54 protein-coding genes and 1 pseudogene (2 of these 55 running past the window's edge) are annotated in these 56,931 nt (G+C 61.0%); 37 read left to right on the top strand and 18 right to left on the bottom strand.

The window, feature by feature from the left end; genetic code table 11:
- The 4 genes from K6V06_RS16795 to K6V06_RS16810 form a co-directional block, all read left to right on the top strand.
- Window positions 1-726, top strand: the 3' portion of a protein-coding gene (locus tag K6V06_RS16795) for a hypothetical protein (protein WP_255581908.1). The gene continues 69 nt to the left of window position 1, outside the view; the window shows 726 of its 795 coding nt (coding positions 70-795); its start codon lies off the left edge, out of view; the stop codon is at window positions 724-726.
- 12 nt (window positions 727-738) lie between these two features.
- Entirely contained in the window at window positions 739-1,245 is a 507-nt protein-coding gene (locus K6V06_RS16800; RefSeq protein ID WP_222245247.1) for a single-stranded DNA-binding protein, read from the top strand.
- A gap of 230 nt (window positions 1,246-1,475) precedes the next feature.
- Entirely contained in the window at window positions 1,476-2,546 is a 1,071-nt protein-coding gene (locus K6V06_RS16805; protein WP_222245249.1) for a primase-helicase zinc-binding domain-containing protein, read from the top strand.
- Between the two features lie 100 nt (window positions 2,547-2,646).
- Complete coding sequence (locus tag K6V06_RS16810; RefSeq protein ID WP_222245251.1) at window positions 2,647-2,856, top strand: hypothetical protein; 210 nt, start codon at window positions 2,647-2,649, stop codon at window positions 2,854-2,856.
- 263 nt (window positions 2,857-3,119) lie between these two features.
- Here the strand turns inward: K6V06_RS16810 and K6V06_RS16815 are convergent, their stop codons facing one another.
- The gene (locus K6V06_RS16815; protein WP_222245253.1) at window positions 3,120-3,554 is read right to left on the bottom strand and encodes a hypothetical protein; all 435 of its coding nucleotides are present in this window, start codon (window positions 3,552-3,554) and stop codon (window positions 3,120-3,122) included.
- Window positions 3,554-4,555 (bottom strand): PRTRC system protein D, encoded by a 1,002-nt coding sequence (locus tag K6V06_RS16820; RefSeq protein ID WP_222245255.1) that lies wholly within the window; start codon window positions 4,553-4,555, stop codon window positions 3,554-3,556. Before K6V06_RS16820 ends, K6V06_RS16815 begins: the two co-directional genes overlap by 1 nt.
- A gap of 1,027 nt (window positions 4,556-5,582) precedes the next feature.
- Between K6V06_RS16820 and K6V06_RS16825 the strand changes: the two genes are divergently transcribed.
- Entirely contained in the window at window positions 5,583-6,731 is a 1,149-nt protein-coding gene (locus K6V06_RS16825) for an integrase domain-containing protein (RefSeq protein WP_222245322.1), read from the top strand.
- Between the two features lie 275 nt (window positions 6,732-7,006).
- On the top strand, window positions 7,007-7,822 hold the full coding sequence (locus K6V06_RS16830) for a UPF0489 family protein (RefSeq protein WP_255581910.1): 816 nt from the start codon (window positions 7,007-7,009) through the stop codon (window positions 7,820-7,822).
- Between the two features lie 72 nt (window positions 7,823-7,894).
- Here the strand turns inward: K6V06_RS16830 and K6V06_RS16835 are convergent, their stop codons facing one another.
- The 6 genes from K6V06_RS16835 to K6V06_RS16860 all read right to left on the bottom strand — a co-directional run bounded on the left by K6V06_RS16835 (window position 7,895) and on the right by K6V06_RS16860 (window position 12,281).
- Window positions 7,895-8,803 carry a DNA/RNA non-specific endonuclease gene (locus K6V06_RS16835; protein WP_222245257.1) on the bottom strand — a complete coding sequence of 303 codons (909 nt, stop codon included), beginning with the start codon at window positions 8,801-8,803 and terminating at the stop codon, window positions 7,895-7,897.
- Window positions 8,804-8,854: 51 nt separating this feature from the next.
- Window positions 8,855-9,445, bottom strand: coding sequence for a hypothetical protein (locus K6V06_RS16840; RefSeq protein WP_222245259.1), 591 nt, complete (start codon window positions 9,443-9,445; stop codon window positions 8,855-8,857).
- 342 nt (window positions 9,446-9,787) lie between these two features.
- Complete coding sequence (locus tag K6V06_RS16845) at window positions 9,788-10,087, bottom strand: hypothetical protein (RefSeq protein ID WP_222245261.1); 300 nt, start codon at window positions 10,085-10,087, stop codon at window positions 9,788-9,790.
- A 45-nt stretch (window positions 10,088-10,132) separates the two neighbouring features.
- Window positions 10,133-10,555: a hypothetical protein gene (locus K6V06_RS16850; protein ID WP_222245262.1), complete on the bottom strand. Its 423-nt coding sequence runs from the start codon at window positions 10,553-10,555 to the stop codon at window positions 10,133-10,135.
- Window positions 10,556-11,788 carry a DUF1173 family protein gene (locus K6V06_RS16855; protein WP_222245263.1) on the bottom strand — a complete coding sequence of 411 codons (1,233 nt, stop codon included), beginning with the start codon at window positions 11,786-11,788 and terminating at the stop codon, window positions 10,556-10,558.
- Between the two features lie 43 nt (window positions 11,789-11,831).
- Window positions 11,832-12,281, bottom strand: coding sequence for a hypothetical protein (locus K6V06_RS16860; protein WP_222245264.1), 450 nt, complete (start codon window positions 12,279-12,281; stop codon window positions 11,832-11,834).
- Between the two features lie 829 nt (window positions 12,282-13,110).
- Here K6V06_RS16860 and K6V06_RS16865 point away from each other — a divergent pair.
- From K6V06_RS16865 to K6V06_RS16955, 19 genes are all read left to right on the top strand, one after another.
- Window positions 13,111-13,320 carry a hypothetical protein gene (locus K6V06_RS16865; protein WP_222245265.1) on the top strand — a complete coding sequence of 70 codons (210 nt, stop codon included), beginning with the start codon at window positions 13,111-13,113 and terminating at the stop codon, window positions 13,318-13,320.
- A 147-nt stretch (window positions 13,321-13,467) separates the two neighbouring features.
- A complete protein-coding gene (locus K6V06_RS16870) occupies window positions 13,468-14,349 on the top strand; it encodes an N-6 DNA methylase (RefSeq protein ID WP_222245266.1) in 882 nt (293 codons plus the stop codon).
- Window positions 14,350-16,652: 2,303 nt separating this feature from the next.
- Window positions 16,653-18,335 carry a PRTRC system ParB family protein gene (locus K6V06_RS16875; protein ID WP_222245267.1) on the top strand — a complete coding sequence of 561 codons (1,683 nt, stop codon included), beginning with the start codon at window positions 16,653-16,655 and terminating at the stop codon, window positions 18,333-18,335.
- Between the two features lie 75 nt (window positions 18,336-18,410).
- On the top strand, window positions 18,411-18,836 hold the full coding sequence (locus K6V06_RS16880) for a PRTRC system protein E (RefSeq protein WP_222245268.1): 426 nt from the start codon (window positions 18,411-18,413) through the stop codon (window positions 18,834-18,836).
- Window positions 18,837-18,847: 11 nt separating this feature from the next.
- Entirely contained in the window at window positions 18,848-19,066 is a 219-nt protein-coding gene (locus tag K6V06_RS16885) for a PRTRC system protein C (RefSeq protein WP_222245269.1), read from the top strand.
- 99 nt (window positions 19,067-19,165) lie between these two features.
- On the top strand, window positions 19,166-20,320 hold the full coding sequence (locus K6V06_RS16890) for a PRTRC system protein F (protein WP_222245271.1): 1,155 nt from the start codon (window positions 19,166-19,168) through the stop codon (window positions 20,318-20,320).
- Window positions 20,305-21,027: a PRTRC system protein B gene (locus K6V06_RS16895; RefSeq protein WP_222245273.1), complete on the top strand. Its 723-nt coding sequence runs from the start codon at window positions 20,305-20,307 to the stop codon at window positions 21,025-21,027. The genes K6V06_RS16890 and K6V06_RS16895 overlap by 16 nt, the downstream gene beginning before the upstream one ends.
- Window positions 21,028-21,029: 2 nt before the next feature.
- Window positions 21,030-21,671: a PRTRC system protein A gene (locus K6V06_RS16900; RefSeq protein WP_222245275.1), complete on the top strand. Its 642-nt coding sequence runs from the start codon at window positions 21,030-21,032 to the stop codon at window positions 21,669-21,671.
- Window positions 21,668-22,477: a PRTRC system ThiF family protein gene (locus tag K6V06_RS16905; protein WP_222245277.1), complete on the top strand. Its 810-nt coding sequence runs from the start codon at window positions 21,668-21,670 to the stop codon at window positions 22,475-22,477. Before K6V06_RS16900 ends, K6V06_RS16905 begins: the two co-directional genes overlap by 4 nt.
- 169 nt (window positions 22,478-22,646) lie before the next feature.
- Window positions 22,647-23,003 (top strand): hypothetical protein, encoded by a 357-nt coding sequence (locus tag K6V06_RS16910; RefSeq protein ID WP_222245279.1) that lies wholly within the window; start codon window positions 22,647-22,649, stop codon window positions 23,001-23,003.
- Window positions 23,004-23,186: 183 nt separating this feature from the next.
- The gene (locus K6V06_RS16915) at window positions 23,187-23,660 is read left to right on the top strand and encodes a hypothetical protein (protein WP_222245282.1); all 474 of its coding nucleotides are present in this window, start codon (window positions 23,187-23,189) and stop codon (window positions 23,658-23,660) included.
- An 81-nt stretch (window positions 23,661-23,741) separates the two neighbouring features.
- Window positions 23,742-24,146 carry a hypothetical protein gene (locus K6V06_RS16920; protein ID WP_222245284.1) on the top strand — a complete coding sequence of 135 codons (405 nt, stop codon included), beginning with the start codon at window positions 23,742-23,744 and terminating at the stop codon, window positions 24,144-24,146.
- Window positions 24,147-24,317: 171 nt separating this feature from the next.
- Window positions 24,318-24,698 carry a hypothetical protein gene (locus tag K6V06_RS16925; RefSeq protein WP_255581911.1) on the top strand — a complete coding sequence of 127 codons (381 nt, stop codon included), beginning with the start codon at window positions 24,318-24,320 and terminating at the stop codon, window positions 24,696-24,698.
- Between the two features lie 11 nt (window positions 24,699-24,709).
- On the top strand, window positions 24,710-25,180 hold the full coding sequence (locus tag K6V06_RS16930) for a hypothetical protein (RefSeq protein ID WP_222245286.1): 471 nt from the start codon (window positions 24,710-24,712) through the stop codon (window positions 25,178-25,180).
- Window positions 25,181-25,487: 307 nt separating this feature from the next.
- Window positions 25,488-27,044, top strand: a complete 1,557-nt coding sequence (locus K6V06_RS16935) for a hypothetical protein (protein WP_222245288.1) — start codon at window positions 25,488-25,490, stop codon at window positions 27,042-27,044.
- Window positions 27,045-27,310: 266 nt separating this feature from the next.
- The gene (locus K6V06_RS16940) at window positions 27,311-28,336 is read left to right on the top strand and encodes an ATP-binding protein (RefSeq protein ID WP_222245290.1); all 1,026 of its coding nucleotides are present in this window, start codon (window positions 27,311-27,313) and stop codon (window positions 28,334-28,336) included.
- A 109-nt stretch (window positions 28,337-28,445) separates the two neighbouring features.
- On the top strand, window positions 28,446-29,363 hold the full coding sequence (locus tag K6V06_RS16945; protein WP_222245292.1) for a DUF3150 domain-containing protein: 918 nt from the start codon (window positions 28,446-28,448) through the stop codon (window positions 29,361-29,363).
- A gap of 7 nt (window positions 29,364-29,370) precedes the next feature.
- Window positions 29,371-30,534 carry a VWA-like domain-containing protein gene (locus tag K6V06_RS16950; RefSeq protein WP_222245293.1) on the top strand — a complete coding sequence of 388 codons (1,164 nt, stop codon included), beginning with the start codon at window positions 29,371-29,373 and terminating at the stop codon, window positions 30,532-30,534.
- 223 nt (window positions 30,535-30,757) lie between these two features.
- A complete protein-coding gene (locus tag K6V06_RS16955; RefSeq protein ID WP_222245294.1) occupies window positions 30,758-31,123 on the top strand; it encodes a hypothetical protein in 366 nt (121 codons plus the stop codon).
- 80 nt (window positions 31,124-31,203) lie between these two features.
- Here K6V06_RS16955 and K6V06_RS16960 read toward each other — a convergent pair whose 3' ends face one another.
- The 3 genes from K6V06_RS16960 to K6V06_RS16970 are packed head-to-tail and all read right to left on the bottom strand — an operon-like array spanning window position 31,204 to window position 32,821.
- The gene (locus K6V06_RS16960) at window positions 31,204-31,593 is read right to left on the bottom strand and encodes a polymer-forming cytoskeletal protein (protein WP_222245295.1); all 390 of its coding nucleotides are present in this window, start codon (window positions 31,591-31,593) and stop codon (window positions 31,204-31,206) included.
- Window positions 31,594-31,601: 8 nt separating this feature from the next.
- Window positions 31,602-32,198 (bottom strand): hypothetical protein, encoded by a 597-nt coding sequence (locus K6V06_RS16965; RefSeq protein ID WP_222245296.1) that lies wholly within the window; start codon window positions 32,196-32,198, stop codon window positions 31,602-31,604.
- A 2-nt stretch (window positions 32,199-32,200) separates the two neighbouring features.
- Entirely contained in the window at window positions 32,201-32,821 is a 621-nt protein-coding gene (locus K6V06_RS16970) for a hypothetical protein (protein WP_255581912.1), read from the bottom strand.
- Between the two features lie 794 nt (window positions 32,822-33,615).
- Here K6V06_RS16970 and K6V06_RS16975 point away from each other — a divergent pair.
- The 5 genes from K6V06_RS16975 to K6V06_RS16995 all read left to right on the top strand — a co-directional run bounded on the left by K6V06_RS16975 (window position 33,616) and on the right by K6V06_RS16995 (window position 40,334).
- A complete protein-coding gene (locus tag K6V06_RS16975; RefSeq protein ID WP_222245297.1) occupies window positions 33,616-34,908 on the top strand; it encodes a hypothetical protein in 1,293 nt (430 codons plus the stop codon).
- Window positions 34,909-35,007: 99 nt separating this feature from the next.
- Complete coding sequence (locus K6V06_RS16980) at window positions 35,008-36,417, top strand: metallophosphatase family protein (protein WP_222245298.1); 1,410 nt, start codon at window positions 35,008-35,010, stop codon at window positions 36,415-36,417.
- A gap of 163 nt (window positions 36,418-36,580) precedes the next feature.
- The gene (locus tag K6V06_RS16985; protein ID WP_222245299.1) at window positions 36,581-37,093 is read left to right on the top strand and encodes a hypothetical protein; all 513 of its coding nucleotides are present in this window, start codon (window positions 36,581-36,583) and stop codon (window positions 37,091-37,093) included.
- Complete coding sequence (locus K6V06_RS16990; protein ID WP_222245300.1) at window positions 37,081-39,408, top strand: AAA family ATPase; 2,328 nt, start codon at window positions 37,081-37,083, stop codon at window positions 39,406-39,408. Before K6V06_RS16985 ends, K6V06_RS16990 begins: the two co-directional genes overlap by 13 nt.
- Window positions 39,409-39,785: 377 nt before the next feature.
- Window positions 39,786-40,334, top strand: a complete 549-nt coding sequence (locus K6V06_RS16995; RefSeq protein WP_222245301.1) for a DarT ssDNA thymidine ADP-ribosyltransferase family protein — start codon at window positions 39,786-39,788, stop codon at window positions 40,332-40,334.
- A gap of 90 nt (window positions 40,335-40,424) precedes the next feature.
- Here the strand turns inward: K6V06_RS16995 and K6V06_RS17000 are convergent, their stop codons facing one another.
- Complete coding sequence (locus K6V06_RS17000; protein ID WP_222245302.1) at window positions 40,425-41,342, bottom strand: tyrosine-type recombinase/integrase; 918 nt, start codon at window positions 41,340-41,342, stop codon at window positions 40,425-40,427.
- An 8-nt stretch (window positions 41,343-41,350) separates the two neighbouring features.
- On the bottom strand, window positions 41,351-42,211 hold the full coding sequence (locus tag K6V06_RS17005) for a DUF6884 domain-containing protein (protein WP_370637491.1): 861 nt from the start codon (window positions 42,209-42,211) through the stop codon (window positions 41,351-41,353).
- Between the two features lie 566 nt (window positions 42,212-42,777).
- Between K6V06_RS17005 and K6V06_RS17010 the strand changes: the two genes are divergently transcribed.
- Complete coding sequence (locus K6V06_RS17010) at window positions 42,778-43,488, top strand: hypothetical protein (protein ID WP_222245304.1); 711 nt, start codon at window positions 42,778-42,780, stop codon at window positions 43,486-43,488.
- Between the two features lie 111 nt (window positions 43,489-43,599).
- Here K6V06_RS17010 and K6V06_RS20895 read toward each other — a convergent pair.
- A pseudogene (locus tag K6V06_RS20895) lies at window positions 43,600-43,761 on the bottom strand (hypothetical protein); the annotation flags it as partial.
- Between the two features lie 388 nt (window positions 43,762-44,149).
- Here K6V06_RS20895 and K6V06_RS17020 point away from each other — a divergent pair.
- The 6 genes from K6V06_RS17020 (at window position 44,150) to K6V06_RS17045 (ending at window position 54,201) form a co-directional block, all read left to right on the top strand.
- Entirely contained in the window at window positions 44,150-45,403 is a 1,254-nt protein-coding gene (locus tag K6V06_RS17020) for a hypothetical protein (protein ID WP_222245305.1), read from the top strand.
- Window positions 45,404-45,649: 246 nt separating this feature from the next.
- The gene (locus K6V06_RS17025) at window positions 45,650-45,874 is read left to right on the top strand and encodes a DUF2188 domain-containing protein (RefSeq protein ID WP_222245306.1); all 225 of its coding nucleotides are present in this window, start codon (window positions 45,650-45,652) and stop codon (window positions 45,872-45,874) included.
- Between the two features lie 33 nt (window positions 45,875-45,907).
- Entirely contained in the window at window positions 45,908-48,391 is a 2,484-nt protein-coding gene (gene ligD / locus K6V06_RS17030; protein ID WP_222245307.1) for a DNA ligase D, read from the top strand.
- Window positions 48,392-48,948: 557 nt separating this feature from the next.
- Window positions 48,949-49,653 (top strand): translesion DNA synthesis-associated protein ImuA, encoded by a 705-nt coding sequence (gene imuA / locus K6V06_RS17035; protein WP_222245308.1) that lies wholly within the window; start codon window positions 48,949-48,951, stop codon window positions 49,651-49,653.
- Complete coding sequence (locus tag K6V06_RS17040; RefSeq protein WP_222245309.1) at window positions 49,580-51,040, top strand: DNA polymerase Y family protein; 1,461 nt, start codon at window positions 49,580-49,582, stop codon at window positions 51,038-51,040. Before imuA ends, K6V06_RS17040 begins: the two co-directional genes overlap by 74 nt.
- A 5-nt stretch (window positions 51,041-51,045) precedes the next feature.
- Entirely contained in the window at window positions 51,046-54,201 is a 3,156-nt protein-coding gene (locus K6V06_RS17045; protein WP_222245310.1) for an error-prone DNA polymerase, read from the top strand.
- A gap of 110 nt (window positions 54,202-54,311) precedes the next feature.
- Here the strand turns inward: K6V06_RS17045 and K6V06_RS17050 are convergent, their stop codons facing one another.
- The 4 genes from K6V06_RS17050 to K6V06_RS17065 all read right to left on the bottom strand — a co-directional run.
- Window positions 54,312-54,626, bottom strand: coding sequence for a hypothetical protein (locus K6V06_RS17050; protein ID WP_222245311.1), 315 nt, complete (start codon window positions 54,624-54,626; stop codon window positions 54,312-54,314).
- A 405-nt stretch (window positions 54,627-55,031) separates the two neighbouring features.
- Window positions 55,032-55,319, bottom strand: coding sequence for an H-NS family nucleoid-associated regulatory protein (locus K6V06_RS17055; RefSeq protein ID WP_222245312.1), 288 nt, complete (start codon window positions 55,317-55,319; stop codon window positions 55,032-55,034).
- A 104-nt stretch (window positions 55,320-55,423) separates the two neighbouring features.
- Window positions 55,424-56,086, bottom strand: a complete 663-nt coding sequence (locus K6V06_RS17060) for an SOS response-associated peptidase (RefSeq protein WP_222245313.1) — start codon at window positions 56,084-56,086, stop codon at window positions 55,424-55,426.
- 307 nt (window positions 56,087-56,393) lie between these two features.
- On the bottom strand, window positions 56,394-56,931 hold the 3' portion of the coding sequence (locus K6V06_RS17065; RefSeq protein WP_222245314.1) for a hypothetical protein. The gene runs 287 nt beyond the window's last position; only the last 538 of its 825 coding nucleotides appear in the window; its start codon lies beyond the right edge, outside the window; the stop codon is at window positions 56,394-56,396.

The raw sequence follows: 56,931 nt of genomic DNA on the forward strand, positions 1-56,931 counted from the left end.
CCCGGCGCAGTTCCGGTCGGAACTGGTGCCAGCAACGAGCGGCAGTTCATCGTCAACGGCATTCCACACCTCCTGCGCGATGAGGGCCACCGTATCGTCCACTTCGCTCCTAGCTTCGATCATCGGATCGAGCCGACTGCTTACGGTGAGAAGTTGCTGCCCGACGTGGTGCCTCGTTGGGTACCGGTGGGGATTCACGCGGGCGCAAAAATGGAGATCGTCGCCGCCGGCGTTGTTAAGAACGCCGGCCTCGGAGACGCCTCGCCGGCCTGGTTGCCGGAAAGCAAGGGAACCAGCGCGCCCGTACGACGCGTGAGCCAATTGAGCGAGGAAACGCCGCCGAGTCGCAATGCTGCGGGCCCACAGGATAGTGGCACGGGCGCGACCTTGGTCCGGAAGCAGTTCTCACCTACGACGGTCGGTTCTCTCCTCGAGTGGGGTGAGATGGAGTTTCCGAATAGGAAGAGCCGCGGGCCGAGCACCTACCGGTCGTTCGCAGTGAAGCTGAGCACGGCGGAGGGTGAGCAGACTCTGCAGGGTGAAGGCTTGAAGGATGCGATTGCTGAGGCTCGTTGCCAACTCGGTGACCGTGTCGTTGTGAAGCGGCTACATAAGGTCAAGGTCCCTGCGTTCGATCAAAAGACCGGCCGACCGATCATGGACCGTGAGACCGGAGAACAGAAGCTCTGGGACAAGTGGACCTGGAGCATCAACCACATTCATTGAAAGGAAAGCAAGATGGCATCCGTGAACAAAGTCATCCTCGTGGGCAACCTCGGGGCCGACCCGGAAACTCGTTACATGCCTAGTGGCGACGCGGTAACAAACGTTCGTATCGCTACTACTGATCGTTACAAGGACAAGCAGAGCATGGAGATGAAGGAGTTGACCGAGTGGCATCGGGTCGCCTTCTTCGGAAAGCTCGCTGAGATCGCGGGGCAGTACCTTCGTAAAGGCTCGCAGGTCTACATCGAAGGACGAATCCGCACGCGCAAATGGCAGGATCAGTCCGGCCAGGACAAGTACAGCACGGAGATCGTGGCGGACCAGATGCAGATGCTCGGCGGTCGTCAGCCGTCGGGCGGTTCTGACGATGGCAGCGACAGCGAGCAGCATGCCTCTCGGCAGCGGTCTCGGCCTGACGATCGGCGTGACGGCGGCTACAGAGCTCCTGATCGCCACCAAGGCCAGCGCACCGCTCCTTCAAACGGCTTTGAAGATATGGACGACGATATTCCGTTCTAGGTCCGAGAGCTCTCTCGGATTGCCACGCAGGCGGCGCTGCCGCCTGCGCTTATCTCTCTTGCTGCCCCCTTCCCGGGGGCAGTTCCCATATAGCTGTGCTGTCCCCGCAGCTTCCCCTTTCTCTCCGCGCCATGCTGAAAAGAACGTCTGGATCATTCCCGGGCGGTCTTTTGAGCAAGCGTTCCTTCGCCTGTCTCAGGCATCGACCAACCCTCCTCACGGAGCATCCCATGAAAAATCTGAGTGCGATTGTAAGTAGCTGGACGCCCGATCAATGGGACGCTCTAGTGCGGCGGTATCTACCGGCTGACGTCCTTACTGACTCCTTCTGGAGGGGGCGGCCCGGCCCCTGTCCAATCTGTGGAGGAACGGATCGTTTCACCTACGACAATAAGCGCGGCCGCGGTGATTGGGTCTGTCGCAAGTGCAACGCTGGAAGCCCGAAAGCGGGCGACGGCCTCGAACTCGTCCGGTGCACGACGGGCATGTCATACCTTGAGTTGAAACTGGCACTCAACGGTCAGCGGATCGATCCGGTAGCCCCGAGGCAGCTCGCGCAGGCGCGCCCTCGCAAGCCGGACGATCGGGCAGCGAAGGTGTTCCGCATCTCCAAACTGTGGCGAAGTGGAGCGGACCTGACGCCGGGAGACCACGCCATGCGCTATCTGGCTGCGCGGGTGCCAGGCCTCCGGGCGCCTCGGCCACAGAGTCTTCGCCTTGCAGTGCAGGACTACTGGCACGATCGGACGAAGATTGGCCGATACCCGACGATACTCGCCGGCTTTACGCTGCCAGACGGACGCCTGGCCACCGTGCATAGGACTTCACTAGATCCCCGCTCTCCTGCCAAAGCGGTCATCGTGACCGAGGAGGGCGAGATCCTTCCAGCGAAGCGCAATGACGTCTCTGCGCTACCGCTTGCGGGCGGTGCCGTTCGGCTGATGCAACCGCGTGCGGGCGAAATCGGTGTGGCCGAAGGCCTCGAGAACGCCTACGCGTCCTACATGCTGTTTGGCATCCCAACGTGGAACTGCTTGAACCGAGTCCTGCTACGACAGTTTGTCGTGCCAGATGGCCTCGGCATCCATACCGTCCACATCTTCGCGGACTTTGACAAGATCGACAGCAGGACCGGCAAATCGCCCGGCATGGCTGACGCGCTTGCGCTGGAAAAGCGGCTGCGCGCTGAGGGCTACAAGACCATGCTGCATCGGCCGAAAGTCCGTGGCACAGATTTCTGTGACCAATGGCGAACGGTCTATCAGCTACGTCAGATGTCACAGCAAGCGGTGATCGCTTAATACTCTCCACCGAAAGGTGGCTTCCTAAAACTCTGCCCGGTGGGTCCTCCCACTGGGCGAGGCTCCCGTGGCAGCTCTCTCCTCTCTCTGGAGGTCTGCAATGCCGCAAAAAGGCTTTACCGCAATCGTCAACAAGCTCCACATCCGTGCCAAGCGCGTCTCGAACACCGAAGACGTCTCTGCGGGCCAGTCGGAAGCCCAGTTCTTCGATGTGTACCAGCGAGGCCCCTCGGGGAATCTGATGTTCCTGGATCGAAAGGATTCCTTCGACTCCGCACTCGACTTTTGTCTTGCTCCAACGCTCCACTGAAGCGGCATCCCTAGAATGACAAAGCCCGGCTACCGCCGGGCTTTTTTTTTGCGCCTTCGCCTCAGCGTAGCAACTTCTCCTTGACAGCGGCTACGATGGACAGCGCGCCCTCTAGGGCGCAGAAGCCGGCGAGGACAGCCAAGGCGAAGAGTAGAACGTCCTCGGTCGTGGAGAGGTAAGCAAACATTTCGAGCATCCTTCTGGTTCGGTACGATATGGCCTAGGCTGACACGGGTTCATGTGGTGTCAACTCATCGAGCTGCCTAGCCGAAGCGCTCCATGGCGTTGTTGAGTGCCTGCAGATCGAGTCCACTGAGCGCATCGTCGTCGGTAACGCCAGGTGGCGGTTGGGTGGAGGCGTACGCAAGCCGGTAGACAGTAGCCCCATCTGGGGCCACGGCAGGAGCATTTGGCGCGTTCGCCTTTGGGGCAGCGAGCGGCGGTGGAGGCGGCGCCGCGGGGGGCGGGTGAAGTGCGCCGTGTGCTGGGACGGTCGGGACCGCCGTTCGGCTCGGGGCGACGAGCAGTCCGTCCACGCCCGCGCTGGCGAGCAGCTGCAGGCCTCGCTGTGCGAGGAGCCTGAGCATCAGCGCACGCTCCCGCGCTCCGCGGAACTGCCGGAGATACGCAAGCAGCTCGGGGTTCGAGTCCTCGGATATCGTAACGGACATCTGAAGCTTGTCGATGGATGCTTGCATCAGGTATTCCTCGTGGCTTGCCGGGCAGAGCCAATGCTGTAGAACCCACGAACGTTCGCGAAGCAGGGTGCGTCCATAATATGGATCGTGTTCAGCGGAAAGGCCGCGCGAATTGTAGGTGCGTAGAGCTGTGCACCACCGCCGGTCAGGATGATCGCCCGGATATCCTCAGAGCGGCCAACACGTGTCTGTATCTCCTTCACAGGCTGATGAGTGACTGCCATGGCCTGCTCGAGATAAGGGGAGATGTCGAGGTCCTGCCCGTAGAACAACATGGGCTTGGCATCGCGGATGGCCTTGTCGATACGCTCGATACTGTCTGTTGCCTGTCCCAGGTGCGAGGAGATCAGGCTGGCGATCTGCTGATAGACCCGCGCCGCGCCGCCGGGGACGCCGCCACTGCGGGTGTCATCCATCGTGTACCCCCGGGCGACAACCCAGTCGGTCGTGTAGTAACCCACGTCAACAACGAGGTAGGCATTGTCAGGGTCATAGCTCTTGCCAGTCCGTTGAATGTAGGTAATCAGACTGCCGAGCGGCTGAGGAAGGGGCAGGACGCTCCCAATCTTGATCTCGCCCCAGCCGAAGTTGTGCACGCCTGAAAACCGGTCTTTAAGATAGGCCGCGTACTTGTTCGTGTTATGGACCGGCAGACCGAGCACGAGGCGGTCCACTTCTCTCGCCTTAGCATAGTGAAGGGAGCCGGCGAGCAGCGCCGCGTAATTCGGCGTCGTGACGAAGTCCTCGGAAAGCGAGCGGCCCGTATGGACGTGCGCAGCGCTCAGAGAAACATCCGGTCCCACTTCGTACCTGGCGCCGTCGATCTCCACATGCACTACGTCACGGGCACGGAAGAGGCCGCCACCGTGCGGAGTGAGTGAGGAAGTGGCGGCTACTGGAGCAAGGGAAGGAAACATTCGGGTTGCAACATCAGACCCGAGGGGAAAGGCGGATTTGGTGTTGCCGTAGCCAACGTCGACAGCGACGGTCGAGATCTTCATGTGGTGCTCCAGTTCGGTTGCTGTTTGTTGAGAGGCGATGCGAAGATGCCGGCACGGTCCCTGACAATCCCATTAAGTGGGAGATAGTCCGATCTGCTCTCGCTTTGAACCAGTGAGACGACGACCGAAGTCGGACATCGTCGAATATGGGCGGCAGTGACCGGACTGTGTTCGGGTATGTGGCACATCGACATAGCCGACTCTACCTGCGGAAAACCGAAGTCAAGTCGCCAAAAGCTCTCGATTTCAAGGGGCCAAACGTTGCCACCCAAGCGAGGGCTGGTATATCCTTCGACGATCAACCGCGTCCCCGACGCATCGACCTCGCCGCCGTTCGCGCGGCAACTCACATCCACCGGGCGCTGAATTCGCTACCCGGCGGATGCCTGTCCAAGCCGCAAAATGACGCGGCATTTTTTTGTTTCGGCTCAAGTAGATACTGGCCCACACTGAGGACACCGGACACCGCGATACCAATTGGCTTTGCGGTCGGTTTTCCAGGATTGGTCGCACTGAGGACATGTGTAAAGCGGACACACCGGACACATGACCCCCCATCCCCACACACGCCCGACAGCAAGCTGCGGGGTAGGCGAGCGCTGGTACCCGATACACCGCGGTACAGATGCCGCTACCTGAGGGGCGGGACGTAGGTTGCTTCACGCAATCGGACGATCTGAAACCATGACGAACGGTGAGCGCGACCGTACAAAAACAGCGCAACGAGAGTTACGCGGGTGGCGTCGGCAGGTGCATGCACCTGCCGTCGTTCATGTCGGGGGAGCGATTCTCCTCGACGACCGGGTAGCCCGGCTGGACACGCGAAGGTGCGTTGTGCCATGTCGGGACAGTCATGCACGGATCTTCCACGTGAGGGCTGACCAGCCAATGGATCGCTAAAGGTCGGGAAGGCAGGACCATTGCCGATGGATAAACGGCAAAGAGGGGCAGGAGCGATTGAGTGCGCAACGGGGGGCACGCCGATCGACGTCGCTGCCGAATCATGGAACACACGGCGGAGGAGGGAATGCGACAGGCAGCGGTTTTTGATGTCCGGGGGATGCTAGAGAGGTATGACTTGCCCGTCAGGATGAAGGCTGAGCTGGCCACGGTCCTGGCTGACAATCTGAAGAGGATCCTCAGCCAAACACGAGTGAGCCTCAAGAGCGCGTCTATCAAAACACAGGAGCGACGGATGTACACCGTCTGCCGCTCGCTCGCGGAACTGCGCGAGATCGGACTCATGATCGAAAGCCCATACTCACTGCGCCACAAGCACCTGCGGGCGCTGGTGGAGAAATGGGTCGCCGCTGGCCAGGGCGGCGGGACGATCGAGAACAAGCTCAGCCACCTCAAGGCGTTCTGTCGGTGGCTCGGCAAGCATGATCTTGTGCGCCCGCTAGGCGAGTACATCGATCGGCGTGCCAACGGCTTGGTACGGTCGTATGTGACATCGGTCGACAAGTCCTGGGAAGGGAATGGAGTGGATGCTGTAGAGGTGATCGAACGGATCGGCCGGGAGCATCCTCGCGTAGCGGTACAGCTGAAGCTGCAGGCTGCGTTCGGCCTGAGGATCGAAGAGAGCTTCTCCCTCAAGGTCCTGAGCGCTCTCCGGAACCTCGACACGCTACACGTGGTCGACGGGACCAAGGGAGGGCGCAAGCGTGACGTTCCAGTGCGATTGCAGCTTGCGGTTCTGGAGGAAGCCGCGCGGCTGGTGGATCCGGTGAGCGGATCAACAACACCGTCGACCTACTCAATAGCAAGGTGGCGCAACCACTACAACGCGGTGATGCGAAAGTACGGTGTTTGCAAGAGCGGGCTAGGGGTAACGAGCCATGGACTGAGGCATGGTTGGATGCAGCAGCTCTACCGAGAGATGACCGGCGCTCCCGCGCCAGTGAAAGGCGGGTCCGCGGCTGATCCAGAGACACACCGCCAGGCGATTCAAGAGTTGGTGCTCGCTGCAGGGCACAGCAGGCCTACGAAAAGCGGTGCCTATCTGTCGACGCATGCGGCAATGAATCGCAAGGAAAGGCCCGTAGTGACATGGGAGCGTGCTGAGGCGGTACTGCGCGGTGTTGGCGGAAACAAGGCTCGAGCTGCCCGCGAGCTTGGAGTGTCCCGACAAGCCCTGTACCGCTTGCTCAATAGAGGAGAGGCGGTCGCAGCTTGACGACCTGGCGCCTATGGGCCGCTGGTCCGGCAGTTGCGCGTACCGAGGTCAGAGAGCCCGCCTCGCTCCCCATTGCGGTTACTTTCGATTGGAGATGCGCCCGCGTCGTCGAATGGCGTGAGCGTTAGAGGAATGACTGTGCACTGAAAGGCGGAAGGAGCGTCAAGTTCCGGATGCCACGTCTGGCGGCACGGAGCACCTTGAGCGGAAGGACAGACTCGGATGCTGGATTGGACTCCCCAACACATTGGCGGGGCTGGATGCAATAGCGTTGTATGCTCATGCTTCCGAGCGAGCATCCCATCACCATGCAGCAAGAGAAAATCGACATTGGCGGCAAAGCCATCTACATCGTCCAGTCCCACCACCACGTCCTGCAGTCATGGGCAGAAATCCGGCGCGGGCTCGCGGCCGCGCCGGCGCTTCTGACGCTCGACCATCACACAGACACGTACCAACCGTTCTTGCGACACCGCTTCCACGCGACGCCAGGAACTCTCGGTGATGATAAGGAAGAGAGAATGGATGCGCTTCTGCCTGGACTGATGGCGGAATTGCGATACGAAGATGAAGAATCGGTGCTGCAAGCTATCACGAAACTGTCCAACGACGAGCATGTCAGGACCGCGATCATGGCGGGAATAGTGTCCCGTGGGTTTGTGGTGAACCATTCAGACTCTGACTACAGCGATCCCGGGATCCTCTACGTGACCAGTTCAATCTGCGCGGTTGGTTGCGAGAAGCTTCCGCATGATGACGCATGCCGGCCGGTGCGTTCGGGGCAAGTGCTCGAGTCTGTCTACCTCGACCACGAGCTGGGCGAACTGAATGCCATGGCGGCGGCGGAAGGGCTCGAATTCAACGAGGAGGAGCCATATGTCCTGGACATTGATCTCGACTACTTCCATTCGGAGAAGGCTATCGAGCCGGACGACCCCGCGACGTTCTACCGACTGGTGCGCAACGCCGTTGCCGTGACCATCGCGACCGAGCCAGAGTACGTCAAGTTATGCCGCGACGAGGGCTCAAGCGTATCCGGAGAGTCCCTGCTCCAACGTATGAAGCAGCATCTGCAAGCGGCAATGACGTGACGGCGTCCAGGACGTCGGCCTGTATCAAAGCCTCGGCTCGAAGAGGGCCGCGACCGGGAACCGACCGCTTCGCTACCGCGACAGAGCTGATGCAAACGAAAGCATACCGCCTGAGTTATGCAGGGCTTCCGCCAGCTTCTTGATCCCGTCGTGCTTCTGAACAACCGCTCCGGACACCAGTCTGGAGAAACTCACCTGCCGAGCCGCCTTCTCGCCGGGATGCGGCGTCGGTGGGGGCAGTGCGAACTCAGCCGCCCAGGTCACTCTATCCAGCCGCGGGAATGGATCGATGCCGGTGAAGTCGCGCAGCTCCGCAATGCTTATGATGCTATAGGCCTCTGTGGCATCGTTCCGAACGATGTAAGCCGCCGCGCCCTTACCGGGGATGTAGATCGCCTTCCAGATGAAATCCGGCACCGTGACTCGGCCTCGCAGCGTTCGCGAGCTTCGGTCGAATACGGGCCCAGTCACAACAAAGGCAAGTCCGAACTTCCGGACAAGGCGCCGTGTCGACGTCTCCAGATGGCTCCAAGTCCGGCGGTTCGATACCGGATGTTGAGGGATCACGTTGGCGAGGCTGAAACTCTCAGCCTGCGATCTCTTGTCACCGAAGTCGCCACTGGGTGCAAGGTGGCCGCGGTCAAAGCCCGACCGGGCATAGTCAGCCAGGGTAGCTCGCTCGCTGACGGGCAATTTGTTCTCTTCATAGAAGTCGCTATCTCGGGCAAGCGTTCGTGCCGCTTCGACGGCGCCCCGAGTCAGTCGCTCCGCCGACCATAGCGCGGTCCGAGTCGCTCCGGAGTGAAGGATTGCATAGGCGCGGTAACAGAGCAGTGTTCCACTCCGCTCCTGCATGACAACCGGTGCCTGGCCGTGCGCAAACACGCTTGCGCACGGTGCTGCCGCTTCCTTCGCCGGCGCCGGCGCAGGAGTGAAGAATAGGGGAACAGCGAGAGTAGAAACAGCGAGCAGTAGGCGCATGGGCGTCCAATCCGGGGTGTGGAGTTTCAGCTTGCCACTGCGTGAAGGAAGTCAAGTGTCTACCGAATGCGGTATGGCATCGAGTGCACTGGCAACGAAGCTCTCCAGACTGATGGAGAGCCGGCCCTCGCTGCTGCCATCCTCCTCTGAGAACGCCGCGGGCGTACCGGGAACGGGCTCGAAGTGGACCGCCGACGAGCCGTCCACATCGATCACGGTCGCCCGGCGTAGGAGTTTGCGGTATCGGTGCGCGTCCGCCATAACGGTTTCTACGGGCTCAAACTTGAGCAATGGGTGTTCCGGGGAGGCTAGAGCGGCGGCCATGGCCGCGAACTTAGGCCCATTGGCAGGCCAGTTGTCCGAGGTCGACGCGAGTAGGTTGAGGAAGTAGGGTATGTCGGCCGAGGTGAGAACCCGACGGGCCAAGATGGATATGGTTTCCTGGTGTGCCGGGCGGTGCAACTCCCGCCGGTTCCAAATAGCGCTGAGCTGCCGGAACGCGGAATCGGGATCAGCGGGGTCGTTGCTAACCGGCGGTGTTGAGATGCCGCACTCCTCGCATGCAATGACGGCCTGGAGGCGGCCAGCGATGAAGAGAGGAGCGCCGTCGCAATGGGCGCAATCCAGCAGGCCGGTAGGCATTGGTGCAAACGGGGGCGGAAAGTCTCAATTATGCCTGCCCGAGACGACGAACCCTAAGTCGGCTCGCTGTCCAAGGCAAAAACCGGTTCGTTCGTTGCCAGGAAGCGCGTGGTGGTGGTGAGCAGGCCGCGCCGTGCCGTCCCTTGAAACCCTTGCAACGATTCGGACTGGTCGCGTAGCTCTCTCCCGATCCGCCAGAATTCATTGAGCCAATGGCCACCTTGGCCGGGTGGGCCGCCTAGCTGGCCGGTGGTAATGGCACCACGGATTGCGAGGACGGTCTCCGGGTCGGGGTACTCTCTGTCTGTGGGGTCGGGGTGCGGCGGTGTCATACGGGGCAGCTTAGTCATGATGGTCTGTGGCGAACATGTCGATTGTTCGGGTGTCGCGTTGCTCGCTGCCCGAGTCGGTCTTCAGGAGCTCGCGGATCGACGGCAGAGCAAGGCCACCGTAGGGCCGGTCCGACTCGGACCAGTTGCCGTCCAGATCCTTGGCAGTGCGGATGGGGCCAGCTACCTTGTACCGCGGTTCCCGGGCGTCCTCGATCTCGCTTCGCTCTTGCATAGCAACCTGCAGTGCGGCCGAGGCGTCGCCGGCGTGTATGACGGCGCGGTAGACGATATCCACGTTGTACAAAGGCATTGTGAAAGTTGTAGTGGGTGGAGCCGGGCGTGCACGGAGGGGCCCTTAGAGGTTGGAGGTTGGGCGGACGCACCGAACTGGAAACTCGAAGACGGTCGCGCAGACGCACTCATCACAGCAGCGCTCCTTCACGACTACTTCTTCGGCCAGCCCAAAGCGAACCGCTGCCGAGCGTACGCAATCAGGGTCGATCCGATCAGCCGCGACCGCCGACAACACTTCTCGCGCGAAGCCATTGAGCCGAGCCAACTCCTCCCCTATTGGCCCGTGGGTGTACAGATATAAGCCGGTCTGCATCTTCCGGACTATCGTAGTCTCGGCCGCGATGTGCTCAAGAATCTCCTCGGCGGTCGCTCCATCGACCTGCAGATGGCGCTGGAACAGGGCGACCGAGGCGGCGCGGTGCTGGTGCACTACGTCAATGGCGCGAGCAAGGAGCGTCGTATCGAGTGTCGTTCCGGCGCGCACTTACCCAACCTCCCCAAGCTTTGCAGTGGGCTCCGGCAGCTGCATTGCCGTGAGCGACTGTGCCGGGTCCCACTCGATCAGCGGGATGCCGGACGACCTGTAATGGTGTCGTTTCGCTTCGAGCCTAGTGTCGTATTCCGTATTGCCCACCATCCCGAGAACCTCGATCACGGACTCTGGCGAAGTATCAGTGAGGATGAAGTCGGGATGCACCGGCGCGCCGTCGACATGGCGCAGCGGCTTGACGAACGCTCGCCTCTGGGAGGCTAGGTAGTCTGCCATGGCAACCTCGTATGCGGAATCACACGGTAAAAATCTCGAATCTGTCAGCATCGCCGCTGCGTCAACAATCGTCAGGTAGTTCTTTGCCTTCGGCCGTTCGATCAGGAAAACGGCGACGCAACGCTGAGTCGGCTGGCCGGCCCCAGCCAGTGGCGCTTGAAAGGAGCGCTGCATCCGCTGGTACAGCGCGGAGCCCAGGAAGAATCGTTGCTTCGTCTGGCGCAGCTCGATCTCCCCGCCGAACTGACTAGGCTTGTGCGCGACGACCTCGCCGATTAGGAGACCCCGCGGCGTGTCGGTCGATGTGGGCGCGAGGCGTCCGGTCCAGCTGGCCATCTCGGCCAGGATTTCGTCCTTGCGAGCCGGGTCCCAACGCTCGACGATATGGAGGATGTCTGCGCCGGCGCGGCCGTTGATCTTGCAGTCCGCCATTTCACTAGAGAGGCGGGACCAGCAGGCGCTCCAGCCTCGGCCGCCATAGCCGGGCCAGACGTTCAAGCCTGCTTGCTCCCAGGCATACTCGAGGAAGGCCAGGAGCCCGGCAGTCCGCCGCTGCGGCTTACGCGCGGCGCCAATCTGATCGGACTGGGGCGGCTTAGTTCGCGCACGGGAGCTCACCTTCAGACTCGCGTCGAGCTTTACATCGAGGATGCCCTCCCGATGCCGGAACGCGTCTAGATCGGCGCGAGACCCTGCCCGGCCCGCATTCCGGTTCCAGAAAGGGCATCCCGGAGTGTGCATGGATGACTTGCCCGGCCAGCACGCCAACAAAAAAAGGCCCGCGGGATGGCGCCGGATGACGAGCTTTGGACTGGGCCTTCCGTCGTTGCACCCGCACTCCGCAAAGCCCTGCGCGGTCTTCGCTCGCTCGAGTTGACGAACGTATCGCTCCGGATTCTCGAGAACGGCTTCGAGCGGTGCCTGATAGCCCCCGATTCTTACGGTGATCATAGGTGTCTCTCTGGGGCCGGGGTCACCGGAATGGCGGTCCCGATCATTGAACGCCCTCCAGCGCGCCTTGGCGTGGAAGGGACGCCCAGACTTTGCGCCGAACCGCCCGGCTGGTCTCGGCGGCCGCCACGCGTCGCGCTTGATCACCGCTCAACTCGTCGACAAGGAAGCTGAAGTACAGGGCGGTGGTTGGGCCTGTCCATGCGGCCCATCGGCGACGAATCTCCTCTTTGACCGTTTCCGGCAGCGAGAAGAAGCGCGTCCTGGCTTCCCGCCAGACCCGGGCATGAAACGCCCGCTGACCCGCTTCGAACCGGTCGGCTTGGCGTTGCCGCCGTGAGAACTCTTCGTCTTGGCCATGCTGCTCGCCCTGAACGTGCTCGGCGATCAGTGGATAGCGGTCGCGCTCCCGCTGCTGCTTGCGGATGAAGGCGGCTCGCCGGCGGGTGTTGAAGTCGATGGGGGTGTAGCGCTCAAATCGGGTGAATCGCATGGCAGTTGGTATCGGGTCCTATAAAACCAGGATACCGGCGTATGCGGGAAGTCAAGGCTGCCGGCTGGCGTGGTTGTCCAGATAGCATTTTGGCGCCTTGCAGCACAAGAATTTCCATGCAAACGCTATAGAATCGGGGCGTCTTTTGAGAAAGCTCAATGTCTTCACCCCGCCGTCATGCCGTTCACGAAGTCTCCCTTGGGACCCGGCCCAGTCGAGAGACGCAGTTCGTCTCGCCTGGCGACCCACAGTATGAGGAGATCGCTCGGCTAGATGCGTTTGCCTTCAGGCGCTATCTCGATCGAGTGTTCTGGTACCCACGCCGGGAGGTGGTTTGCTTTGAGGTCCGCGCTGTGCCGTCCCGAGATGGAAAATTCTACGACGTCGTGGCGGTGGTGGCAGTGGGCGAGGGCGAGGCTTGGTTCTCTGCCGATGCGGTACCAGACAGGTGGGACTTCGTTGCCCTCAGTGAGATCATGCATGGCCTCTCCGTCATGGAGGGGAGGGCGTGGGGGCCCGGCCGGGAAGCGCCTGGCGATGTGCCGCGCATCAACGCGAGTGAAGTCTTTGACTCTTCTCGTCTAGAAGACCCAGACGAGGCGCAATCACGCCGGTGGGCGGTGATCAACCGAGTGCGCGAGGCAAGCAGGCAGCGGCGCGGTCGCCGCTTCGGGCGGCCAGTCAATACCTTGAATCGGACTATCGATTCGCAGTAATATTCGACCGAATCTCCGCGCTTGCAGCGCATCGACACAGCCGTACACCGGCCATTTCCTTTCACCCATTGGGGCTTTCCCAATGGGACGGCTCCATCATTTTGGAGCCTGTCTTGTATATCTCGTCCCGTACTACCGGCCTCGCCGTTCTCTCGACCGTCTTCAACCTGGTCGCGCTTCTGTTCTTCCTCACCGCCACCGCTGACCATGGCCTCGCTATGGTGCAAGTTCAGCTCGTGGTCGATATTCAGTTTCTCATCATCATCGCTTGGCTGCTCGCAAAGCTGCTGAGCGGCGATCAGAAGCGTCCCATCACCGGCTGACGGACCACCGACAGCCCGATTCACCGCCCACCGGGGAAGCACTCCCTGGTGGGCAGTGCTTCCTTGCACCCATTGAGGAAGCACCATGGCATACCACCACGCAGTTCCCCCGCTCCTGGCCCATTCTTTCGGCATGGAGCCGCGGACATGAGCCGCGCCGCACAACGCCGGCATCAAGCCACCGCAACCGATCCTCACAGGGAGCTTCTGTCCCTGTTCAAGGCTTTCGGGTACCGGCACAGCATGAACGACGTCTTCGCGGATTTTGTGGAGGTGTCAGCGCTGGCCATCAGCAACGCCGTGGATCGCCATCACTTCGAAGACCGGGAGAAGCGATACCTGGAGATCGCAAAGAAGTACGATCGAGAGGAGCTGTCCCGGTTCGCGCAGATGCTAGGCGCGCTAACTATGACCTTCGAGGAGCGCGTGCAGCAGCTGGTGCCGAATGGAGACGGCCTAGCCGACGTGCTCGGGCAGACTTACATGATGCTCGAGCTCGGCAACGATAGGGCGGGGCAGTTCTTCACGCCCTATACGGTCTCTCGCATGATGGCCGGCATCAATATGGCTGACGGCGCCTCCTCCATCGAGAGGGACGGGTTTGTGACCGTGTTGGAGCCCGCGTCCGGCGCCGGCGGGATGGTGATCGCCTGTGCCGACGCGCTCAATGACGCTGGACAAAATTACCAGCGGACAATGCACGCCACGTGCATCGACATCGATCCTCGCTGCGTCCACATGACGTATGTCCAGCTGGCGCTCCTTCATATCCCGGCCATTGTCGTCCACGGCAACGCTCTTAGCCTCGAATCGTGGTCCAATTGGTTCACGCCGGCTCATATCTTGGGCGGCTGGGGAGCGCGGCTCCAGACGGCGCGCGCCAGGGAGGACCTCACAGCTGCAGAGCAGGACGCCGGTTCTCGCGCCTCTCCTGACGAGATCGTGATCGCTGTCCCGCCCGGGGCCGCTGAGTTTCCGCCGCCCGCGCTCCGGGCGTTCGTACCGGACGATCAGTTGGCGCTCTTCTAGGCCAGAAACGCAGGCCAGATTGGCGAGCTTTCGCAGGTCTTCCGTGGACCAGCGCCGGCTATGATGATTCCCGTAGCCCCCGCTACGGCAGTTCTCTCAGATGACTCAAAGCCCTCTTCGGAGGGCTTTTTTTTTGCATTCCATGAGCCATGAACCGCCCCGAGCCGTCTGTCGCGCGCCGAAGAGAAGCCGTCATAGCATTCGGACGCCTATCGGTAGCTATGGAATCGATATCGTCGTGCGTTAGGGCGCCCGGCATTCTCGGCAGATCCGCACAAGGCGGTATAGAAAAAGGTGCTTCCATCCGACGAATTCTCTTGCTCGTCGAGCTTGACGGTATAGCCGGAGGGCGGCTCACATGCGTACATTTCCTTCCCCCGCCACTCGTCCACTGAATATGTGGTAACCACCATCGCATTCAAGCTCTCGGATGTGCCGGGGCACTGGTCGTCATAAAATAAACGCGTTATTAATGAAAGCGGACCATGCCATTCGAGCGGCAGAGTGTGTGGGGGGCGTCGCTGATAGTGGACCTTATCACCCGTGGCAAAGGCATTGATATTGGGCTGCACGCAGATGGGCCAGCTCTTACCTGGAAGCGGTTTTATTATGAGGGCTTTACCTTGTGAAGAGCTGACTTGCCACCACGTGCCGAAAGAGAAATCCGGATGAATGTGGCGTTTCCCACCTGCAAGGGGTTGAGCCAGGATACAACTCTGTCCGATCTGAAGCTGCTCAACCGCCCCTTGGGCATCGCTACTGCGGGCCGTACATGTTGGAGCTTGTTGAATGCACGTAGATGGACGCTGTAAGACGACCGCGTTCGATGTGCCATCCAGATTCGATGGGCACTCCTTCGAGAAAACTCGCCCGCACGCAACGTAGCCTATGTTTGGTGCGGGATCACGAGTATAGTCAGGAGCGGTACACGCCGTGACCCCGGGGGCCAGAGCACCGAGTACCCATGCCTTTCTTGGTTCCGCCGTTCCCTCGCATTCTGGACTCTCAATCTCGCCTACGGGGACAAAAGAAGGCGGCATTGTCTGACCCTTGCAGATCGCGTCTCCAGCTTCCAATGCGCTCACCATACTTGGAAATGTAAGGGCTATGGCGATCAGGAGGGGAATGAGATGCATTGTGCTACCTGCACAAACCGATACTCTTCGCGTGCCATCTAACGCCAGCGACAACTTTGCCGTGCAAGCTATGTTGATCGGGACACGTACACTGTATCCATCCTGCCGGAACACGGTCCGCTTCGGCCTTCGCGCGCTTCGCCGCCTGGGCATCCGCAAGTGCACGGTCACGTTCCGCTGCAGCTTTGTCTCGCTCGGTGCGTGCTCTCTCAAGCTCCGACTCAGCTTGACGCCTTGCTGCGTCGGCATTGTCGGCGCGCGCCTTCTCTCTCCGAAGAGCATCCTGTGCTTGGATTGCATCTGCAACAGATGCAATGTAGTGCTGAGGGAGCATGTTCAGTAGAGAGCGGGCCGGCGGCTCATAGCCGGCCGCCTTCAGTACATCCGCCAGGAACGAGTTACAGTTGGAATTGATGAGGTCGTAGCCAGCGGAATTCCACTTTGAGATTATGCGATGGACACTGCGATACTGGTCCAAAGACAGTTCTATGCTGGCCGTTTTTACCGTATCCGCTGATGCGCCTAATTTTCGAGCGAAATCCCGTTCTCCGCACGGTTCCGATGGCATGCATCGCCATTCACTCTTGAGCATACCCGGTCCGCGGATTTTGCCCTTACCGTCGGCTCCTGGGTAAAAACCATAGGCGTCTTCTTTAATCCCGCTAGATGTTCTAACGCCTAAGATAATATAGGCATGGCCGACCGGAGACGGCCCTCCATATCCAGAGGCCGTGACCGGTCTCGCAAGAAACGTGACAGTGTAGTCACCTCGCGGAGCGCTGCTCGAAGCTGCAGGTATGGCCACGCCACAGATCGACGAAGCCAGCACGGCTATGGAGAGACGCCTAGGAGCGGCCATCACATTACTCCAGCCGTCAACGTAAACACAGCATAGCAAGCCACCGGTAGACCGCAAGACTCAACAATCAAACTGCGCTCGACCTGCGTGCTACTCGACCGCTGTTCCTTGATCACCTCTAAAGTTCTTTGGTATGCTGCATGGACACCAAGCGTCCCTGACGCATCGACTCCGCACCGGCAGGTGCTAGTTTTCTTTCTGTACGGTGGCTGCCCGCATTTCGCGGCATGCCGCTCCTATCTATCCCACCGGGAACCACGTTCCCGGTGCGGCAACGGGTTCCCCATTCCTCTTCGGAGAACCCACAAATGCAACTCAGCAATACCACTGTTCCGCTTCGCAAGATCCGTCGTCGCGCGAATCCTCGGACCTATCGGAACCCCGGGGAGTTCGGCGAGCTCTGCGCGTCGGTAAAGCTTCACGGTGTTATCCAGCCCATCCTCGTTCGTCCTATCCCGCTGGATGGCGAATGGGAGTTTGAGGAGTTCGCCGGGGAAGGACGGTACCTCGCAGCGCTTCAAGAGCACGGGCCGGACTATGAGATGCCCGTCTACATCAAGGAAGTCGATGACGACACGGCAGATACACTCTCCGGCGTCGAAAACGTGCAACGAGCGGACATGCCGCCCGCGGACGAGGCAGTCTGGGCCGCAGGCCTGGTTGGCCGTGCGAAGGGAAATCGCGACGAAGCGGCGAGAATCGCAGGCTGGTCTCGAAGCAAGCTGGACAAACGGCTTGCGCTCATGAACTGCAGCACCGTCGTGCGGGAAGCGTTGACTCACGAGCAAATCCAGCTCGGGCACGCCGAACTGCTTGCGACGCTCGCGAAGGACAAGCAGGACATCCTCCTGCCGGTCATTATCAGTGAGAAGAAGTCCGTCTCTGAACTGAAGAAGACCATCGAGGCTGCTGCGTGCAGCCTGGAAGCGGCCATCTTCGACAAGACTGAGTGCGCGGCGTGCCCGCACAACTCCTCGTTGCAGACCGAGATGTTTGGCGAGGCAATTGCGACCGGCAACTGTACGAACCGCGCTTGCTATAACGAGAAGTCGGAGCGGCAGCTCGAAGCGGTTGCCTATGGCATGCGTGACGAGTACCCGATCGTGCGGATCATCCGTGCCGGTGACAATCACACCCGCATCCAGGTGAAGGTCGACGGACCGACCGGGGTTGGCGAGGAGCAGGCGAAGGCTTGCCACGCTTGCCAGAACTTCGGCGCGGCGGTTAGCGGCTTGCCGGACTCGATGGGCAAGGTCTACAGTGGCCAGTGCTTTGACACAGCCTGCCACCAGAAGATGGTGGCAGCGCGAATCAAGTCGGAGCGCGACGCTGTGAAGGCCGGTGCTGCCGGCAGTGACACAGGCGAAGCGAGCAAGCCTGCTGCGGGAACGACGTCGTCCAAGGCGTCCAAGCCCGCTGAGAAGCCGGTCACGGTCATCAGCGAATCGGAGAAGGTCAAGCAGTATCGCACCGCTCTCTGGCGAAAGGCGCTGCGCCGGGAAGTGGCGCAGGATGCCGAGCAAGCCAACGCTTACCTGCTGGCGATGGCCCTGAACGGGCTCTCTCGCAATATCGGCGGGGATGCAATGAGCAAGTTCTTCGAGAAGCTCACCGACCAGAAAGTGTCCTCAACACTCCAAGGCTGCCTCACCGCCGTACAGAGCACGGATGCGGGCCACCGTCAGCAGCTCACAGTGGCTCTCACCGTGGCCGCAATCGAAGGGCTCGAAGTGTCCAATCTCCAGGCACTTTGCAAGTACCACAAGCTGGATTTGCGATGTCACTGGAACCTGCAGAAATCGCAGGACTTCCTCGAGATGCTGACGAAGTCCGAGATGAAGGTACTCGCGGACGAGCTCGGCATTCGCAAGGCGCTGGGCGACGGCTTCGCGAAGCTGTTTGCCAAGTCCAAGCCAGAGGTCGTGGCAGGGCTCTTGTCCGTCAAAGGCTTTGACTACGCCGGCAAGGTGCCCAAGGTATTGGGCTACTGAGCGTCATCAATCTCTCTCCGAAGGGCGCGATCCTAGCGCCCTTCCGTCCATTCATTTCCCCATAGGAACTACTTCATGTTTGCTGAACTGTCTACGCTCGTCCGCGCGAGTGAGAAAGTGGTACTTACGCTTGCCATGCACGGCGATGCGCTGTCTGTCGTCGTCATGCCGGTCGCGAAGAAGGCCGAGGATCCGGCCCTGGCCGCGCCCCTCGCCATCTCCGGGAGCCCTGAGGAGCTCGATGACGGCTTCGTCGAGGCCCTGCAGAGTTACGTCGCCACGCGGCGATCGCTCGCAGAGCAAGTCGAGGCGACGAACTCGATCCTGGAGGCTGCAAAGGCTAGTCAATCGACCAAAGCCACCAAGGCGCTTACAAAGGCCGCAGCTCCCGGGAGCGCGGCAACCGAGACCGATGACGACGAAGGCAAGCCGGCCGCACCCGTGCAGCCGACGGAAAGCCAATCGTCGTCGGCTGGGACCGACCTTGCATCGTTGCTTTGAGGGAGACTGGCATGGCGATCGAAGTGAAAAAGCTGGTTCGCGAGTTCTCGTACAACGGCATGACGCTGGTCGACCCCGGTCCCCAGTTCACGCCGGACCAGGTACGTGAGATATACACCGCGCAGTATCCGGAGCTGACCACCGCCGCGGTGGATGGCCCGGAACATAAGGACGATGTCGTCCGCTTCACGTTCGTGCGCGCCGCCGGCGCGAAGGGCGCCGATGCGTAAATCTGATCTGATGAAGGCGCTGTCCACAGGGCAGTTTGCCGCCACCAACCATGAGCCGCCCGAGAGGGCGGCTTTTTTTCACTCTGAGGAGACGAGGGAATGCTGTTCGATCCTCTATCGATTGTTCAATGCGACGATGTCGCAGCACCTTCATGGACGCCGCCCCGACAGCATCCCGCTGCCCGAGGGCGACCTGCCAATGATTTTCTGACCCTGCCTGCCGTTCCGGCTGATGTGCCTAGCCGGGCCGTGCTCACCTACCGGGACGCTGAAGACCTTAGCGCCCTTGTGCTTTCGCAGTTCCAAGCAGGAGTGCTCCGCGCCAGTGATGTCACCAACCCGGTCAATGCGGGCGATGCATTCGCTCAGGCAATGTTCGCGTGGATCAACGCGCGGCGACCGGTGTGCCACCGGCTCATATTCGACTTCGCCCTGCTGGAACTTGGCGCGGCGCAATCCGAGGTTTCTCAGTTCGGCTGGGAAGATCAGCTTCAGGAACCTCTTTACCTGGCCATCCATCTGCCACAGGAGACCGTCTACGTGATCGGCGATGAGCGCGCAAACGCGTTGCGCGCCGCCCACCCGGCGCTCCTCTTCACAGCAATGTCACTCATATCCGCGGCGGATGTGAAGTCACTTGACCTGCGCACGCCGAGCCGCTTGCTTGACCTATTTGCGATGTGGCATTGGGACGGCGATTCGACGTCGGACGACGAGGAAGCGCGCGAAACGATGCTCGCCTACGGTCGAGATGAGGAGGATCTTGAGCGGTATCTGCCTTCCACAGTGAGGGGTGAGCTCGCGCCAGACGATGTCCTGCCGTATCACCCCCGCCGCAATCCTGAGGCGGGGAGCCTGACGGCTCTCTCCGTGAGAAGGCTTCGAGCCTTGGCGCGGTGCAACGAGGGTTGGATCGCTGCTGTTTGCAATGCACTCGCTGACCTGAGCCTAGAGCTTCACCACAACGGCACCCTTAACGTGTTCGCGCGGGCTCAATGGGCCGAGCCTGCGTACGCAGCTGCGACGATTGTTTTTCGTGAGAACGACACTGCGCTTGAGGTGCTGGACGACCACATCAACCAGCTGAATGCCTCCGGCGAGGCGACGCTTTACCAGGCTTTCATCCCGGTAGCGAACGCACCTGACGCGATCCGCGAGCAATTCCTCGCTCTAGGCGGAATGCTCAGGATCATCGGCGCACTGGATCGTGTTCTAACGCTTATTTCTGAGGAGGCCACATGGCTGAATATGTGAGCGCCTTGCAGGCGACTGAGGTGGCCCTTCGCGGGGCCATTTTGCTCTATGGGCCGGACCTCGGTCAGTTCACGTATGCGACTGCGCATACGGTTGACATCGGATTGGACGGCTCCGGCCCGGTTATCGGTCCCGGTACGCCCATCAATCGGCGCGCCCTGATCGACGCTGTACGACATGTCGCTGAGGCGTCGCTGCCGAAGGGCGAGTTCCTGACGCCGAACGTGCTCTCGATAGGACCAACGGCAGTGACATGGTGGTGCGCCCCAGCGCATCGTCGGGTGTTCTTCCGCTGCAAAGAGTTGGGTGAGCGCTCCGCTGTTGTTCCTCACCCAGGGCTGGTCTTTCGTGCGTCCACTGCTGGCTTTCGCGTGTTCGCTTTGGCGGGCGAAGCGAGGCCATCGCCGGACGCCGCACTGTTCGAGCCGCCATATTTCAACACATGGGATCGCGGCTCGATCTGCATCGGCTCCGCAATGGTGCCGAGGGAGATAGACGTGGCCTCCATACCCGGCTGGGAGGGGGGGTTCTTCGACTCTGCTTTCACCCACCCCAACCAGGGTGGGCCACGTATCTCGTATGGCGACGGCTTCTACGCCTTTTGGCGGGACATACTCGAGGGGAAGTTTGACGACTTCCCGCGGGATGCTCTCGTACCGATGAATTTCACGCTGGCGGACTTAATTGCCGGCAATCTGGAGAAATGACGATGAGTCCTTCGGACATCACACTGCAGCAATCCTTCCCTGCCGTCATGGTGCCCCGGTCTTCCGAGGTAGCTCCCATGGAGAGGCAGGGAGAGAGGTTGCTCGTGGCGCAGAACGGTGTCTATCTCGAGATCGTTCGGCCGTGGGTTCGCCTAGTGCGCAAGCTGGGGGGGTATGACCATAAAACGTCGATCCCCTATGGCGACATGGCTGAGGAAACGGCGTTGCATTGCGGTCGCTTGCCTGTTGAGCTGATCCGTCAGTTCGCTGACATGGCTATGGCGGCCTATCCCAAGGAGACCGGGGCATGGATCGTCTGGAACGCTGCGACGCATCTGTTTCGGCTGGTTCCGGTGACTATCCGGGAGCACAGCGAAAGCCACCTTCGGTACGACCGGCCATGCTTGTCAACTGACGACGTGTTGTTGGTCGACTGTCACTCGCACGGTCCATCGCCGGCGTACTTCTCTCCGACGGACGATGAGGATGACCGGTACGACGTCAAGTTCGCGTTCGTTCTGGGGAATTGCGTGTCGCCGGTGCCGTCCATGGCCCTTCGCCTCTGTGCTAAGGGCATTTTTGAGCCGGTAGAGCCGGTACCCTCTGATTGGTATCGCGCTGTTCGGCGAAAGGAGTTGTCATGATCGAACACAGCATCCCCCCAGAGATGACTCGCCGCGCATGGAAGGTTGTGGTCGTGGGTGCTGGAGGCACAGGAAGCGCGCTGCTTCCTAGCCTTGCTCGCCTCCACCACGCCATGCTCGAGCTTGGTCACCCAGGTGGAATCGAGTGCATCGTCTATGACGATGACACCGTTAGCGAAACCAACGTCGGTCGACAAGGCTTCTACCCTGTAGATGTTGGCAGGCCCAAGGCGACGTTGCTCGTCAACCGCCTCAATAACTTGATGGGTACTCGTTGGGAGGCGCGTGTCTGCCAACTCAGCGGGACGGACAGTCTCCGCTGCGACATGGTGGTCGGATGTGTCGACACCCGGAAAGCTCGAAAGGCGATCGTCCAAGCAATGAAGCGTGGCGCTGGCGGCTACTACCTCGACTGCGGCAACGAGTCGAACAGTGGTCAGGTCATTCTGGGCGAGGTGAGACAGCGCGCACCACGTCGGTTGCCGCATGTTGGAGACCTTTTTCCGGAGTTGCTCAATCCCGCTGCGGACAAGGCCGATACGGCGCCGTCTTGTTCCATGGCGGACGCATTGCGTAAGCAATCGCTGGTCGTGAACCAGGCGATCGCCGTGCAAGCGTTCAATCTCCTGTGGACGCTCTTCCGAACGGGCACGTTGAAGTACTCAGGTGTGTTCGTCAATCTTGACGCCGGCCGAACCACATCGCTGCCCGTTGATGAGGGCGCCTGGATGCGGTTTGGGTATCAATCGCTGGCCGCGAAGCGAGAAGCACGGCTGACTGCACGCGGCGGCAAGGTCCCAGCATAACGGGGCTTCGACACGCCATCTTATTGTTTGAAGTGCTACCCCATGTCTACCCCCCGATCGACGAGATCCGGGGGCTCTTTTTTTGGGCCTCGGGACTGTCACCCTGGGACATGTGCCGTATCGGTTCGCACGGCTCCAGCGCAACTATTACCTGAAGGAGGTTCGAGAGATGACGGCGAATACGCCAGACCGCACCGCTGTTAGCCCGGCTGGGGCTGAGGCACCGTTCTATGAGGAAACCGTGGTTACGGGAGACTGGCTGCCCGATAGCGTGCAGGTGGTCGCTTACTGCTTAGCGCGCCGCTGGAACGGCTTCCTTGTCCCTATGTTCCCACTGGAAAGCGGGCTTGCCTTGGCCAAGGAGATGAAGAACCTGAGCTATGAGGAATTGGGCGACCGATTCGTCATTGAGGAGGACGGGCGCCTTGACTACTTGCCCGGTACCTGGATCACGGTGGGAGCAGTTAGAACGAAGGTATATGGTATCGGCGATAGTTGGTGCTGGATTCCCGGAGAGACCACGTAGCAAGTGGTCGAGCACGGTACTGTCACAGGATGCTCGCCAAGGTGAGCGAGCATTGGTAGAATCGTCGGACCATCCGCGTCAACGACGCATCGACCCTTCCGGCTATTTGCCGGACAGCTTTTTTTCCCCACTATGGGCTTCCACGCCCATAGGCATGGTGGCCCATCTTTTTATGAGGCCGTCATGTTCCAGCGTTGCTTCCTGCTTTTCCTTACGTCTGTTCTCTTCACCGGTTGCGCTGCACAGCCTACCTCGCCGAACGTTTATCGTGCCTCGGAAGCGCTCCGAACCGGTACTGCTCAGGCCGTCACCGTCGTGCGGGTGCGTCCGGTGACGATTGTTGCCGGCGACGGCATGATGTCCGCCAGCTCGGGCGTGCCAGGTGTTCTAGGTGCTGTAGTCGGTGCCGTGCTCGGTGCTCGTGTTATCGGCGGCGGTAACGGTCGCTACATTGCTGGCGCGCTCTCCGGTACTGCGTCTGCTGCGATCGCACAGGTAGCTGCCAGCCACCTGAGCCGCCGGCACGGTGTGGAGGTTGTTGTCCGTACCAATGACGGCCGACAGGTAGTGGTCGCTCAGGATGCGGATCAGCAGTTCGTCACCGGCGAACAGGTATTCCTGGTCTCCGGCAGCGGGGGCTATCGCCTCACCCGATAAACGCTCTCGAGAGCGTCCTCCATCTACTACTTCCCCGCGCGGGCCTCCCGCCCGGGGCGGTGCGCGCAACCGGAGTTCACCATGTCCGCAGTTGCAGCAGATACCTTACTCAAGGCGACACCGATCGAGACTAAGGGAAAGACTATCTTCGAAGTCGCGGCTGAGATTCGCCGTCAGCTACGTCTCACCGGCCTCGATCCCGAGTGGTTCGATCCGGCAAACTTCATGAACGACGAGAACGAAAGCCTCTATGGACCGAAATCGTCCAGCCGTTGGCCGGAGCTTCGTACACGCGAACGACTGGCCATCTCCGTCCACCGGGGTTTCTCCGAAGGATGGGGAATCTTCGTTGACCGGGTTGGGTACGCCGGCGGGCACGCCGACGCCACAACCACTGCGGAGAAATTGCTCGTTGGAAAGTCGCTGACACAGCGGGATGCCTGGGAGATCGCCAAGGCGCTCAGCACCATGCTGGAGACGTGCTGACCCGACCGTACCGTAGCAAGCCCGAGAGGGCTTGCCCAACCCTTGGGGGTTTGGCAAGCCGCTTTTCACCGCGTCATTGACGCATCGACCAATGTCCGGCGCTGCCGGACCAACCCATTGCGGGACACTCGTCCCGTTTGGGAGGGATGTCCCCATTCCCGAGGATATCCCATGAAAATTCCTAAGTCTTTCCTGCCACACTCCTCACTCGAGGGTCGGCCCGCGTGCCAGACTTTCCGGCGCGACGCCTGCCGTGTTCTGCGCCGGTTCGCGTGCGATATGGCCCTGCGGTCGCGCGAATTCACGATTCGCTCACACAGCCATCGTGTTCGTGCCGTCGACGTTTTCGCCCTGCAGACCGACTCGTTGCTCGTCGAGATCCAGCCTTCAGCTGGTGCAGGCGGGGTGCAGATGTCGTACCGTACCTGTCAAGGGCGAGGCGATCGTGCCGGCGGCCGCTGTAACGCCGTCAACGTCCAGTCGCTTGGTACGGATCAGGGCTACGCCAATCTGCTCTCCACCTTCCGGGTGGTGGCAGGACGCCGACGTTAAGGCGTACTGCCATGACGGTACTCATCAGAGTCACGTTCACATCGACGGTCGGAGAGGAAACAACCGGGCAAGCACCGTATGACCCGTCAACGGGCTTGGTTACACTGCCTTCACGCCTACTCAGCCGAGTGCAGCGCGCCAAGAACGCGGGGGAGGGCTTCGCACTTGCGGCCCATGAGGATGGCTATCGCTATCCTCTTATCGCAGTCCAGGAGGGCGTCTATCATCTTGACCGCTCCAAGCGCAAAGGTAAGGCAATCCTATCCCAGGTCGCGACGGCTATTGTCGCCCCGACGAAGGATCAACGGCAGCAGTATGGCCGCTTCGCGCACACGCTTTCCGCGGCGGCAATCATCGCCGCCTGTGGCTACATTGGCTCGACTCGGGTCTGGTCCGTCAGTGCAATAACCGACGTGGTGAGCCTGTCGGCCATCAGTGTTGTACTATTTCTGGCAGGTGCAGTGCTTTCCAAAGGAGACTGAGTATGACTCTCGGCCTTTTCGTTGTAATCGTCGGCGGTGGCTTCGCTGCCTATCTGCTCTGGGCGGACCAGAACGGTCGACGGGTAAACAAGGACTGAGTGATTGATGCGCCACTTTTCTGGCGCACGCAATTGTGGTCCACTTCGGTGCCGATTGTCGGCCCAGGTTCTGAACGCACCCTGCGGGGTGCGTTTTCATTTCTATTGCAGCGGAGCTTTCCCATAGGCGCAGCCTTGGTCAGCTCCTACCCTTCCAATCCCACTGGGGCACGCTCCCCGGTGGGATCGTGCTCCTCCAGGAGCGCACAATGTACGTAGTCGCCATCGGACCACGGTCCGAAACTCGCACGACGCTCGCCGGCGTGCTTCACCTGCTCAATGACGACCGAGAGGGTCGCGCAATGCCCCGTGTCGAAGACATTTCGGTACGCCACGTGGAGCGGGGCAGTATTCCCGTCGTTAGCCTGGGGCACGGCAAGTTCGGCGTCCGACCGGTAGGCTCGATCCGGGCCGTGTTATCGCAGGTTATTGAGGAAATCGATCGATTTATTGTTCGGGTCGACGGGAAGGTGCTCCGTCCGCATGAGCTGACGAGAACTTCATGGGGCTCAGTGGCCACGGCGGGCCGCCTTGGCTATTTTCCCGAGGAAGTCGCTTCGGTGACAGATCGAACGGGCACAGGGGCGTTGTCCGAGACCGCTGACCTTTTCGAGAGTCAGTTCGATGCCGCCGCTTTCGTCGAGACCGAGTTCGTTCGTCGCTTTGGGTACGGGACCAACGGCCCGCCCTACCATCCGAACAGAGGCGTCAACGCGCGTCATGAGGTGCATGTGGCCTACGCTCTGCTGCGCGGCGATCCTGTTCGCACCTGCGTGATCAACGCGTACCGAGATCGCACGAGCTTGACCAGATCCGACCTGCAATGGATGGATGTCCTCATCAGAGTGCCAGAGTGGCGAGGCGGTCTGACGGAGTCACAATTGCAAGGCCTTTGCCTTGCAATGCGGAGTGAGAATATCCCGATCACGCCCAACAATGCTCCAAGGCTGCTCTCGACGCTGCGGCAGGCCCCGGTCGATGCGAATGACGCGCTCATCGACGACGTGTTGTTCGAAGCCGGCATCCTGCCACCGGTGACTACGCCACCCTTGAGACTGCCCGTCGGCGACGATGCTGCCCCAGTATCAGCGTTGGCCGAACGGATCCATCAGTTCACCACCGAGCGGTTGTTCAAAGACGCGATGGCTCGCGCTAAGAGCGACCGTGAAGCGATGCGGATTAGTCAGCGGCGCTTCGATGATCTTTCACGCCGAGCGGTAAATGCACGCCTCTCGACAGGCTATGGTTGGGCAAACAAAGTGGCCCTTGCAGTCCTGCAGCGTGACGTCGCCACTTTGCTCAAGGTGTTTGACGGCCCGAGGGATTGGAATACTGACTCCAAGCGCGCTGTCCGCGAGGTCCTCGGAGTGGACCTCTTGGGCTGCTCTTCAACATTGCGTAGACAGCGGCTGTTCGCGATGTGCGGCTTCTCGTCAGAGGAGCAAGAACAGTGGGAAAAGCAGGCAGCCGCAGACAAAGCGCAGCGGCTTGCCGCGCGAGACTTTGACGAGGCCTGCAAGCTCGCAGAGTCGTCACGCTGGCGGATGGACAATGGCCAGTTGCTGAACGGCCGCGACTACGTCGATTTGTGTATCGCCGAGGGCTATTCGAGGATCGTTGATCGGCCTCGTGGGCGGGCCAGGGAGTATTTCATCCACGACATCCGCCGCGGTCATTATCGCCGCCTTAGGGCAAAGGATGGGACGTTGTCCTATGCCCGAGCAAGGCTGGCCCAGTCAGTGGCTCTCGTTCCCCTTGCAGCATGAACTCTCCCCTGGCCGCGAGGCCGGGGGATTCTTTTGAAAGGCATATTGAATTCAGGAGGTTTCCAGTGGGCCCGCAGGAACAGCATCCCTTAGCCTTGAGTCCAAAGAAGCTGTGTTCGCACTGGTAAGGATCAGTCCAAACACAGTTTCACCCGCGTCACCGACGCATCGACCCCAACGCCGGCATGCCGGCTTATCTCTTGAACCTTCCCACAGGGACCATCCCTGTGGGGGCGGCCTGTGGGATATCCAATCTGGACAATCCCATGAACCTGAATCCATCTCAACTGCAAGCCCTGCTGGCTGCCTGCATTCCCGCCAGGCTGCCTGTCCTTGTGACCGGTGCGCCTGGTATCGGCAAGAGCGATATCATCGCGCGCGCCGCCGCAGAGGCCGACCACGACCTTCTGATCTCTCATCCGGTCGTGGAGGATCCCACCGACTCGAAGGGCCTGCCCTTTCCCGCCGAAGATGGCGCTACCGCCCGCTTCCTTCCTTTCGGGGACCTGGAGCGGGCACTCGGCGCGTCGAAACCTACCGTGTGGTTCCTTGATGACCTTGGTCAGGCTCCTACCGCGGTGCAAGCGGCGAAGATGCAGTTGGTCCTTGCCCGTAGGATCGGCGAGCATGTCCTCCCGGACCACGTGACTTTCGTCGCAGCAACGAACAGGCGCGTCGACAACGCAGGCGTGTCCAACATCCTCGATCCGTTGAAGTCCCGCTTCGCGACTATCGTGGAGCTGTCCACGTCCATCGAGGATTGGACGCGCTGGGCGGTGGCAACCAATCAGCCGCCCGAGCTCATCGCGTTCCTGCGCTTTCGCCCTGATCTGTTGCAGTCGAAAGAGAGAACACGAGAGATTGAGAACCGGGAAAGTCCGCGCACTTGGGGCAACATCGGCAAGCTCTTGCGGGTGGTACCGCCGTCCCTCGAGCACCAGGCATTCGCCGGCGCGGTCGGAGAGGCAGCCGCGACCGAGTTCGTCTCTTTCAGGCGTCTGTTTCGGGAGATGCCTTCCCCGGACGGCGTTCTCACGGCACCTGCCACAGCTCCGATCCCTGAGAACGTTGCAGTGCAGTACGCCCTTGTAACGGCGCTGGCCCGGCTAGCCAATCCAAACAACTTCGATCGGGTCATGGTCTACGCGACTCGGCTCCATGAAGCTGGCCTCGGCGAGTTCGCGGTTCTGCTGGTCCGCGATGCGGTCGAGCGCGAGCCTGGCATCGTCAACACGCCTTCATTCATCACCGCGCAAGGTGGGCCCATTGGCGCCCACATCCGCGGTGGCTGAGACCCGTTCTCACTCTTTGCCTTCTTCAGCAGCCGGCCGGGATTCCCCCGGACCGGCGCTCTCCCCATTTCTACGCCGCGAGCATGCGGTGTCCCAACAAGGAAACATCATGAACATCACTAACCTGACCTCTCGCGTAATGCTGTCCACGCTGAACGTGTCGGTCTGGCGGGCACGCCGGTTTGACACTCGCGCAACCCAAGCCGTCGAGGCCAAGCATGAAGCCAAGGATATCGGTCGCTTCAACAAGCGGCTGCTGACGGAGGGCGCTACGTCGTATAAGGAAGTATGCGCGATCGGAAACCGCGCCCGCGCGCTGTTCGATAGCCATTCGCTGGACTACGACCAGCTTGGCGTGCGCCTACTGCCGACTGCCGTGTACATGGATGTGGCGGCAAGGCTTCGCGCCCTCAGGGACGAGTTTGAGATCGCGACGGAGCAGTTTTTGGCCGATTACCCAAGGCTGAAGGACGAGGCGCAAGTCGCGCTCAACGGGCTCTTCGACGAATCGGACTACCCACCAGAGGCGGAGCTTCGCAAGAAGTTTGGTATTCGCTTCTCGGTTCTGCCGTTCCCCGACGCGAGCCAGTTTGGCATTGACCTGCCACCTGACGTGTTGAAGGGCATCCGCAACGAAATGGATGGTCGCGTGATGAGCGCGGTGAAGACCGCCAACAACGACCTTGTCGGCCGTCTCTACGAGGCAGTACAGCACTTCGCCAACCGCTTGTACGGGGAAGGCAATGTGCGACTGGACGTGGCCGATAAGGTGCGGGAGCTCAGCACTCTGCTGCCTAAGCTGAATTTCTCGGACGACCCGGCGCTTGCAGACATCCTCGCGAAGACGCAAGCTCAATTGGCTTGCTACACGGGATCTCAGTTGAAGGACGATCCGCTCCTGCGCTTGAACGTGGCTGAACGCGCGATGGAAATCGAGGCGCAGATGGCGGCGTTCATGGGTGGGTCGCCAGCTCCGTTCACAAAGCCGGCCGGAGATATGCCGATGCTGCAACTGCTTGCCGCGTGAGGTCGCCATGCGTGACCGGATCGTGAAGCAGCGTGCAGCCCTGGTGCTATCTCAGCCGTTCTTTGGTGCGCTCGCATTGCGTCTCTCCTTAGTGGAGGACCCGTCCTGCGAAACGCTTTGGGTTGACGGCGTGCGGCTTGGCTACAACGCGGACTACGTGGCCACATTGGACGACTTGGAGTTACGCGGAGCTCTTGCGCATGAAGTGCTCCACGTGGCGAACGGCCATTGCTGGCGCATGGGGGCACGGGATCAGGGCCGGTGGGACGAGGCGTGTGACTACGCGGTAAACCCGCTCGTGCTCAACGCCCAGTTCAAGCTGCCCCAAGGCTCATTGCTGGATGGCCGCTTCCTTGGCAAGTCGGCCGAGGAGATCTACTCCATGCTGCGGCAAGATTCGGCCGACAAACAGCGTGGGGATCGAGCTGGGCGGGAAAGCAGCCAGCCAACGCAAGCGCAAGCGTCGTCTGCTCCCTCACCTGTGTCCAGCCGTTGTGGCGAGGTAAGGCAATACGCGGGCGGCGACGCTGCGGCCGTTGAAGGCGAATGGCGGGTCGCGGTGAGTCAAGCAGCGAAGGCTGCGAAGATGCGCGGGGCTCTGCCTGGTGATCTCGAGCACCTAGTAGAAGCCGCACTAAGCCCCTCAGTTGACTGGCGCGCAGTTCTTCATCGCTTTGCATCTCAGGCTGCCACTGCCGACTACAGCTGGCGGGCGCCGAACCGGCGCTACCTGCATCTGGGTCTCTTCCTGCCTGGGCTGCATTCGGAAGCGGTAGGCGATGCGGTCTTTGTGCGGGACTCCAGCGGATCGGTGTTCGACGAGACGCAGCGGCAGTTCGCGGCCGAGATCGTCGCCGTGCATGAGCAACTGCGGCCGGCCCGGCTGATTGTCATCGACTGCGATAGCCGTGTGACTCAGGTGCAGGTGTTCGAGCGCGATGAGACGATCGATCTGCAGCCTTTAAAAGGGGGCGGGGGCACTAGCTTTCGGCCACCGTTCGCTTGGCTTGAGCGCGAGGGCATAGAACCGGCATTTCTAGTCTATCTGACTGACTTGCTGGGAGCGTTCCCGCCGGCGGCGCCTCCGTATCCGACCCTTTGGGCGTCTGTCACCCCACTTGACCGGGTTGCCGCACCGCCCTTTGGAGAGACGGTACCAGTGATCGTATGATGCCGCCGGTATCGCTATCCGCTTCTTGAGCTTCTCCTCTAACAGCCTCAAGCGTCCTACTGGTGTGCCGATCTCAGGTACCACAGTAGTCCGTTGACGGCTCCAGCCCCGGCACGTCCGGGGCTCTTCTTTTTTCTCGTTGCTACGTCCGCCTGCCGGTTCACGACCCAGGCGCAGTAGCGGCGGGCCGTCGTGGGTAGGCGGCGTAGTGCTGGAGCTGCGCATGCAACAGCCAACAGACACTTCCCGATACGGCAAAGAGCGATTTACAGAGTTATTCCTGGAGTGGCAACGCCGCGGATCGCTGAGAAAGGCAGTCCCCTACGATGAGTGGATGAACGCTCGGTTCCATCGTCTGGCCAAGCGAACGGTTCTGCTTCGGCAAGGAGCGATCGTCTTTGAACTCCGCCATGGCCAGACCTACTCGGTCCGCGGTGAAGATGGCACGGAGCGGATGTTCCGAGTCCAACTGTCCCGCGATTTTCCGCATATTTCCTTCCGTCAGCCATTCGGCGTCGACCTGCCGTGGATAGCGTTCCCCGGCGTTTTCACGCAGGCGGAGTTGATTACTCTGAGGCGCGTATCATAGAAAAAGCCCGGCGTAAGCCGGGCTTTTCTTTTTGTCGAAAGGAACTGCTATAGCAGTGCGTTTCCGTCGGCAAGTCAATATCAGGATATTGGCTCTGGTGCTGTCCGTGCCGCCGCGCTGTTGGTCTCGTCATGCCCAATGAGCGGCGTGCGCGAGAGGGTGACACCTTTGAGGTCTGCATCGGCGCCAAGTCGGATAGTGCCGCCGTAGAGGACCTGACCCGTTACGCGGCCGTTCAGCAATACCGATGAGAGGGCTCTGATCTCACCCTCCACGGTTCCGTCGACGATGACGTGTTCCGCATGCACATCGCCTCGGATCACGGCTCCTCTTGCCACGTGGACAAGTCCTCGAGAGCTTTTCACATCGCCAAGCACCAAGCCCATGCAAGTCATCCCATGGTCGCTGACGATGTTGCCTTCCACCGTGAATCCGGCCTGTACCAGGCTGAAGTATGGACTATCGCTCATAGTGCCCCTTAGAAGAGTCTGATCTCACCGCCAGCCGTGTTTTGTTTCTGAGGCACAACTGCTGCGCGGGATGTCGCCTCTTGCTTCCGTACCTCCGATGCAGGCTCTTTCTGCGCCGGCGGAGTAGGGCGCGCTTTGGGCTCCGGCGCGGTTTGCACGACAGGACGCTGCGGCGGGGCCTTAGATGGGGAGGGCGCTGGATTCGAGGCCGCATCGCTCTCCGGGTGCGGCACTGCCGCTTCCACTTCAGCAACGGAGGGGGTGTCCGGCCACCGCGTACTCGATGCTTCGAGGCCCCCATCCCGCTGACGCTCTGTGTCAATCGCCGTCGCCTGCACGGCAGGAACGGCGTTCGATTGCTTGGTTGCGGATGCGATGAACATGCCGACGGGCAGGGCAATGGCAGCGACGAGCACCATCATGAGAATCACCTTTCGGTTCTCGATGAGGTATGCGCCATGTGCGCGTTTCCCATCGGCCTGCTCACCGCGGGACCGCGCCTTCGGGGCAGGGAGTGCCGCGGCTATGGGGGCAGCTTCCACGTCAATGGTTAGAGGTCCCTGCGCGTATTGCTCGTGCAGGCGCTGGATGTCGCGAAGATCCATGGTCATTCCTTCGTTGAGCCGCTGGCCTTCTGCGGTACGCGGCTGCCGTCCTGTGCGAACTTGTCGTTGTCGGGTATGCAGAGAATGTGAATCTGGGAAACCAGCTTCGCCGCACGGCGGAGCACCTCTTCCCTCTCAGCTCCGGAGACCGACCCTGCAGCGTTGCAGAACATCGTCGACGCGAACAGCCGATCATAGAGACGCACAAGTCTGAGGAGGCGCCCGGCAAACTGGTGCGTCAATTTGACCGGAATCTCCATGTAGGCGAGGGGGAACTCGATTTGGTGCCGCTCAGCGAAGTCCGCCAGAGCGGTGGCGTACCACGACTCGGCCTCCCGGAAGGCTTCGTCGAGCGCCTTCACCTTTCCACCGCGCGCTACGGTGAATTTCGCCGAGCAGAAGTACAGATTCGCGTCTAGGAAGTCGCGGGCGAACCTGGAGCAGTATGACGCGACGGCTCCGGTGTCCGTATGCGGGACGATGCGCGAAAGCCGGCCATCACTGTTGAATTTATCGATTCGGCGCAGTCCAGCCGCCGCCGCGGCGCTGTCGGTCCCGCTTATGACGGACCCCCGTGGCAACCCCGGCTCGATCGCTGTTTGGGTGTGCGATTCTTCAGCCATTTTTCCATGTTATGACGATCTCTCTCCCTGCAATTGTGGGCGCGTGCACCCCGATCTTTTTAGCGAAAGCTATATGAAAATAGCGAGAATTCGCCATTCCCGTTGGGAAGGCACGTGCCACAATTCACTCCACACCTCGCGTCACTGACGCATCGACCCTGACTCGTAGCGAGTCCATCTCTTGCTTCAAGTCGTGCATATTGCGCACGCGCCGACCGGTTGGCTACCGGTGTGGAAATTCCCTTGTGATAAGTGACTTCGCCGAGCACTTCCCATGTCAGCTCGTAAAACGCGTCTCTGTTGTGCCTCTCTATGAGAGCACGCGGACACTGTTCGAGCCTGGGACCATGTGGCGTCTCTCTCAGGCCCCTCCTAGGCAGAACAGCCGTCGTTGGCTGACCCGTGATTCCTGCGGTGGACGTTTGTCCAAAATGGGTTGTTGTGCAGCGTGATCGTGCTGCACGAGGGCGACTTTACGTCCTCAGCATGAGCATCGTGCCCTGTGCGCCTTGCTCCCTGAGTGCCACGCCCCCGGAAGGGGCGTGGCGCTTCAGGTTTCTCGACAAAGCTCGCTTTCCGGCGCATCCGGGACGCGGGCTTTTTTTGTTTCCGGTTTCTGCTTAGCCGCTTCTTGCGGTGACCCAATTCAGCTTCACGCATGATCCCATGCGTGGAAAAGGCTCATTTTTCAACCAGCGACCCAGCGCGGGGCAGACACAGCCTCGCGCCCTTGCGGCCGTGCTGCGTCTCCTCGGGCGAACGTCCATTCGTTTCCCATCCGACAGGAGGAAAGCATGCATGCTCCCATAACCTACAACGGCTTCGAAGGCCCGAGAAGCCTGCTCGATGAACGGCCCATGCGGCCACCTATCATCGGCACCATCCGCCCCGGTATCAAAGTCCTAACGCGCAAAGCACGGGACAACCCTGAGGCGGTCAGGATTCATGACATGTTGCTGGCCCAAGGGCATTCGTTCGAGAAGATCGGTGCGGAGATCGAACGCAAGACAAACCTGCGCAACGCGCTAGTTCCGAAGAATGTTCCGTGGTTCACGTGCCGCGGTTCGGACTTCACGAACCCCGCAATCGCAGACGACATCCTGCAACGCTACGGTGAGGACCGAGGGGATGGGAACGGCCACCGCCTTTGGCGCTTCCCGGTGGTTTTCGCATTCGACGACTGGCTACAGAACATGCCTAACCAGCTCGTCGCGTATGCCACGAGCGGAAAGCAGTTCTTCTCGGAATACGGACCTGATGGCTTGCGCTACTGCAAGACGTATGGGGCTCTGCCGAGAGACGAACGCGCCAGCCGGGCAAGGCGCGTCTGGGGCGGTCGGCCGATCATTCTGAGGCAGGACGACGCCATCCCGGACGGCCGGTGCGATCCCCATAGCTGTCCGCAGTACCAGAAGGGGGATTGCAACCTTTCCGCGTCGTTCTATTTCGCGATTCCTGCCAGCCGCGGGCTTGGCTTGATCAAGATGCCGACGACGTCGATCTACGTCCTCCAGAAGGCGCACGCAGCCATGCAGACGGTGGCGCTAGCGCGCGGCCGCCTGGTAGGTGTCGAGTTCACGATCGGCAAGCAGGAAGTTGAGATCAGCCGCATCGACCTGGAGTCCGGTCGGCCGGTACGCCAGAAGCAGTGGCTGATCACGCTTGATGCGGATCTGGACATGGCAGGACTTCTGGACGGCTCCGATCGTGCACGCATACCGCATGGTATGGCGGCATCTGAAGCGGTTGCGGCCCTCTCTGGCGAAGGCCATTCATCGGCCGAAGAGCCGAATCTGGCAGAAGCCGACGAGCCGAAGGCGGATGAGTCCGGTTCGGGAACGGAGCTTGACCCGGATGAAGACCTCCGGGCCGCTTTCGATCAGGCCGCGAAAGGCCTGGGCTTCCATGAGAGCACCCAAGCCCAACGGGAGCTGCGCACCTTCCTCAAGGAAAGCTACGGAGAAGGATGGAATCACCGTCCTACGTGTATCCGGCAGATCGTGAAGGACATGCGCGCGGCCCTCGCTCACAGCCCTCTCGAGTACCGCCAGAAAGTGAAAGCGGTTGCTACTGAAGTTTCTTCCTGAGACCGGCTCCCTGTTAGGGTCCGGTAGGCGGGCGCGCTAGCGCGCTCGCTGTCCTTTTCTCGCCGCGCTCGTCGGCATATCAAACCATTTGGAGGTCCTATGGACAACGAGGGCGAGAGCCTGCGTCTATGCCACTTCTCAGATTTGCACTATTCCCCGGGCCACCTTGCGGAGTCCGACCGTTGCTTCGGTTTTGCAGTGGAGCACGCAATCGAGACCGGCTGTGAGGTTGCAGTGGTTTCGGGAGACTCGACCGATCATCGGCTTGACGCTCATACGCCCGCGCTGGCCGCGCTTGCTCGGCGCATCCACCAGCTCTCGTCGCACATGCCGGTGGTAATGCTACAAGGTACCTTCAGTCACGAGCCGCCCGGCACGTTGGATATCTTCGGCCTTATTGGGGAGCGTCATCGAGTCTACGTTGCGGATCGGATCCACCAGGTGGCTCTCTGTGGAGGAACATTCGTACCGTCGGTTGGAGCCGTCTTCACAGCTGCAAAGCTTCAGCAGCTGATCGTTGATGAGGGCGAGCCCGAGGTGGTGTTCACATGTGTGCCCACCGTCAATAAGGCAGTACTGGCTTCGGCAGTAGGAGTAACGCTGGCCCCCACGGCTCTTGGCGATCATCTGAGTGCGTACCTAGAGGCCGCTGGCGTCGTCAATCAACAGTTACGGCGGATGGGCGTCCGAACCGTCGGGATTTCCCACGGTACTGTTAATGGCTGCCAAACAGAGCACGGCGTCCCTATGGCGGGTTTCGACCACGAATTCACGATCGGCGCGCTGTTCGAGGCGAACTGTGACGCCTTCATGCTTGGCCATATCCATCGTGCCCAGCAATGGGAGCGGGAGGGACGCGTCGTTGCGTATCCCGGTTCCATTGGGCGCTTTCACTATGGGGAGCTAGGCGACAAGGGCTACCTGAAGTGGGAGGTTAGCGCCGGAAGGGCCTCGGCATCTCTAGTCCCGACGCCGGCTCGCGAGACCGTCTGTCTCGATTTCGATGGACCTCCCGATATGGAGCGCCTGGCGGCGATGGCGGAAGAAGCCGCCGGCAAGTTCGTTCGCTTACGGTGGACGGTTGATGAGGAGCATCGCCAAGTGATCGACCGAGAGGCGATCACGGCTCTATTCGGAAAGTCTGCCGACCTGAAGCTCGAGGCTCGTGTCCTGCCCGCCGTGCGCAGTAGGGCCGAGGGCATCAGCCGGGAAACCAGCGTACCGGAGAAGCTCGCGCGGTGGGGCGAACTGACCGCAGTGGACACCAACCCGTTGCTGGAACGCTTAACGATGCTTCAGACGCTTGATGCTGAATCCATTGTTGAGCGTGTACTGGCACACCTGGACGTCGGGGATGCTAGCTCGCAGCTGAACTCCGTCGCCGATGTGCCCGAAGCTTCCCCTCCGACGGCGAACGGCGGAGACAAGCCACGCCAGCCCGCCACCCCCGCGGAGAAGTCAGGGATGGATTGGCTGACCGATGATCTTTTTGCGGATGCTTCCGCCTAACCCTTGGACATGCAAGCCATGTTCCGACAGCCGAAGAGGCTGTCGAAACCCGGTTTCACCCCCGCGTCTCTGACGCATCGATATGCAGTAACCAACACCATCTTATCTACCCTGGCGGGGTGCTCTCCGTCAGGGGTGCACTCCGTCATTCTTGGAGTGCATCATGATTCTGTATCACGCTGGCCCCCAGTGGGTTCATGTTTTCGAAGCCTTGGTCAATCGCGCGGTTCTGGCGAAGGCCTTGCACGAGCAGCACGGCTTCACGCAGTGCATGCTTTACGAACCATTTGGCGCCGGCAGAGGCGCTGTGATCGCTAAACGGGGTCACATGGTCGTCATGGCACTCGGTGCGGAGAACGGCACCGAATGGTATGCCGTCGCTCCGTCTAAGGAGTTGCAAGACCTGATCTGGTCGTTCTCAAAGGGCTTTGCGGGCCAGTGGAGCGCGCTCGAACTCAAGGTCATTACCGGGTATGACGATTGGAAGTCCTTGCTGGCAATGGCTGGGCACCAGTTCTCTGAAGTCGTCGGCGTTGTTCAACGGACAATCGACGGGCCCACGCACGCAGATCCCGCGGAGCCCGCCCTGGATCCCTTCTATGGCAATGCTCTGGAGGTACCAGCCGACTACCTTTATTCCCTCTCGGGTGAGGAGATCGCTGAATGCGTCCACTGAAACTGACCCTCACCGGCTTTCATGGAATCCGTGATGGCATGCATCGGGACACGGTCACGGTTGACCTCGCCGGACTTCCCCCAGGACTGATTGCGATTGTCGGCCCCAACGGCGCGGGCAAGACCACGCTTATGGACAACCTGCATCCGTACCCGCTTATGCCAAGCCATGCGAGCAAGATGTCGGCGGACGGCTTCTCGTACTGGGACCATCTCTGTGCTCCCCGTGCTGAGAAGGACCTGGAATGGGAATACGGTGGCAAGATTTACCGGTCCGCCTTCGCATTTCGCAACCCCGGCAAAAGCCGCAAGGCCGAGTACTACCTGTTCGAGAGGGATGCCGCTGGCGAGTGGGCTCCTGTCCAACTCGCCGACGGGACCCTCTCTGACGGAAAGGCGGACACCTACGGCCGATGCCTGGAAGCGGTGCTTGGATCTCCCGAAGCGTTTTTTACAAGCGTTTTCTCCGCGCAGAACCGGCGCCCGTTGGCGAGCTACCAGCCTTCCGAGATCAAGAAGCTGCTGGCGGAGCTGCTCGGCATTGAGTTCCTACGGGAACTGGCAGGCAAGGCATCCGAGGTGGCAAAGGCGCTGACCCGTTCGCTTGAAGGCGTGCAACGTGAAGTGTCGACGCTGACCGCCAAGCGCACCAACGCTTCCGCGTTGGCGCGCCAGATCGAAGAGATCGAGTTGGCATTGTCCACGGCCAGGGCACTTCGGGCCGACCACCTTACTTCCATTGGAAAGCTCGAGCAGGAACGCGCCACGCTGGCCGCAAAGCAGGCCGCCGCGGCCGGGACTGAAGCCCGTCTGCGGGAGCTGGCTCAACGCAGACGAGAGGTGACTACGCGCCGTGAGCAATTGGTCGCGGATGAGCACAGCGCCTCGGCACGTCACTGTGCGCGCCGGCGAGAGGCCGACGATGCGGTAGCCGTCCACGGCGCGACCCTCGCACAGGGGGACGCGATCAGGGAGGCTGACAGTCGTCGTGATGCGGTACAACTGGCCTTGAGTGGAAAGCAGGCGCAGGTGCTTGCGATGCAGCAGGAACTAACAGAGATCGAGGCTGTGGTTGCCCGTCATGCGGCGCTGACTATTGAGCTTCGCGGAATGGAGCAGCGTGGCTCAGTCGCAGCGAAGCTTGCCAAGACTTTGAAAGCGCAGACCGACGTCATGGACACCGTTCCATGCCAAGGCCATCCATTGCACAACCAGTGCCCCTTGCTGGCTCAAGCCCGTGAGGCGAGTGGCAGGTACGCGACGCAAATCGTGGAGGTCACTCAGCTGCGGACGGCGTACCGCGCGAAGCATGACGAGGCCAAAACCATGGAGCCTGCTGTGCAGCGGCTATCGGACGCCCGGTCCGCCGTCGCATCATTGCGAAGCCAAATCGCAGCAGACAATCAGGAGTTGCATCGCCTGACTGGACTTGCAGCGAAGCGACCTTTGCTAACTGCAGCCGCCGCGGGGCTGGAAAAGGCACGGTCAACTCTAGCCGCTCTCGAACAGGAAGAGACAGAGAGAAGGGACCGCCTCAACCGGAGCCTTCTTGAGGTCGAGGGGCAGCTCACTGCGGTCCAACGGGAACTGGACGGCCTGTCGATCACCGACGTTACTGCGCTGATCGCTGACCTGGAGCGCCGCATCGTTTCCGAGAAGGAAGCGATCGGTAGTGCAGACGGATGCATCGAAGCTGCCATACGCCACCAAAGTTCTCTCGGCTCTGAGCTGGAGCGGCTGAAGGCGGATCTTGCCGGCCTCGCTTCGCTGGAATGCAGGGCACAAGCGATTTCTGACGAGATTGCGCGATGGAAGTTGTTGGCGAAGGGATTGGGGAACGATGGCGTGATCGCGCTATCGATCGACGATGCCGGGCCTGCCATTACGTCTATCGTGAACGACCTGCTCCTGGCCTGCTATGGACCGCGATTTACGATCGCGATCCAGACGCAGACGAAGCTGGCCAGCGGCGAGGCTCGGGAGAGCTTCTCGATTGAGGTGCTGGATGCGGATAACGATAGCTCAAAGGAGTTTGCGGTTATCAGCGGTGGCCAGAAGGTCTGGATCAACGAATGTCTGACGCGAGGAATCGCCCTCTACCGGGGTCGCGATGCGCGGCAGCCGTTCAGGACCCTGTTCACTGATGAAGCGGACGGGCCCCTGGATCCGGAGCGCAAGCGCGCGTTCATGAGGATGAAGCGTGAGGTGCTCCGCCTAGGCGGGTACGAGCGGGAATTCTTCATTTCCCAAACACCGGATCTGGTCGACGAGGCCGATGCGGTGATCGACGTCACCAAGCTCGCTGTCGCGGCTTAGATCGGCTGGGCTGTCTCGCTTCCGCAGAATCGGCGTCTCTTTCAATCCAGTGCCCGCGCTCTCTGAGCCGGGCACTTCTTCTTTTGGTCGCTCGTACTTTCGTTGACGGCCTGGCCATCCCAACGCTGATCAACAGTAATCCCCTTTCAACCCATCGGGTCGGCCCCGATGGGTCGGCTCGTTCTTTTTTGTAACCGGCTGGCACTTTCTTAGTGACATCAGCTGCGCCTAGCAGGCTCCGCCTTGGCATCCGCGGATGTGAGAATCGCGGATCGTGGAGCCACTACTTCGCGGGCGCAATCGGCCACCCCCACAAGCAGATTGACGATCGATATTTCTGCCGCGTAACATCGTGCAATCCGGATCACCTAAAGAGTATGGCCGCAAAGCCGAGAGACCAGTGGGGCGACGCCCTGCTGCATCAAAAAATCGTTCAGCATATGTACGGGGTTCTGTTCCATCTTACAGACCCGGCGCAGGCGCTCTCCATTCATGAGCATGGCCTTTTGTCTAACCGAGAAGCCAGCGCGCGGGGAATCTACCCCGGCAGTCCAGGTGGTAATGCGCTGTCCCGAGCGCTGGACATTGAGCGCGGCGTAGATGACGACGTCTTCCTTTCATTCCATCGGAGCGTTGTTATGCCGAAAGATAACCGTCGGCGCCGGTGGCTCCTCCTCCGTATCGACCCTGACGTGATCTATGAACCCGGCGTGCGTGTGTCTCTGGGACGATCGACTCGATCGGAAATCTATCCAGTCATGCGTGCATATCACAAGATGGATTGGGAGATCGCCTATAGTTCCGACCAAACCAAGAGCGAATATCCCGGGAAAGGCCGTTGGATTGAGTTCTTGAACTACGAAGTCCTTGTGCCCAAGTGTGTACCGCGGCGCTTCATCATCGGGGCCGACGAGATCGACCCCTAGAGAACCGGCGGGGTAGGGTCCGCATCTGCCGGACCGAAAGCACGCTCCATATGCTTGGACCGCGGAACTAGCAAGGCGACAGGCCACCTTTCACAACACTGCGGCCTTCACTATGGTTGCGCTGAGGCGATCGCAGGTCCGGCTGCTGACCAGTCCTAGCGTACGGCTGACTTCGTCACGGCTCCGTCCCGCTAGTAAGTGGCGTCGGCCATACGTGTTCCGCAAGGTGCGTGGACTCGGCTCAGCGCCTGCGTAGCCAAGCCCCTTCAACGCTGCCGAAACGATCCGGCCAAGGCTCATGTCGGTAACTGGTCGACCGTCGGGTGTGAGCGTGAAGAGAAGGTCGCCCGCGACAGGAATCTTCTGGCGCCGCGCGATCCACTCTTGTAGAAGCGGCACCGCAAAACCGTCGATATGGACGGTCCGTACGTCCCTCGCGCCGCGTGCAGGGACAACGAGATAGGGTGGAGCGGCAGCGGGCTGCAGGTTTTGCATCCGCGCGCCTCGCAACTCAGCAGCGGTGATCCCGGTCGCCAGCAAGACTCCAACGATGGCCCTATTCCGCAGACCAGCAAGGTTGTCAGGCGGAGAAGCGACATACGCCTGCAAACGCGCGTCCTCTGCCTCATTGAGAAATTGCGGCATCGGGTCGTGTTCGGGCCAGCTCTCGGAGCAAAGTAGGGCGGAAGCGGGGTTGTCGTGGCGAACCCCCGAAAACACCAGGTGGCGGCATAGTCGATCGAGGAGCTTTACGTAGCGCATTCGCGTCTGCTGCGAGTACGACCTCGCGTCCCCTGACTGCCAGAACGAAGCGATATCGGCGCTTCCGAAGGATGCGACGCTTTGCCCGTTGGCGACCAGGTGCTTGAGAAAGTTCTCGAACATCGCCCGGTGTTGCACCACGGATCGTGGAGAGAAGGGGCGACGATCGGAGCCGGCTGCTTCGCGGGCTTGCCAATCCTGGTAAGCGAGCGAGGGATTGCTGAGCCAAAAGGTGCGAGAAGTCATGGCTGCTGTTATATACTGAAGTTGCCCCACCACAAACACCTGCCGCCTCCTTCGAGGCGGTAGAGCCTCCAAAAGAAGGGGCCTCCAGGCCTGCCCTTGGACAGCATGTGCTTAGGGGGAATGGACTGTGGTGCAAGGTCCGTGACAGCAACCCACCGCGGGCTGGGCTTCACATGTCCGCGGGCAACGCGGTCGACTTCGACTTCGGCAGTTGGCCCAGCCGGCCCCAAGAAGAGTGATAGCACCCGAGCCCTCTCAGCGGATACCGCCGGCGCAGCCCTATAGCGCAGGTCGACAACGGCGCCGGCCTCAAGCCATCCATACCTTCGGAAGGTCGTCATTCCGTTCCCATGCTGCCCAATACAATCGGAAAACGTGGGTGCGACGCTTCTGAGGAACTCCCCAAGCTGCGAGCGCTGCATGCCGATGCCACTGGTTGCCTCGTTGATGCAGATCCTTGCCGAATACCTTCGAGCGATTGCTGCTCGCATGACGCGGCGATATTCCTTCCCGCCGGCCAGCAGCACCCGGCGGACGTCGGTGGGCCAGGGGGTGTTCTGAACGAGCTCGTCTAGGCCCGCCAGAAATTGGTCAGCGCGCGCGGGGGACATCCGCTCCTCGTACGGCTTGAGAAGGGCCGCGGGATCCAGAAAACCGTGGCGTGCGGATAGGATGAGCACCGCCGGTTCCCCGCCGGCGCGGACGTGCGCGCGATACGACTGGAACATGACGCCCTGGTACAAATCCATCGCTGGGGCTGGTCGGTCGAGCTTTCTGCCGGAGCACGCAAGCAGCAGTAGGGCGGCCGGATCCGTGTAGGGATGCTGATCCGAGTGCCGCGGTGCGGCAGATGGCGAAGTAGGGACCATGATGCAGTTGTTGCGTTGAGACCGCTTCAACCCTACCGGCTCTCGCCTGTAGTCAAGGCACGCGAACGGGTCGCGCCACAATCTGCCGCGATTTACACTCGCTTCCTCGGCACCACTAATTTTGCGACGCTTCGATGGCTGTTCTTTTACTACAACGGTCCCTTGTGCAAGGGAACATATTGGGCGGTTGGGCGCCCGGGCATAAGTTAGGATTTTTGGCTTTCGCACCCGCACTCACCGATGAGCACTCCGGGATGCGTTCATTGGAGTAACAGTATGGCTCTGTCCACCGGGCAATTATTCGAAGGTATCGTGATGCGCCTATCGGAAAAGCAGGGCGGTGGTGCCTGGGCGGGGTGGAGGCCGGGCCTGGCGCGGCCTGCGACCGGGCAGGGCAGCGCCTAGATGCGCCGGATAGCAACCCGGCGTTCCGTCCGGCGAGGGGCCGTTACCGGCCAGGAGCAGACTGATGCAATCAGTCTGCTTACGGGTCGGATGATCACACCGGCAGTCCTCCGGTGCTGTGCACTCCACGTTTTCACCAGATTCTGCGAAAAGGGAGATCAATGAAATCGGCGAAGAAAAAATCAAATGCGAGCGCGCCTTGGTTGATGAAGCACTCGGCGCTGTCCTATGCCAATCAATGGTTCACGACAGACCGCAAGTTCATGAAGGAGCTGAGAAAAAACGGCGCCAACGGAATTGATCATCTCGTTCTGGGAGAACTCGCGGCGAAGTACATGGTGGCCCGCGGATTCAAGACCGAAAAGGACAATCCGCGCTCGAGCGGTCAACGATGGGTGACGGCGGCAGCGCACTTAGCGGCCGCCGCTCAAAGCGAGGAGCAAGCTGAGGTCAAGGTACACACTCTCGCGATTGAACTCGGCAAGGTCGCGCCGGTAAAGAGCATTACTGGAACCAATCTGCTGTCGGCAGCCACGAAGTTCTTATGGTTTGCTGGCGAGCACGAGGTGCGAATACTGGACAAGCGAGCAGTTGATGCACTCGGCTGCCTCAGAGGTTCTCGAGGAAAATTGGGTGTCGACTACGAGCAGTATGCGGCAGTCTGGAAAGATCAGTTCAACGCGCACAAGGGAGTTCTGGCGGAAGCGCTTGTCGACCTGCCTCGCCAGCTCGCGTGGACTTGCATCCCGTCCGGTGTGCATGCCGAGGCAAAGGCGGTTTTCAAAGAAGTTTGGTTCGCTGACCGCATTTTCGACAAGTACCTCTGGACACTCGGAGTCGGCGCAGATGGCGGGGCTACGTCGTTTGTCTAGGCTGACGCGCAACGACTGAACGTGTGCGCCGCGGCACGGGATTCGAGACCCGGCGGCAACTGCTGGTGTCCTGGGCGGCCCAACCGTCCATTGACAAGCGATGCCGGCCGGCCCCTCAGCCTGGTACCGCCGCAGCAGTCGCAACGTCTGCCGCGTCGACAGTTGTAGCCGAGCCGCCGCAATCCCGGTCTTGAGCATGCCGTCTGCCAAGGCCTGCAGCACCTTCAGTCGATCGCTCTGCCGCATGGTGAGCGTAATTCGGTCTAGGTTCATGGCGGCTCCCGTGGGGATGGCAGCCGCTCAGGGTACGCTAGCTCAGTCGGACATTTGAAATTGGCTAAAACCGGACATTACAATTAGCTCCAACAGCTCCGTGACCGATAATATAAATTATGTCAAAAAATCGTTCCCAGATTGTTCGAGTCTCTCAAAGGGAGACGGGTATCAAGAAGTATCGGACTGCCACAGCAGTCGAGGCGGAGGTAGAACGCGAGCGGCGCACCGCCGAAATGATGGTAGGACTGCGCCCGCGGTCCATTGCCAAGGTCCGGAAAAACCGCGCAGAGGAGCCTAAAGGTGAGCCGAGCAAGGGCTTCGTCTCTTCCATATACGGCCGTACCAAGTACTAATTCCAACTGGAAGAAAGAAGACTATTCCGCCCATGCTCTCTCTCGACCATCCGGAGGTCTGCCAAACGGCCTTGCAGCACCCGCTGGGTATTCATAGCATTCGTATCCATGGCGAAGGTGTACCACGGCTCTTACTGAAACTTCCAGTCAGCTACCTACTGCCGATCAAGCTCGGCCACGGTTTTCGCATCTATGTCGTTCCCGTGGATGTGGCGGACGTAGCCTCTTACGGGCTGATGTGTGCCTTCGATGACGACGACGATGAGCCGTTGGTCTGCTGGAGGATGCTTGATGACCATCCCGACACCCACGATCTCCTGCACGCGCTTACCCGTCGTGAGGTTTTCGTCCATCTTTTCGACGAGCAGAATCGGGAGCTAGCCGGCTACCGCGCGATCACCGACGTTCCACTGGAGGCGAAGGCCCGACTAGATCACCTTAAGTTTCCTAGAATCGACCACGCCGGCTATCACGCCGCTACTGAAGAGGCAAAGGCCTGGTTCGGTCGTCGGAACCCCACGGATGATGCAGGGGCAATGCGAGTAAAATTTGTCTCGCCTCTCTTCCCTGATGACCAGCTCATCGAAGATGATCGCGATCACCTGTATCGTTTCCATGGCGCCAAGGGGCGAGGCTTCACGACGCTTGAACGAGTGGAAGCCGGCTTGCCCCAAGAGCTCGACATTATCCTATTGCTTCAGCGCGTCTTCCGGCCCGACCAGATTTTTCATGCGCCCCTGCGCCACTACGACAATGAGGAGATCGCCGACGTGGTCGTCCTGACGGACGACGTGTGCCTGGTGATCCAGGCGAAGGACTCGCCCAACACCTCACAGACTCTGCAGCGGTCTATCGAGCGAAAGCGGACTACGACTAGAAAACAGCTTCGATCGGCGATCAACCAAGTTGTCGGAGCGCTTAGCTACATCAAACGCACGCGTCCCTTGCGAATGAGGGTGGACGGGGAAGAGGTCGTGGTCGATCTGGGGCAGCGGAACATATTGGCCCTTGTGGTCGTGCGCGAGCTCTTCTTGGACGACTACGATGCATATAGTGCCTTACTCTTCAATGCGCTCGGCCGCGGAGAGCATCCCTGTCTGGCGTTGGAGTATGAAGAACTGCACTCTTACACTACGTTCTGTCCTTCACCAGCGCAATTTCTTAGCGCCTATTTCCAGGTATTCGATTCTGCGATGGAGCATGGCGAGTTTCCCCGCTTGCGATTCGGCCTGAACGATGTGGAAGCCCTCCTGCAAGCACAGGAGAAGACGTCTGGCACGGAGTGAACGGGCGGCTCGGGCTCTTGTCTTCGCCGGCGTCCTCGATCGGAGCATTGTTAGTGGTGACGCCTTCTGGTGATCACATGTCCAGAGATGTAGCAAGACGATGTGAACTTCGAGCTCCTCCCTGCTGCTTCTTACGGGTCGCTGCCCCAAGGCAGTTTCCTACCCACTAACGCCTGTCGGACACAAGCCGATACCTGCGTTTGGGTTTTCCGCAGTACAAGACCAGGATACTCATAGGAGGTCACTATGGCGGCAAATATTCATGTCGTCCCCGCTGACGGCAATGGCTGGGCGGTAGAGACGGAAGGCGCCGGTAGGTCCAATGTCCACTACCAATCTCAGGAGGACGCTATCAAGGCCGCCACCGAAAGGGCGAAAGAGGCAAAGGTCGAGCTGTTCATCCACGGCCGCGATGGCCAGATCCGGGAGCGCAACAGCTTCGGCCACGACCCCCGGAACGTGAAGGGATAAGGGTTACTTGTAGCTACGCCGTCGAGTTCACCGATGGCCCGGCAGAAGAAAGCCAGTTCGGCTCCCTTGGCGAAGTATGACGCCAAACGCGATTTCGCAAGGACGCCGGAGCCCGCCGGGCGTCGGGCGCGGCGCAGCGGGGCCAGCCCTGAGCTGTCGTTTGTCGTTCAGAAGCACTGGGCCCGACGCCTGCACTATGACTTCCGGCTCGAGCTGGATGGCGTGCTCAAGAGTTGGGCCGTGCCCAAAGGGCCCAGCTACGACCCCTCGGAGAAGCGAATCGCCGTCCACGTCGAGGACCATCCCCTCGATTATGCATCCTTCGAGGGGGATATACCGGAGGGCAACTATGGCGCTGGATCCGTCATTGTTTGGGACCGCGGCACGTGGACCCCTATCGGTGACCCTCACGACGGCTTGGTCGCCGGCAAACTCCTGTTTGACCTCCGCGGCGAGAAGCTGCTTGGCCGATGGGAACTGGTGAGAATAGCCAAACCTGGGGACCGAAGTGAGCAGTGGATCTTGTTCAAGAAGCGAGACGCATTCTCCCGGCCGCTCGCTGAGTTCGATGTACTGACCGCTCTGCCTGACAGCGTCGGCCCTGCCTCGACCGCTAGCGAAGGCTCCTCCGGGCAGGACGCCCACGGTGACCGAACCTCCATCGAACAAGCGCCCCGCACTCCTTTGCCTGTGAAGCTAGCACCACAACTAGCGACGCTTTCGGCTACCGTGCCGGTCGGAACAGATTGGCTCATCGAGACCAAATACGATGGATACCGGTTGCTGGCGCGCATTGAGCGCGATGACGTGCGGCTGTTCACCCGGAACAGCCACGACTGGACCAGCAAGTTCGGACCACTGGTTGCCGACTTGCGTGACTTGGACCTGCAGGAAGGCTGGCTCGACGGTGAGATCGTAGTCCTTCGCAATGACCTGCCAGACTTCAATGCGCTGCAGAACGCGATTTCGGGGAAGGGCAACGATGAGATCGTCTACTTCCTTTTCGACGTGCCGTACTGGAATGGGCACGACCTGCGTGCCCTCCCCTTGTCCGAGCGGAAGAACCTGCTCTCCCAGATACTCGAGGAGGCACCCGCACGGCTGCGCTTCAGTGAGGCCATCGATGCACCAGGTCCACAGCTCTTCAAAGCTGCTTGCGACCTCGGCCTTGAGGGTCTGATGTTCAAACGCGCTGACGCGCCCTACGTGTCGGCTCGGACCGGCACTTGGCTCAAGACAAAGTGCAAGCTGCGTCAGGAGTTTGTGATCGGCGGGTTTTCTGAGCGCGCGCCGGGGCATGAGATCGGGCGGTTGTACCTCGGCGTCTATGACGGCGAACGGCTGGTCTACACCGGCGGTGTAGGAACTGGATGGGACAGCGCTACCGCTGTCCAGCTACGCCGACTGCTAGGCAAGCATGAGATAGACGCGATGCCGTTCGACGTCTATGCCAAGGCTAGACGTTGGGGAGGTAGCGCCGGCCCGGCTCGGTGGGTCAAGCCATCCCTGGTCGCTGAAGTGGAGTTCTCAGAATGGACGCCGGAGGGGCACGTTCGACACGCGTCCTTCAAAGGCTTGCGCGCTGACCGTCCAGTGAGAAGCGTCCAGAGAGAAACAGCGCAGACTTCCGTGAGCCCGAAAGGCGTAGCAAGCGTGAGGGTAACTAATCCTGACCGAGTCATCGACGACACCGCAGGAATCACGAAGCTCGAGCTGGTGCGTTACTACGAAAGCATTGCAGAGCGAATGCTGCCGCATCTGCAAGATCGGCCCTTGTCGCTCGTCCGTGCACCAGAGGGGATCGGCAAGCCGACTTTCTTCCAGAAGCACGCGGAAACTCCCATCCCCGGCCTGTCGGAATTGCCGGCAAGGCTTTGGCCGGGGCACGCCGCCTTGCTCGTTGCAAACTCCGCGGAGGCCATCGTCACCGCCGCTCAAATGAACGTAGTGGAGTTCCACACGTGGAATTCTGTGGCGAAGCGGATAACCACACCGGACCGCTTCATACTGGACCTTGATCCGGGCGAAGGCGTGACGTGGCAGGCGATGAAAGAAGCAGCGCTGCTGGTGAAAGCGCTGCTGGACGAGCTAGGGTTGAAGTCGTGGCTGAAGACCAGTGGAGGCAAAGGCTTGCATGTGGTCGTGCCGCTGACTGGCCGGCAGGACTATCAAGCCGTGAAGGACTTCTCGAGAGCCGTAGTGCTCCATATCGCTGGGGTGATCCCTCAAAGATTTACTGCCAAGCCTGGGCCAGCGAATCGGAAGGGCAAGATCTTCGTCGACTACCTTCGGAATGGCCATGCGCAGACCACAGCGGCGGCTTTCTCGGCCCGCGCTCGGCCAGGGATGGGCGTGTCAATGCCTCTTGCGTGGGAAGAGCTGGCGGACCTGAAAGGTGCTTCAAACTGGACGATTCGCAACGCCAGGGAATACGTCAGCTTCCAACGCGCCGATCCATGGGCCGAGTATTGGGCGCAGTGCCAAACGTTGGCAAAGGCCATTCGACACTTCGCCTAGCGGACTTGCGATGTTTCCGCCCGCTGACATGGGCCGCTACTCGCCAGTAAAAATCTCACCGCGCTCCTATGGCCTCGTCGCTCATGCAGGAGTCGCTTACCAAGTCCAGCCCTTCGCCTTCATGCAGGCCAATAGAGTTTCGTCGCGCCGCATGGCTAGGTCGAACCCCGAAACCATCGCGCTGCGGTAGCTGTTGTCGAACCCGCCTGCATGCATTGTTGCCTCGTAGCTGCAAGCGTGCTGGTCGGCTTGGAAGCCCGCCTCGGTGGCGCCTAGCTTGGTGAACTTAGTGGTGCAGCCAACCAGCGCGAACGCGGCAACGGCGAGGGAGATTTGGCGTTCATTTCGCGGTTCTCACGAAAAGCATCTAGCCAGAGACACGTCGATATCGGACGGCGTGTAATGTGGGCGCCACATTAGCACACGTATCAGCGGGTCGGCACGCGGGCTTGGTTGTCCTTTCACGAAGCGTGATTGAAACCGGGTCTCTACGGCATGCGGTTTAAGGGAAGTGCATACTGTATAGATATACAGTACACTGATCGAAAGACCGCACCATGTCCTGCCCCGCCCCTGAAACCATCCATCCGTCACTTTGGCGCGCCTCTCAACTGGCGCGAGGGACGGGGCGCGCGTTGGTTGCAGGCGACGAAGCACTCAGTCAAGAGCTCCCCGGCGGCGGCTGGCCACTCGGTACGCTAGTCGAATTGCTCGTCCAGCAGCCCGGTGTCGGCGAACTGCGGCTGCTGCGCCCTTCCCTGCTGGCGCTCGGCAAGCGACCCATCGCGCTATTGGCGCCGCCCCATATTCCTCAGACGCTGGCTTGGGACAACTGGGGCATTTCGCCCGAGCGGTTGCTATGGCTCCAGCCAAAGCGCATTGCGGATCTACTGTGGGCCGCCGAGCAGCTGCTGCGCGCCGGCACCTGTGGCGCCGTGCTGTGTTGGCAGCAACATGTCCGCGGGGAGTCGCTCCGGAGACTGCATCTCGCCGCGCAAGCGAGCGAGTCGCTCTTCTGCCTGGTCCGGCCGCTTGCCTGCGCACGCGATAGCTCACCCGCGCCCTTGCGCATCGCCATTGCGCCGGCACCGGGCGGTGTCGATCTGACCTTCATCAAGCGGCGAGGACCGCAACGGGAGTCACCGCTACGCCTTGCACTCTCGCCTTCGCCGATTTTGCTTTCCCGTCATGCAGCACCTTTGGATTTGCCTACGCCTGCCGTCGCTGTCCCTCGAAGTGTTCCGGCCGAACTGGTCAGTTGAGCTGCCATCAGCCGTGCTGGAGCGAGAAAAGGTGCTGCAGGCATCGGCCAGCGCTCGCGTGGCCGGAGTGCGACAAGGCATGCGGCGCGGCGGCGTGCAGACCATCGCCCCCACTACCCTGCTCTTTGACCGCGCCCCCGCCAAAGAAGCGGAGGCGTTGAACCGCGTCGCGATCGCGCTGCTGCAGTACTCCCCGAACGTCGTTCCCGCGACGGAGGCCTCGGTGCTAGTCGACGTCTCGGCCAGCCTGCGATTGTTTGGCGGCGTTCGCCAACTGCGCCGACGCATGCGTCGGACCGTAGAGGGGATGGGGTTCTCCTGTGCCATCGGTTGCGCGCCTACTGCTCAGGCGTCCTGGCTGCTGGCGACCGGCGGCGGCACGGCGCTCACGCCGGCGTCGTTCGTACGGCAACTGGAGTGCCTGCCTACCAGCTGCCTGCCGGCGACGCGCGCGCACCAGGAGTATTTCGACGGCCTAGGATGCCGAACCCTCGCGCAGATCCGGCGCCTGCCTCGTGCAGGGCTGCAGCGCCGATGCGGCGAAGCCATCAACGATGCCTTGGATCGCGCCCTCGGAGAGGCCCCTGAGATTTTCGATTGGCTGCAGGCGCCGCCCTCCTTTTCTGTTCGGGCCGAGCTGACCGACCGGATCGAGCACGCCGACGCGACGTTGGCCTACGCCAATGGCCTGATCGAACAGCTGATTGGATGGCTGACGGCCCATCAGCTGGCGCTGACCCGCTTCGTCGTCGCCCTCGAACATGAGCGGGGCAAAGAGGCGGTTCCCCCCACTGAGGTCGATATCGCGTTGGCGGAGCCGGCCTGGCACGACGACCACCTGCTCAGGCTGCTGCGCGAGCGACTCGTCCGGCTGGAGATAGCAGCGCCGATCGTTGCCGTCCGGCTATCCGTGACCGATGTCCAGCCGATGGCACCGCCCAGCGAATCCCTCTTTCCCGAACCCGGCGGTAAGCCGGAAGATCACGCACGGGTGATGGAGCTGCTGGTCGCACGCCTTGGCGCCGACAACGTCCTGATTCCGGCGACCCGCGCCGATTACCGGCCGGAGCACGCGAACGCCTGGGTGCCGCTTACCGAAGCGGCCGCGCCGGCGCCGCCACCGCCCGGCCTGCCTCGACCGGCGTGGTTGCTGGCCAAACCAGTGGCGCTGCTCACGCGAGACGACCGCCCCTTCTACGGTAGCCCGCTGCGCATCGTGTCGCCGCCCGAGCGCATCGAGGCCGGCTGGTGGGACGGCCAGCTGCTGACGCGCGACTACTTTGTTGCCGAAGGTCAGGACCACAGCCACTACTGGATCTACCAGGAGCGGCTTGGCAGCCGGGATGGCGACGCGGTGCGGTGGTACCTGCACGGCCTGTTTGGCTAGCCACCATGACGCACCCGCCTACCACTGGCCAGATTGCGGGCCTGCCGGGCTATGCCGAACTGCAGTGCCGCTCCAATTTCAGCTTCCTCGAGGGCGCCTCACGCGCGGAGGAACTGGTCGAGCGCGCCGCAGCCCTCGGCTATCACGCGCTGGCAGTGACCGATGAATGCTCCCTCGCGGGCATCGTGCGCGCTCACACGGAAGCGAAGGCGCACGGGCTCAAATTGCTGGTGGGCGCATCGTTCACGCTCGTGAATGCCGATGGCCGCCCTGCCCTATCGTTCGTTGCCTTGGCTCGCAACCGCGAAGGCTATGGCAACCTGTGCGAGTTCATTACGCTCGGCCGGACACGTGTGACCAAGGGCAGCTACTGGCTCACCCTGCGGGACCTGGAGGCGCCAGAAGGCGAGTTCGCCCACCTGAAGGGCCTTCCCGACTGCCTGATCGTCTTCACCCCCGAGTACGGCATGCCAGCGGAGAGGCTGCACGATCAGGCCGCTTGGATCGCGCGCACCTTTGCCGGTCGTGCGTGGATGGGCCTGACCCTATTGCACCGGCCATTGGACGACCTGCACCGGGCCGCGGTCTACGAAGCGGCCGCCGCGAATCACCTTCGTCTCGTGGCCGCGGGCGACGTCGTCATGCATGTTCGCTCTCGCAAGCCGCTGCAGGATGTTCTAAGCGCAATTCGAATTGGCAAGGCGGTGGGCGAGTGCGGCTATGCGCTGATGCCAAACGCGGAACGGCATCTGCGCTCACGCCTGCGCCTGGCCGATCTCTACCCTCGCCGGCTGCTGAACGAGTCCGTCCACATCGCCAACCTGTGCCAGTTCTCGCTCGATGAGCTGCGCTACGAGTATCCGGACGAGGTGATCCCCGACGGCATCACGCCCACGGACTACCTGCGGCGTGAGACCTACATTGGCGCGCACCGTCGCTTCCCGCAAGGCATTCCTCACGGCGTGCAGGAACAGATCGAGCACGAGCTGGCGTTGATCCGCGATATGGCGTACGAGCCCTACTTCCTGACCGTCTACGATATCGTCCGTTTCGCCCGCTCCAACGGCATCCTATGCCAGGGCCGCGGCTCCGCGGCAAACTCGGCCGTTTGCTATTGTCTGGGCGTGACCGAGGTGGACCCGGCTCGCGGCAACTTGCTGTTCGAGCGCTTCATTTCGAAGGAGCGCGGCGAGCCTCCCGATATCGACGTCGACTTTGAGCATCAGCGACGCGAAGAGGTCATCCAGTACCTGTACCAGAAGTACGGCCGTGACCGCGCCGCCCTGGCGGCCGCGGTATCGACCTACCGGCCACGGGGTGCCTTGCGCGAATCCGGCAAGGCGCTTGGGGTGGATCCAGCCATTGTCGACCTGGTCGCCAAGTCGCATCAGTGGTTTGACAGTCAGGCCGATCTGCTACGGCGTTTTGCCGAGAGCGGTGTGGACATGGAAAGCGAGCTGACACAGCGCTGGGCGGCGATGGCGGCGCAGCTGCTCGGTTTCCCGCGCCACCTGTCGCAGCACTCCGGCGGCTTCGTGCTGGCGCGCGGCAAACTGTCGCGACTGGTGCCGATCGAGAACGCCGCCATGCCGGATCGCAGCGTCATTCAATGGGATAAGGACGATCTGGATGCCGTCGGCCTGCTCAAGGTCGACGTGCTCGCGCTCGGCATGTTGTCCGCGATCCGTCGCGCACTGGATCTCGTTGCGGCACAGCGAGGCGAGGTATTCGAACTGCAGGACATTCCGGCCGAAGATCCCGCGACCTACGACATGCTGTGCCGTGCGGACTCGATGGGAGTATTCCAGGTCGAGTCGAGGGCCCAGATGTCGATGCTGCCTCGGCTCAAGCCACGCACCTTCTATGACCTGGTCATCGAGGTGGCGATCGTGCGGCCTGGTCCTGTGCAGGGGGGCATGGTCCACCCGTACCTGCGCCGGCGCCAAGGCAAAGAGGCGGTGACCTATCCCAGCCCGGCGATGGAGAAGGCGCTGTCACGCACGCTGGGCGTGCCGATCTTTCAGGAGCAGGTGATGCAAGTGGCCATGCTGGCCGCAGGCTTCTCCGCCGGCGAGGCTGACCAGCTGCGCCGGGCCATGGCCGCGTGGAAGCGCAAGGGGGGACTGGGCGTCTACCACGAGCGCATCGTGTCCGGCATGCTCGAACGTGGCTACGACCGCGAGTTCGCCGAGGGCATCTTCCAACAGATCCAGGGGTTCGGGGAGTATGGCTTCCCAGAGAGCCACTCTGCGAGCTTCGCACTGCTGGTCTATGCAAGCGCTTGGCTCAAGTGCCACGAGCCGGCCGCATTCCTCTGCGCGCTCCTCAATAGCCAGCCAATGGGGTTCTACACGCCGTCCCAGCTGATTCAGGACGCGCAGCGTCACGCCGTCGCCGTGTTGCCAGCCGACGTGACGATAAGCGGGTGGGATTCGGTCCTCGAGGGCGGGCCGCCTGCGGCGGTACGACTGGGCTTGTCCCTGCTCCGCGGCATGCGCGAGGAGGTCGCGCGCAGAATCGCGGAGGCACGCGCGGTACAGCCATTTAGCTCGGTCGCCGACATGGCACGGCGGGCCTCATTGGACCGCCATGACCTTCAGGTGCTGGCGGCCGCCAATGCGCTGGAAGGGCTGGCCGGCGATCGACGCCAGGCGCTGTGGCAGGCGAGCATAGCGGTACCCGATAAAGACCTGCTGCGTCCAACGACAATCGTGGAGGACTCCCCCGCCCTCACCGAACCCACAGAGGCCGAAGGCATCGTCGCTGACTACCGGACCATGGGGCTTACCTTGCGCCGGCACCCGTTGGCCCTGCTGCGCGAGCACTTGACGGCCCGGCGGTTTGAGTCGGCGGCGACCCTCTCCACCTATGCAGATCGGAAGCTTGCCAGAGGGGCGGGGCTTGTCACCGTACGCCAGCGTCCCGGTACCGCAAACGGCGTCATGTTCATGACGCTGGAGGACGAGACTGGCACGGTGAACGTGATCGTCTGGCCCGGTGTACTGGAGAAGTTTCGCAAGGAATTTCTGGGGGCATCGCTGATCGGCATCTACGGGCAATGGCAGGCCGATGGGGATGTGAAGCACCTTGTGGCGCAGCGAGCTGTAGATCTGTCGATGCTGCTCGGCGAGTTGGATACCCGTAGCCGGAATTTCTGTTAGGCGCGCCGGAACACGATACAAAGCGAAGCTCAACACCGCAAGGCACAGTTTTTTGGGCCGGGCTAAGAAAAAGGCCGCCCCTCTGGCGGCTTCCGTTCCTGATGAAGGGGCTATGGCCTCGTGTCGGCAACGGGGCGGCTCGAGAACCGCCGTCCGAAGGGCGCCAGTCCAAGGCTCCACCGATAGTCGATCACGCGGATGTCCATATCGACGTCGACGTCAGTAGCGTCTCGCGCGTCGTACGCGACATAAGGCTCAAACTCAACGAGCCAGCAGTCGTCATGAAATCCGGTTTCCGCAAGGCGTCGGATCTCTGTCTTCCAGTCCTCTGTTAGCGGGCTGCTTTCGGCTGGCGGCATCTGGCGCTCGTCATACCAGACCGTAAGTGTCGCTTTGCGCTCGCCCATCGCGAAGATGGGCGCCATAAGTCCGCCCATCAATAGCTGTTCAGCGACAAATGATGCGACTATCGTGATCGCTGTCCCATACAATTGCGAAATGTTGGACGTAAGGACGTGGAGCAGGAAGATATTCGCTCGGGGGCGCCACGCACCGGAAGACCGAGTGGTGTGGCCTACCCAGAGGAGCCGGCTCATCGTACAGGCAGGAAAAAAGGGAAGAATAATAGGGACGCTGCTGCGTCATAAAGCAACTCCGTTGGTCCGACAGGTTGATGTGGAATCACCACAGCACGCCAGCTTTCGGCGGGCGCACGTTTCAATCTCGGCGGGCACATGCCCCTCCGAGGAACGTCAATCTATCGTTGGCGTGCGCAACACGCAACAATATTCGACCAACGGACCGCCTTACCAGACCGGTAGGCTCCCTGCTTATTCAGAAATGAGAAACCGGTCCCGGTTCTTGCCGAGCCAAGCGGGAGCGCGGCCGCGGCCTGACCACGTTTTGCCCGTTCTCGGGTCCCGATATTTCGGCGGCAGCGGCGCCGTCTCCCCTCTGTACCGACCACGCCGTGGGGACAGATCATCCACAGTAAGGCCGTACGCGTCCATCTGGGCCCGGATCGTCTCAATAACGGCTGCGACTTCGGTCCGCCAGGCTTCCTCCAATTCGGCGTCCAGTCTTTCTTTCTCAGCTAGCAGTTCCCTGTAGGTAGCCATCCAAGTTCCTTTGTCTGTTCCAGTTGTCGTGCAGATATTCGCCCAACCGCTTCATGGCACCACATAATCGGACATGTTGGCGCGACGGTGAGGTTGCGGGTCAGCTAAGAGCTTTCGCCCTCGGCGTCTGCGGTCGTTAGAGCAACAGTACGCCTTGGCGGAAGAGGGGCCGGTTCTGCATCCATTGCCTCGGCAGGTGGTAGCTTTAGGAAACTACGTGCAAGCTCGGGCTGACGGCAGGTGAGCCAGTTGTCCCACTCTTCCGGCGGCAGGATGACGACGCCCCTCTTTTCCGCCCCCGGCTTGTGCATACGTCGCATAACGGCATGGTGCTCGGCATTGACGGTCAGCATCGTGAATGAGGTCGAGCCATCTGGCCAGCCTCGCCAGAGACCAGCGACGGCAAATGCAGGCGCGTTCTTCATCCAAATCCGATACCGAATGCTCTTCTTCGGGTCCGCCTCGTAATTCGGCTCAAAGATCGCTATCGCTGGTATTAAGCAAAGCTGTCCCGCGCGCCAAGCGCCTGAGAAGGTGCGGCGTTCCCCCACAGTCTCCGACCTAGCGTTGAAAGTGTCGAAACGCCCTTTGGGGTCCATGCCAAGATTGGCGACTAGCGCCTCCCGAAGCCCGCCCTCCCCTATTCGGACGATAGGCGCCCCGTAGTTTGGCCATGTCTCTGGCTTCCAATCCAGGTGATCCGGTGGCTCTACGCCGAAAACGTCTCGCAGCAGCTTTCGTTGTGTTGGCTGGTAGTTCGCGCACATCGAGGATCGCTCCTTCAGTGGGGCTACTCGCCCTTTGCTCAAACCTCAGCGCGGCTCGACGTCGAAGTTGGCGGCGGCATAGACAGCGTTGCAGCTCCACACTTCCCGACCGTCACGGTGAAACACGCACCATTTTCCGTCGCTGGTGCATTCCGCAGCCGGGTGAACCGCGGCGTGCCCATTCACTGCAGCGGCAATAGGCGTCGTTTCTCGCGTGCGGATCAAGTAGCGCCCTGGGGGCAGCGGTGCCGGCGCTGTCTTCAGTGCTCGTACCATTTAATGGTCCATCGCGGTTGGCATCAGTCTATCAGTCTCCTTCTTGCGCCTGCAGCGCAGCCAATCGACTTCGCATGTCTTCGGCCCGGGCCCGCAGCTCCGCTAGTTCCGGGTCGAGTAGCTTCTGCAAGGGGGTCGCTCCATCCGTCCCGCGGGAACCTAGATGACGCGCGACAAAATCGAAAGCCGCTTCAGTTTGTGCTAGACGCCGGCCATAGACCGGCTCATGATGAGCGATCCGATTGCGGGATTGGTAGATCGCTTCCAAATGAGCTGCAACTACGGGCCTGGAGATCGTCTTGTAAGGAAAGACCCGCTTTAACGCAGGCTTCCACAGTGCATGTTCGTAGTCAGACGACAGCAAACGCTTCCAGAAATACATAGTCAGTTGCGCGACAACTTGCCCCATCGGAACCTGGATGGCTCCCTGCCGAGCCCTAGACAGTTCTTCATGAGGAATGCCGGGGGGTGGCATCCCCTCGTGCTGCTCGAATGCCACCTTGTCAAGCGCCCGCTTCTGCTCTTGCGTGAGCTTTGCATAGGCTGCTTGTCGTGCGCTCCTCTCGGCA

The organism is Cupriavidus sp. AU9028 (assembly GCF_019795295.1).
In the GTDB taxonomy this organism is placed as follows: domain Bacteria; phylum Pseudomonadota; class Gammaproteobacteria; order Burkholderiales; family Burkholderiaceae; genus Cupriavidus.

Bases quoted from the DNA above. Each gene is read 5' to 3' on its own strand.
- K6V06_RS16870 (WP_222245266.1), top strand. From the start codon at position 13,468: ATGAGCCGCGCCGCACAACGCCGGCATCAAGCCACCGCAACCGATCCT.
- K6V06_RS16895 (WP_222245273.1), top strand. From the start codon at position 20,305: ATGGCTGAATATGTGAGCGCCTTGCAGGCGACTGAGGTGGCCCTTCGC.
- ligD (WP_222245307.1), top strand. From the start codon at position 45,908: ATGGCCCGGCAGAAGAAAGCCAGTTCGGCTCCCTTGGCGAAGTATGAC.
- K6V06_RS16890 (WP_222245271.1), top strand. From the start codon at position 19,166: ATGCTGTTCGATCCTCTATCGATTGTTCAATGCGACGATGTCGCAGCA.
- K6V06_RS16955 (WP_222245294.1), top strand. From the start codon at position 30,758: ATGCAACAGCCAACAGACACTTCCCGATACGGCAAAGAGCGATTTACA.
- K6V06_RS17020 (WP_222245305.1), top strand. From the start codon at position 44,150: ATGCTCTCTCTCGACCATCCGGAGGTCTGCCAAACGGCCTTGCAGCAC.
- K6V06_RS16965 (WP_222245296.1), bottom strand. From the start codon at position 32,198: ATGGATCTTCGCGACATCCAGCGCCTGCACGAGCAATACGCGCAGGGA.
- K6V06_RS17040 (WP_222245309.1), top strand. From the start codon at position 49,580: ATGCAGCACCTTTGGATTTGCCTACGCCTGCCGTCGCTGTCCCTCGAA.
- K6V06_RS16810 (WP_222245251.1), top strand. From the start codon at position 2,647: ATGCCGCAAAAAGGCTTTACCGCAATCGTCAACAAGCTCCACATCCGT.
- K6V06_RS16875 (WP_222245267.1), top strand. From the start codon at position 16,653: ATGCAACTCAGCAATACCACTGTTCCGCTTCGCAAGATCCGTCGTCGC.
- K6V06_RS16800 (WP_222245247.1), top strand. From the start codon at position 739: ATGGCATCCGTGAACAAAGTCATCCTCGTGGGCAACCTCGGGGCCGAC.
- K6V06_RS16920 (WP_222245284.1), top strand. From the start codon at position 23,742: ATGTCCGCAGTTGCAGCAGATACCTTACTCAAGGCGACACCGATCGAG.
- K6V06_RS16960 (WP_222245295.1), bottom strand. From the start codon at position 31,593: ATGAGCGATAGTCCATACTTCAGCCTGGTACAGGCCGGATTCACGGTG.
- K6V06_RS16990 (WP_222245300.1), top strand. From the start codon at position 37,081: ATGCGTCCACTGAAACTGACCCTCACCGGCTTTCATGGAATCCGTGAT.
- K6V06_RS16950 (WP_222245293.1), top strand. From the start codon at position 29,371: ATGCGTGACCGGATCGTGAAGCAGCGTGCAGCCCTGGTGCTATCTCAG.
- K6V06_RS16930 (WP_222245286.1), top strand. From the start codon at position 24,710: ATGACGGTACTCATCAGAGTCACGTTCACATCGACGGTCGGAGAGGAA.
- K6V06_RS16805 (WP_222245249.1), top strand. From the start codon at position 1,476: ATGAAAAATCTGAGTGCGATTGTAAGTAGCTGGACGCCCGATCAATGG.
- K6V06_RS16840 (WP_222245259.1), bottom strand. From the start codon at position 9,445: ATGCCTACCGGCCTGCTGGATTGCGCCCATTGCGACGGCGCTCCTCTC.
- K6V06_RS16845 (WP_222245261.1), bottom strand. From the start codon at position 10,087: ATGCCTTTGTACAACGTGGATATCGTCTACCGCGCCGTCATACACGCC.
- K6V06_RS16855 (WP_222245263.1), bottom strand. From the start codon at position 11,788: ATGATCACCGTAAGAATCGGGGGCTATCAGGCACCGCTCGAAGCCGTT.
- K6V06_RS17050 (WP_222245311.1), bottom strand. From the start codon at position 54,626: ATGGCGCCCATCTTCGCGATGGGCGAGCGCAAAGCGACACTTACGGTC.
- K6V06_RS17055 (WP_222245312.1), bottom strand. From the start codon at position 55,319: ATGGCTACCTACAGGGAACTGCTAGCTGAGAAAGAAAGACTGGACGCC.
- K6V06_RS16835 (WP_222245257.1), bottom strand. From the start codon at position 8,803: ATGCGCCTACTGCTCGCTGTTTCTACTCTCGCTGTTCCCCTATTCTTC.
- K6V06_RS16915 (WP_222245282.1), top strand. From the start codon at position 23,187: ATGTTCCAGCGTTGCTTCCTGCTTTTCCTTACGTCTGTTCTCTTCACC.
- K6V06_RS17010 (WP_222245304.1), top strand. From the start codon at position 42,778: ATGAAATCGGCGAAGAAAAAATCAAATGCGAGCGCGCCTTGGTTGATG.
- imuA (WP_222245308.1), top strand. From the start codon at position 48,949: ATGTCCTGCCCCGCCCCTGAAACCATCCATCCGTCACTTTGGCGCGCC.
- K6V06_RS16945 (WP_222245292.1), top strand. From the start codon at position 28,446: ATGAACATCACTAACCTGACCTCTCGCGTAATGCTGTCCACGCTGAAC.
- K6V06_RS16815 (WP_222245253.1), bottom strand. From the start codon at position 3,554: ATGCAAGCATCCATCGACAAGCTTCAGATGTCCGTTACGATATCCGAG.
- K6V06_RS16985 (WP_222245299.1), top strand. From the start codon at position 36,581: ATGATTCTGTATCACGCTGGCCCCCAGTGGGTTCATGTTTTCGAAGCC.
- K6V06_RS17045 (WP_222245310.1), top strand. From the start codon at position 51,046: ATGACGCACCCGCCTACCACTGGCCAGATTGCGGGCCTGCCGGGCTAT.
- K6V06_RS17000 (WP_222245302.1), bottom strand. From the start codon at position 41,342: ATGACTTCTCGCACCTTTTGGCTCAGCAATCCCTCGCTCGCTTACCAG.
- K6V06_RS17005 (WP_370637491.1), bottom strand. From the start codon at position 42,211: ATGGTCCCTACTTCGCCATCTGCCGCACCGCGGCACTCGGATCAGCAT.
- K6V06_RS16825 (WP_222245322.1), top strand. From the start codon at position 5,583: ATGCGACAGGCAGCGGTTTTTGATGTCCGGGGGATGCTAGAGAGGTAT.
- K6V06_RS17060 (WP_222245313.1), bottom strand. From the start codon at position 56,086: ATGTGCGCGAACTACCAGCCAACACAACGAAAGCTGCTGCGAGACGTT.
- K6V06_RS16925 (WP_255581911.1), top strand. From the start codon at position 24,318: ATGAAAATTCCTAAGTCTTTCCTGCCACACTCCTCACTCGAGGGTCGG.
- K6V06_RS16880 (WP_222245268.1), top strand. From the start codon at position 18,411: ATGTTTGCTGAACTGTCTACGCTCGTCCGCGCGAGTGAGAAAGTGGTA.
- K6V06_RS16940 (WP_222245290.1), top strand. From the start codon at position 27,311: ATGAACCTGAATCCATCTCAACTGCAAGCCCTGCTGGCTGCCTGCATT.
- K6V06_RS16975 (WP_222245297.1), top strand. From the start codon at position 33,616: ATGCATGCTCCCATAACCTACAACGGCTTCGAAGGCCCGAGAAGCCTG.
- K6V06_RS17025 (WP_222245306.1), top strand. From the start codon at position 45,650: ATGGCGGCAAATATTCATGTCGTCCCCGCTGACGGCAATGGCTGGGCG.
- K6V06_RS16860 (WP_222245264.1), bottom strand. From the start codon at position 12,281: ATGCGATTCACCCGATTTGAGCGCTACACCCCCATCGACTTCAACACC.
- K6V06_RS16995 (WP_222245301.1), top strand. From the start codon at position 39,786: ATGGCCGCAAAGCCGAGAGACCAGTGGGGCGACGCCCTGCTGCATCAA.
- K6V06_RS16970 (WP_255581912.1), bottom strand. From the start codon at position 32,821: ATGGCTGAAGAATCGCACACCCAAACAGCGATCGAGCCGGGGTTGCCA.
- K6V06_RS16900 (WP_222245275.1), top strand. From the start codon at position 21,030: ATGAGTCCTTCGGACATCACACTGCAGCAATCCTTCCCTGCCGTCATG.
- K6V06_RS16910 (WP_222245279.1), top strand. From the start codon at position 22,647: ATGACGGCGAATACGCCAGACCGCACCGCTGTTAGCCCGGCTGGGGCT.
- K6V06_RS16830 (WP_255581910.1), top strand. From the start codon at position 7,007: ATGCTCATGCTTCCGAGCGAGCATCCCATCACCATGCAGCAAGAGAAA.
- K6V06_RS16885 (WP_222245269.1), top strand. From the start codon at position 18,848: ATGGCGATCGAAGTGAAAAAGCTGGTTCGCGAGTTCTCGTACAACGGC.
- K6V06_RS16980 (WP_222245298.1), top strand. From the start codon at position 35,008: ATGGACAACGAGGGCGAGAGCCTGCGTCTATGCCACTTCTCAGATTTG.
- K6V06_RS16820 (WP_222245255.1), bottom strand. From the start codon at position 4,555: ATGAAGATCTCGACCGTCGCTGTCGACGTTGGCTACGGCAACACCAAA.
- K6V06_RS16905 (WP_222245277.1), top strand. From the start codon at position 21,668: ATGATCGAACACAGCATCCCCCCAGAGATGACTCGCCGCGCATGGAAG.
- K6V06_RS16935 (WP_222245288.1), top strand. From the start codon at position 25,488: ATGTACGTAGTCGCCATCGGACCACGGTCCGAAACTCGCACGACGCTC.